Source organism: Devosia sp. P3_B2, assembly GCF_056402875.1.
In genome coordinates this window covers 506,127-561,232 of record NZ_JBFUGO010000001.1, presented here as the reverse complement: position 1 = coordinate 561,232, position 55,106 = coordinate 506,127, and the positions used below count along the sequence as shown (strand labels likewise).

55 protein-coding genes (1 of these 55 only partly in view) are annotated in these 55,106 nt (G+C 65.2%); 12 read left to right on the top strand and 43 right to left on the bottom strand.

Features of this window, described 5'->3' with window-relative positions:
• From AC1DV8_RS02705 to AC1DV8_RS02680, 6 genes are all read right to left on the bottom strand, one after another.
• Window positions 1–2,420: methyl-accepting chemotaxis protein (locus AC1DV8_RS02705; RefSeq protein WP_477156375.1), on the bottom strand; the 2,420-nt coding region annotated here is incomplete at its 3' end.
• A 263-nt stretch (window positions 2,421–2,683) separates the two neighbouring features.
• Window positions 2,684–3,073, bottom strand: a complete 390-nt coding sequence (locus tag AC1DV8_RS02700) for a response regulator (RefSeq protein WP_055046571.1) — start codon at window positions 3,071–3,073, stop codon at window positions 2,684–2,686.
• A 98-nt stretch (window positions 3,074–3,171) separates the two neighbouring features.
• On the bottom strand, window positions 3,172–4,218 hold the full coding sequence (locus tag AC1DV8_RS02695; protein WP_477156374.1) for a protein-glutamate methylesterase/protein-glutamine glutaminase: 1,047 nt from the start codon (window positions 4,216–4,218) through the stop codon (window positions 3,172–3,174).
• Complete coding sequence (locus tag AC1DV8_RS02690) at window positions 4,215–5,078, bottom strand: CheR family methyltransferase (protein ID WP_477156373.1); 864 nt, start codon at window positions 5,076–5,078, stop codon at window positions 4,215–4,217. The genes AC1DV8_RS02695 and AC1DV8_RS02690 overlap by 4 nt, the downstream gene beginning before the upstream one ends.
• Before the next feature lie 20 nt (window positions 5,079–5,098).
• Complete coding sequence (locus tag AC1DV8_RS02685; protein ID WP_477156372.1) at window positions 5,099–6,613, bottom strand: methyl-accepting chemotaxis protein; 1,515 nt, start codon at window positions 6,611–6,613, stop codon at window positions 5,099–5,101.
• A gap of 115 nt (window positions 6,614–6,728) precedes the next feature.
• Entirely contained in the window at window positions 6,729–7,250 is a 522-nt protein-coding gene (locus AC1DV8_RS02680) for a chemotaxis protein CheD (protein ID WP_477156371.1), read from the bottom strand.
• Window positions 7,251–7,488: 238 nt separating this feature from the next.
• On the opposite strand from AC1DV8_RS02680, the gene AC1DV8_RS02675 reads away from it, so the two are divergent.
• Window positions 7,489–7,842, top strand: a complete 354-nt coding sequence (locus AC1DV8_RS02675) for a hypothetical protein (protein WP_477148038.1) — start codon at window positions 7,489–7,491, stop codon at window positions 7,840–7,842.
• Between the two features lie 28 nt (window positions 7,843–7,870).
• Here the strand turns inward: AC1DV8_RS02675 and kynU are convergent, their stop codons facing one another.
• The gene (gene kynU, locus AC1DV8_RS02670) at window positions 7,871–9,091 is read right to left on the bottom strand and encodes a kynureninase (protein WP_477156370.1); all 1,221 of its coding nucleotides are present in this window, start codon (window positions 9,089–9,091) and stop codon (window positions 7,871–7,873) included.
• 203 nt (window positions 9,092–9,294) lie between these two features.
• Here kynU and AC1DV8_RS02665 point away from each other — a divergent pair, with 203 nt between their 5' ends.
• Window positions 9,295–10,335 carry an ABC transporter ATP-binding protein gene (locus AC1DV8_RS02665; RefSeq protein ID WP_477148040.1) on the top strand — a complete coding sequence of 347 codons (1,041 nt, stop codon included), beginning with the start codon at window positions 9,295–9,297 and terminating at the stop codon, window positions 10,333–10,335.
• 57 nt (window positions 10,336–10,392) lie between these two features.
• Here AC1DV8_RS02665 and AC1DV8_RS02660 read toward each other — a convergent pair whose 3' ends face one another.
• The 12 genes from AC1DV8_RS02660 to phnG form a co-directional block, all read right to left on the bottom strand.
• The gene (locus AC1DV8_RS02660) at window positions 10,393–11,520 is read right to left on the bottom strand and encodes an alpha-D-ribose 1-methylphosphonate 5-triphosphate diphosphatase (RefSeq protein WP_477156369.1); all 1,128 of its coding nucleotides are present in this window, start codon (window positions 11,518–11,520) and stop codon (window positions 10,393–10,395) included.
• A gap of 70 nt (window positions 11,521–11,590) precedes the next feature.
• On the bottom strand, window positions 11,591–12,907 hold the full coding sequence (phnE, locus tag AC1DV8_RS02655) for a phosphonate ABC transporter, permease protein PhnE (RefSeq protein WP_477156368.1): 1,317 nt from the start codon (window positions 12,905–12,907) through the stop codon (window positions 11,591–11,593).
• Between the two features lie 12 nt (window positions 12,908–12,919).
• Entirely contained in the window at window positions 12,920–13,879 is a 960-nt protein-coding gene (phnE, locus tag AC1DV8_RS02650; RefSeq protein ID WP_477156367.1) for a phosphonate ABC transporter, permease protein PhnE, read from the bottom strand.
• Between the two features lie 74 nt (window positions 13,880–13,953).
• Window positions 13,954–14,868: a phosphonate ABC transporter substrate-binding protein gene (gene phnD, locus AC1DV8_RS02645; RefSeq protein WP_477148044.1), complete on the bottom strand. Its 915-nt coding sequence runs from the start codon at window positions 14,866–14,868 to the stop codon at window positions 13,954–13,956.
• 71 nt (window positions 14,869–14,939) lie between these two features.
• Window positions 14,940–15,776, bottom strand: a complete 837-nt coding sequence (gene phnC, locus AC1DV8_RS02640; RefSeq protein ID WP_477156366.1) for a phosphonate ABC transporter ATP-binding protein — start codon at window positions 15,774–15,776, stop codon at window positions 14,940–14,942.
• A gap of 182 nt (window positions 15,777–15,958) precedes the next feature.
• Window positions 15,959–16,570 carry a DapH/DapD/GlmU-related protein gene (locus AC1DV8_RS02635; protein ID WP_477148046.1) on the bottom strand — a complete coding sequence of 204 codons (612 nt, stop codon included), beginning with the start codon at window positions 16,568–16,570 and terminating at the stop codon, window positions 15,959–15,961.
• Entirely contained in the window at window positions 16,567–17,271 is a 705-nt protein-coding gene (gene phnL / locus AC1DV8_RS02630; RefSeq protein WP_477148047.1) for a phosphonate C-P lyase system protein PhnL, read from the bottom strand. The genes AC1DV8_RS02635 and phnL overlap by 4 nt, the downstream gene beginning before the upstream one ends.
• 2 nt (window positions 17,272–17,273) lie before the next feature.
• Window positions 17,274–18,065, bottom strand: a complete 792-nt coding sequence (phnK, locus tag AC1DV8_RS02625; protein ID WP_477156365.1) for a phosphonate C-P lyase system protein PhnK — start codon at window positions 18,063–18,065, stop codon at window positions 17,274–17,276.
• Window positions 18,062–18,940 (bottom strand): alpha-D-ribose 1-methylphosphonate 5-phosphate C-P-lyase PhnJ, encoded by an 879-nt coding sequence (locus tag AC1DV8_RS02620; RefSeq protein ID WP_477156364.1) that lies wholly within the window; start codon window positions 18,938–18,940, stop codon window positions 18,062–18,064. The genes phnK and AC1DV8_RS02620 overlap by 4 nt, the downstream gene beginning before the upstream one ends.
• Window positions 18,937–20,037 (bottom strand): carbon-phosphorus lyase complex subunit, encoded by a 1,101-nt coding sequence (locus tag AC1DV8_RS02615; protein ID WP_477156363.1) that lies wholly within the window; start codon window positions 20,035–20,037, stop codon window positions 18,937–18,939. Before AC1DV8_RS02615 ends, AC1DV8_RS02620 begins: the two co-directional genes overlap by 4 nt.
• Window positions 20,038–20,040: 3 nt before the next feature.
• The gene (phnH, locus tag AC1DV8_RS02610) at window positions 20,041–20,631 is read right to left on the bottom strand and encodes a phosphonate C-P lyase system protein PhnH (RefSeq protein WP_477156362.1); all 591 of its coding nucleotides are present in this window, start codon (window positions 20,629–20,631) and stop codon (window positions 20,041–20,043) included.
• Window positions 20,631–21,092 (bottom strand): phosphonate C-P lyase system protein PhnG, encoded by a 462-nt coding sequence (phnG, locus tag AC1DV8_RS02605; RefSeq protein ID WP_477156361.1) that lies wholly within the window; start codon window positions 21,090–21,092, stop codon window positions 20,631–20,633. Before phnG ends, phnH begins: the two co-directional genes overlap by 1 nt.
• A gap of 81 nt (window positions 21,093–21,173) precedes the next feature.
• Here phnG and phnF point away from each other — a divergent pair, with 81 nt between their 5' ends.
• Window positions 21,174–21,911, top strand: coding sequence for a phosphonate metabolism transcriptional regulator PhnF (phnF, locus tag AC1DV8_RS02600; protein WP_477156360.1), 738 nt, complete (start codon window positions 21,174–21,176; stop codon window positions 21,909–21,911).
• Window positions 21,912–22,063: 152 nt separating this feature from the next.
• Here the strand turns inward: phnF and AC1DV8_RS02595 are convergent, their stop codons facing one another.
• Window positions 22,064–23,356, bottom strand: coding sequence for a Gfo/Idh/MocA family protein (locus tag AC1DV8_RS02595; RefSeq protein ID WP_477156359.1), 1,293 nt, complete (start codon window positions 23,354–23,356; stop codon window positions 22,064–22,066).
• Window positions 23,357–23,542: 186 nt separating this feature from the next.
• On the opposite strand from AC1DV8_RS02595, the gene AC1DV8_RS02590 reads away from it, so the two are divergent.
• On the top strand, window positions 23,543–25,009 hold the full coding sequence (locus tag AC1DV8_RS02590; protein ID WP_477156358.1) for a xylulokinase: 1,467 nt from the start codon (window positions 23,543–23,545) through the stop codon (window positions 25,007–25,009).
• Window positions 25,010–25,016: 7 nt separating this feature from the next.
• Here the strand turns inward: AC1DV8_RS02590 and AC1DV8_RS02585 are convergent, their stop codons facing one another.
• The 8 genes from AC1DV8_RS02585 to AC1DV8_RS02550 are packed head-to-tail and all read right to left on the bottom strand — an operon-like array spanning window position 25,017 to window position 32,581.
• The gene (locus tag AC1DV8_RS02585) at window positions 25,017–25,763 is read right to left on the bottom strand and encodes an SDR family NAD(P)-dependent oxidoreductase (protein ID WP_477156357.1); all 747 of its coding nucleotides are present in this window, start codon (window positions 25,761–25,763) and stop codon (window positions 25,017–25,019) included.
• A 17-nt stretch (window positions 25,764–25,780) separates the two neighbouring features.
• Window positions 25,781–26,959 (bottom strand): L-rhamnonate dehydratase, encoded by a 1,179-nt coding sequence (gene rhmD / locus AC1DV8_RS02580; RefSeq protein ID WP_477148058.1) that lies wholly within the window; start codon window positions 26,957–26,959, stop codon window positions 25,781–25,783.
• Between the two features lie 21 nt (window positions 26,960–26,980).
• Entirely contained in the window at window positions 26,981–27,298 is a 318-nt protein-coding gene (gene rhaM, locus AC1DV8_RS02575; RefSeq protein WP_477148059.1) for an L-rhamnose mutarotase, read from the bottom strand.
• Between the two features lie 9 nt (window positions 27,299–27,307).
• Complete coding sequence (locus AC1DV8_RS02570) at window positions 27,308–28,090, bottom strand: SDR family NAD(P)-dependent oxidoreductase (RefSeq protein WP_477156356.1); 783 nt, start codon at window positions 28,088–28,090, stop codon at window positions 27,308–27,310.
• 1 nt (window position 28,091) lies between these two features.
• Window positions 28,092–28,820 carry a FadR/GntR family transcriptional regulator gene (locus AC1DV8_RS02565; protein WP_477148061.1) on the bottom strand — a complete coding sequence of 243 codons (729 nt, stop codon included), beginning with the start codon at window positions 28,818–28,820 and terminating at the stop codon, window positions 28,092–28,094.
• Window positions 28,817–29,809: an ABC transporter permease gene (locus AC1DV8_RS02560; RefSeq protein WP_477156355.1), complete on the bottom strand. Its 993-nt coding sequence runs from the start codon at window positions 29,807–29,809 to the stop codon at window positions 28,817–28,819. Before AC1DV8_RS02560 ends, AC1DV8_RS02565 begins: the two co-directional genes overlap by 4 nt.
• A gap of 9 nt (window positions 29,810–29,818) precedes the next feature.
• Window positions 29,819–31,333 carry a sugar ABC transporter ATP-binding protein gene (locus tag AC1DV8_RS02555; RefSeq protein ID WP_477156354.1) on the bottom strand — a complete coding sequence of 505 codons (1,515 nt, stop codon included), beginning with the start codon at window positions 31,331–31,333 and terminating at the stop codon, window positions 29,819–29,821.
• A gap of 60 nt (window positions 31,334–31,393) precedes the next feature.
• Window positions 31,394–32,581 carry a sugar ABC transporter substrate-binding protein gene (locus AC1DV8_RS02550; protein WP_477156353.1) on the bottom strand — a complete coding sequence of 396 codons (1,188 nt, stop codon included), beginning with the start codon at window positions 32,579–32,581 and terminating at the stop codon, window positions 31,394–31,396.
• Window positions 32,582–32,734: 153 nt separating this feature from the next.
• Between AC1DV8_RS02550 and AC1DV8_RS02545 the strand changes: the two genes are divergently transcribed.
• Entirely contained in the window at window positions 32,735–33,415 is a 681-nt protein-coding gene (locus AC1DV8_RS02545; protein WP_477156352.1) for an SGNH/GDSL hydrolase family protein, read from the top strand.
• Here AC1DV8_RS02545 and AC1DV8_RS02540 read toward each other — a convergent pair.
• Window positions 33,402–33,791: an enolase C-terminal domain-like protein gene (locus AC1DV8_RS02540; RefSeq protein WP_477156351.1), complete on the bottom strand. Its 390-nt coding sequence runs from the start codon at window positions 33,789–33,791 to the stop codon at window positions 33,402–33,404. The two genes, AC1DV8_RS02545 and AC1DV8_RS02540, sit on opposite strands and share 14 nt — an antisense overlap.
• Window positions 33,737–34,528, bottom strand: coding sequence for an enolase C-terminal domain-like protein (locus AC1DV8_RS02535; protein ID WP_477156350.1), 792 nt, complete (start codon window positions 34,526–34,528; stop codon window positions 33,737–33,739). The genes AC1DV8_RS02540 and AC1DV8_RS02535 overlap by 55 nt, the downstream gene beginning before the upstream one ends.
• Before the next feature lie 156 nt (window positions 34,529–34,684).
• Between AC1DV8_RS02535 and AC1DV8_RS02530 the strand changes: the two genes are divergently transcribed.
• From AC1DV8_RS02530 to AC1DV8_RS02505, 6 genes are read left to right on the top strand one after another with little or no spacing between them, the layout of a single operon-like run.
• Window positions 34,685–35,410: a FadR/GntR family transcriptional regulator gene (locus tag AC1DV8_RS02530; protein WP_477148067.1), complete on the top strand. Its 726-nt coding sequence runs from the start codon at window positions 34,685–34,687 to the stop codon at window positions 35,408–35,410.
• Window positions 35,407–36,189 (top strand): acetoacetate decarboxylase family protein, encoded by a 783-nt coding sequence (locus AC1DV8_RS02525; protein WP_477148068.1) that lies wholly within the window; start codon window positions 35,407–35,409, stop codon window positions 36,187–36,189. The genes AC1DV8_RS02530 and AC1DV8_RS02525 overlap by 4 nt, the downstream gene beginning before the upstream one ends.
• A gap of 23 nt (window positions 36,190–36,212) precedes the next feature.
• On the top strand, window positions 36,213–37,259 hold the full coding sequence (locus AC1DV8_RS02520; protein WP_477148069.1) for a Gfo/Idh/MocA family protein: 1,047 nt from the start codon (window positions 36,213–36,215) through the stop codon (window positions 37,257–37,259).
• Window positions 37,256–38,074 carry a sugar phosphate isomerase/epimerase family protein gene (locus tag AC1DV8_RS02515; RefSeq protein ID WP_477156349.1) on the top strand — a complete coding sequence of 273 codons (819 nt, stop codon included), beginning with the start codon at window positions 37,256–37,258 and terminating at the stop codon, window positions 38,072–38,074. Before AC1DV8_RS02520 ends, AC1DV8_RS02515 begins: the two co-directional genes overlap by 4 nt.
• On the top strand, window positions 38,071–38,883 hold the full coding sequence (locus AC1DV8_RS02510; RefSeq protein WP_477156348.1) for an SDR family NAD(P)-dependent oxidoreductase: 813 nt from the start codon (window positions 38,071–38,073) through the stop codon (window positions 38,881–38,883). The genes AC1DV8_RS02515 and AC1DV8_RS02510 overlap by 4 nt, the downstream gene beginning before the upstream one ends.
• Window positions 38,880–39,632 carry an SDR family NAD(P)-dependent oxidoreductase gene (locus tag AC1DV8_RS02505; RefSeq protein WP_477156347.1) on the top strand — a complete coding sequence of 251 codons (753 nt, stop codon included), beginning with the start codon at window positions 38,880–38,882 and terminating at the stop codon, window positions 39,630–39,632. Before AC1DV8_RS02510 ends, AC1DV8_RS02505 begins: the two co-directional genes overlap by 4 nt.
• Here AC1DV8_RS02505 and AC1DV8_RS02500 read toward each other — a convergent pair whose 3' ends face one another.
• The 5 genes from AC1DV8_RS02500 to AC1DV8_RS02480 form a co-directional block, all read right to left on the bottom strand.
• Complete coding sequence (locus AC1DV8_RS02500; protein ID WP_477156346.1) at window positions 39,633–40,631, bottom strand: ABC transporter permease; 999 nt, start codon at window positions 40,629–40,631, stop codon at window positions 39,633–39,635.
• Between the two features lie 10 nt (window positions 40,632–40,641).
• A complete protein-coding gene (locus AC1DV8_RS02495; protein ID WP_477156345.1) occupies window positions 40,642–42,183 on the bottom strand; it encodes a sugar ABC transporter ATP-binding protein in 1,542 nt (513 codons plus the stop codon).
• An 89-nt stretch (window positions 42,184–42,272) separates the two neighbouring features.
• Window positions 42,273–43,226 (bottom strand): sugar-binding protein, encoded by a 954-nt coding sequence (locus AC1DV8_RS02490; protein ID WP_477148075.1) that lies wholly within the window; start codon window positions 43,224–43,226, stop codon window positions 42,273–42,275.
• 182 nt (window positions 43,227–43,408) lie between these two features.
• Entirely contained in the window at window positions 43,409–44,425 is a 1,017-nt protein-coding gene (locus AC1DV8_RS02485; RefSeq protein WP_477148076.1) for an ABC transporter permease, read from the bottom strand.
• 13 nt (window positions 44,426–44,438) lie between these two features.
• The gene (locus tag AC1DV8_RS02480) at window positions 44,439–45,236 is read right to left on the bottom strand and encodes an ATP-binding cassette domain-containing protein (protein WP_477148077.1); all 798 of its coding nucleotides are present in this window, start codon (window positions 45,234–45,236) and stop codon (window positions 44,439–44,441) included.
• Window positions 45,237–45,682: 446 nt separating this feature from the next.
• Here AC1DV8_RS02480 and AC1DV8_RS02475 point away from each other — a divergent pair, with 446 nt between their 5' ends.
• Window positions 45,683–46,672 carry a substrate-binding domain-containing protein gene (locus AC1DV8_RS02475; protein WP_477148078.1) on the top strand — a complete coding sequence of 330 codons (990 nt, stop codon included), beginning with the start codon at window positions 45,683–45,685 and terminating at the stop codon, window positions 46,670–46,672.
• Window positions 46,673–46,741: 69 nt separating this feature from the next.
• Here AC1DV8_RS02475 and AC1DV8_RS02470 read toward each other — a convergent pair whose 3' ends face one another.
• The 8 genes from AC1DV8_RS02470 to AC1DV8_RS02435 all read right to left on the bottom strand — a co-directional run.
• Complete coding sequence (locus AC1DV8_RS02470; RefSeq protein WP_477156344.1) at window positions 46,742–47,857, bottom strand: NAD(P)-binding domain-containing protein; 1,116 nt, start codon at window positions 47,855–47,857, stop codon at window positions 46,742–46,744.
• Between the two features lie 330 nt (window positions 47,858–48,187).
• Window positions 48,188–49,099 carry a dihydrodipicolinate synthase family protein gene (locus tag AC1DV8_RS02465; RefSeq protein ID WP_477156343.1) on the bottom strand — a complete coding sequence of 304 codons (912 nt, stop codon included), beginning with the start codon at window positions 49,097–49,099 and terminating at the stop codon, window positions 48,188–48,190.
• A 236-nt stretch (window positions 49,100–49,335) separates the two neighbouring features.
• Window positions 49,336–50,250 carry a TIM barrel protein gene (locus AC1DV8_RS02460; protein ID WP_477148081.1) on the bottom strand — a complete coding sequence of 305 codons (915 nt, stop codon included), beginning with the start codon at window positions 50,248–50,250 and terminating at the stop codon, window positions 49,336–49,338.
• A gap of 26 nt (window positions 50,251–50,276) precedes the next feature.
• Entirely contained in the window at window positions 50,277–51,353 is a 1,077-nt protein-coding gene (locus AC1DV8_RS02455) for an ABC transporter ATP-binding protein (protein ID WP_477156342.1), read from the bottom strand.
• Window positions 51,354–51,364: 11 nt separating this feature from the next.
• Window positions 51,365–52,282, bottom strand: coding sequence for an ABC transporter permease subunit (locus AC1DV8_RS02450; protein WP_477148083.1), 918 nt, complete (start codon window positions 52,280–52,282; stop codon window positions 51,365–51,367).
• A gap of 9 nt (window positions 52,283–52,291) precedes the next feature.
• Entirely contained in the window at window positions 52,292–53,176 is an 885-nt protein-coding gene (locus AC1DV8_RS02445) for an ABC transporter permease subunit (RefSeq protein WP_477156341.1), read from the bottom strand.
• A 66-nt stretch (window positions 53,177–53,242) separates the two neighbouring features.
• Window positions 53,243–54,583: an extracellular solute-binding protein gene (locus AC1DV8_RS02440; RefSeq protein WP_477156340.1), complete on the bottom strand. Its 1,341-nt coding sequence runs from the start codon at window positions 54,581–54,583 to the stop codon at window positions 53,243–53,245.
• 265 nt (window positions 54,584–54,848) lie between these two features.
• Window positions 54,849–55,106 carry the 3' portion of a hypothetical protein gene (locus AC1DV8_RS02435; RefSeq protein WP_477148086.1) on the bottom strand. 132 nt of this gene lie beyond the right edge of the window, so only the last 258 of its 390 coding nucleotides appear in the window; its start codon lies off the right edge, out of view; it ends in the stop codon at window positions 54,849–54,851.

Below are 55,106 nucleotides of genomic sequence, written 5' to 3'. Positions count from 1 at the left end.
GGCTCAGTGGCGCGGACCGGCGCGCTGGCATCGCCGGTGCGGAACACCTCGACGATCCGGTCGAGTTCAGTCGCTTGCGCCTCGGTCTGCTCGATCGCGGCATTGGTTTCTTCGACCAGCGCCGCGTTGTGCTGGGTCATCTCGTCCATAGTGCGGACCGCCGCATTGACCTCTTCGATCGCCGAAGCCTGCTCCTGGCTGGCCCGCGCGATCGAGTCCATCAACTCGTTCGACGACCGCGCCGCGACAAGCATAGCTTCAAGCTTGGCGGCGGCTTCCGCCACGAGCTTCGAGCCGCCCTTCACCTCGCTGCCCGACTGCTCGATCAGCGCTTTGACCTCATTTGATGCGCCCGCCGCCGACTGCGCCAACCGCCGCACTTCCACCGCCACCACCGCAAAGCCCTTGCCGGCATCGCCGGCACGGGCTGCTTCCACCGATGCGTTCAATGCCAACAGGTTGGTCTGGAACGCGATGTCGTCGATCATGCCGATGATGTTGGAGATCTTGCCCGACGAGTTGGTAATCCGCTCCATCGCCTCGGTCGCCTGACGCATGACCTGACCGCCATCCTCAGCGGTCCTTGTCACGGTCGCCGCAACATTTGAGGCATCCTTGGCGCGCTCGGCATTGGCGAGCACGGTGCCCGAAAGCTGCTCCATCGCCGCCGACGTTTCTTCGATCGTCGCCGCCTGCTTGGTGGTGCGCTCGGAAAGATCATTGGCACCGGACAGAATCTCACCCGTCGCCGTCTTCAGCGAGCGCGAAGTTTGCTTGAGCCCGGTGACAATCTCGCCGAGCTTTTCAGCCACTGCATTGGTATCGGTCTTAAGCCGCAGGAACGCCCCCTGGTAGTCGCCCTGCACCCGGTGGGTCAGGTCGGTCTTCGCCAGTGCGGCAAGCACCTCGCCGGTCTCGCTGACGCCGCGATCGACCGTCGACACCAACTCATTGACGCCATGTGCCAGCGCGTTGAGCTCGGCATCGGGGAACTCGGCCTCCACCCGCTTGGAGAAATCGCCGGCGATCGCCGCGTCCACCACTTCGCCGAACGCCTTCTGCAGCGTCTGCATCATCGAAGTGCGCTCCACCCGGCGCTGCACCGATGCTGTCCGTTCGCCCTCGGTCATCTCGGTGACCTTCAGTGCGTTCTCCTTGAACACCTGCACGGCCTTGGCCATGTCCCCGATCTCGTCGCTGCGTTCCGCGCCCTTTACTTCGACCTCGAGGTTGCCCTGGGCCAGCGCGCCCATCGTGCCGGTCAACCGGCTGATCGGCTTGGTGATGCTGCGTGAGAACAAGAACCCCAGCAGCGCCGCCGCTGCGAGCAGCCCGGCACCCACCAGCAGCATGGTGTTGCGCATCTCGACCACCGGCGTGAACACTTCGTCCTCGCCCATCGTGGTCACCATGGCCCAACTGGTGCCGTTGAACGTCACCGGCGTGGCCGTTGCCAGCATCCGCATGCCGCGGTAGTTGGTGGTAACGCCGTTGCCATTGGCGCCGACGAGCGCCGCGTCCACCACCGGGCCGTCATAGCTGGCGGTGAGCGTGTCGTCGCCCTCCGAAAACACCGAGTCCGAGCGCAACAGCTTGTCGGCGCCGACGAGGAAGCTCTCGCCGGTCTGCCCGAGGTTGGCATTGTCCTGCATCATGGCATTGATCGACGCGATCGGCATCTCGATCGCCATCACCCCGACCAGTTTGTTGCGCGGATCGAACACGGGCGTCGCGAGAAAGCTCGCAGGCATGCCGGCCACTGCGTAAAGGCTCAGATCCTCGAAGGCGACCTTGCCCGGCTCGGTGAATGCCGCCGCGGCGCGGAATGCCCGGCCGAGACCGCTATCGGCGAGATCGCCGCCTTCGCCGAAGTTTCGGGCGAAATCGTCGTTCTTCATCACCGAGTAGACGAGGTTCCCCTTGGGATCGAGGAGGAACAGGTCCGAATAGCCGCGCGCTTCGAGCTGGCGGCGGAAATTCGGGTGCACCTTGGAGTGGAGGAAATCATAGTTCCACTTCTTGGCGCCCGGCGCCTGCACCGGCGTATCGAGCGCCTGCCGAGCCCCGGCGGCGTTCGGGTTGTTGTCGATATAGTTGCCGCGCAACGTGGCGATTGGATCAACCGCCGGCTTCGAGGTCGCGAACTGACCCCAGCCGATGGCAAAGTCGCGCAGTGTCGTCTGCACGCTCTCCGCCGCCGCCTGGTTCACCAGGTCGGACTGGATGGTCTCGAGGTAGGTCTCGAACGATTTCGCCCGGTCATCGGCCACCATCTGCATCTGCCGGATGCTCATCCGGTCGACCGTGCTCGAGCCGATGAGATAGCTGGCGATACCGACCCCCGCGCTGACCAGCAGCGCCGACCCGACCAGCGCCAGCGGCAACTTTTGCGCGATCTTGAACTTCGGAAGCCAACCCATGCCATCCTCCCCCAGAGTGGCGGCCTGCTGAGGGGTGGAAACGTTGAAGGCAGGCCGGAATCGTCCGCCCGCCACTACGTCGACCTCATCCCCCAAGGCCCATGCACGACTGCGCAAAGACTAGGCACGGCGGATTAATTTCGTGTTACGGAACGATGCGTAGCCGCCCCAGCGTTTCCGGGCGTGTAGTCGATTACATCGGGCGCAAAAACAAAGGCCGCCCGGAAGGCGGCCTTGGCGGTTTCGGCGCTAGGCGGAACGGCCTAGGACAACACCCCGATCACCGCCTCGATCCGCTTCTTCATCGTCGAGGCATCGAATGGCTTGATGATGTAGTTGTTCACGCCCGAGGAGATCGCCTCCTTGACCTGCTCCTTGTCGGAGCGGCCGGTGGCCATGATAAAGGGCATCGCCTGCGTCTTGGGGTGTTTGCGGATGACGCGCAGCAGCGTCAGCCCGTCGATATCGTCCATGTTCCAATCGGAAATGATCAGGTCGACACTGCTCTTTTCGAGCTTGCCGAGCGCATCGCGTCCCGATTTGGCTTCGACGATGTTGGTGAAACCCAGCTGGGTGAGGATGTATTTGCAGATGCCCCGCATCGACTGCTGGTCATCCACGATCATCACGCTGACTGCACTTGCCTTCGGCATAGTTACGCTGCGCCTTCTAGCTGCCCGGGAAACGCACGGGTCGCGTATCGAAAAACCCTAGGCACTTTCCGTTACCAAACCTTCAATCGATAGCCGCGTTATGCTGCGGATTTGAGCCGCGTCAGTGCCGCCGCCAGCCGGGCCGCGATACTCTCGACGGGCGCCTGCTCGATCACCGCGCCCTCTTCGAACGCCACGCGCGGCATGCCGTAGACCAGCGCCGAGGCCTGGCTCTGCCCCACCGTGTAGGCGCCGGCATCGCGCATCAGCTTCAGCCCGCGCGCCCCATCGCGACCCATGCCGGTGAGGATCGCGCCCACCGCCATCGACCCGACGGTCTTGGCCACGGATTCGAACAGCACATCGACGCTCGGCCGGTGTCCCGACGCCAGTTCGTCTTGCGTCACCCGGCACTTCAGCTGGCCCGAACTGCGCTCGACCCGCAGGTGGAAATCGCCCCGCGCCACGTAGGCATGCCCCGGCAGCAGTGGCAGCCGGTCCTCGGCTTCGACCACCGTCAACTCGGTCAGTTCGTCGAGCCTGCCGGCAAAGCGCGTCGTGAACCCCGCCGGCATATGCTGCGCGATGACGATCGGCGGACAGTCCGGCGGCATCTGGCTCAGCACCACGCGGATCGCTTCGACCCCGCCGGTTGACGCGCCGATGGCGATCAGCGCACCGCTCGGCGCGGCAGCCGTGCGCACCGGCACCTTGGCCGGCGGTGCCTTCAAGGCGCGGCCCTTCACGTCGGAATTGGCTGCCGCCCGCACCTTCTGGCGCAGGTTCTCGCCAAACGCATCGAGCCCACCCGACAGCGTGGCATTGGGCTTGGCGACGAAATCCACCGCGCCCAGTTCCAGCGCCAGCAGCGTCTCGCTCGCACCCTTGGTGGTCAGGGTCGAAACCATCACTACCGGCAGGGGATGGAGCCGCATCAACTTGTCCAGGAACTGCAACCCATTCATGTTGGGCATCTCGATATCGAGCGTCACCACGTCCGGGTTGAGATCCTTGACCTTGCTGCGCGCCTCGATCGGATCCTCGGCCGTCCCCACCACTACGATGTCGCCGTCCTTGCCCAAGGTGCGGCTCAGCACCTCGCGAATAAGTGCGGAATCGTCGACGACCAGCACCTTGATGCTCATGCTGCGTCCCTAGCCTTCTGCTGTGTCCGGGCCTGGTAGATGGTCTTGCCCACCAGCCGGAAGTTGCTGCCGCCGGCACCCAGGTTCTCCGAGTGCCCGATATAGAGGAACCCTTCCGGCACGAGGATCGCCCCGAGCCGCGAGAACAGTTCGCCCTGTGTCTTCTTGTCGAAATAGATCGCCACGTTCCGGCAGAACACCGCGTCGAACGGGCCCCGCATCGGCCAGGGGTTGTTCATCAGGTTGAGCGGCTTGAACGAGATCAGCTCGCGCACCGCCGCAGGGATCTGCACCTGTCCGGCACCCGCTCGCTCGAACAGGGCACTTCGTTCCCGCGATAGCCCGTTGAGCTCTGCCTCGGGGTAGACCCCGCCGGCCGCCTTCGCCACGACATTGGTGTCGATGTCGGTCGCGAGGATGCGGAAGTCCCAGCACTTGAGCTCGGGAAGGGCAGCGAGCAGGCCCAGCGCGATGGTGTAGGGCTCCTGCCCCGTGGAGCAACCTGCCGACCAGATCCGGAGCTTCGGGCGCCCATTCGCCCCTATCCGTGGCCGCTGCGCCATCAACTGGCGCACGTAATTTTCGAGATGCTCGAAATGGTGATCCTCACGCCAGAACCGCGTCAGGTTAGTTGTCAACGCGTTGACGAAATCCTGCGCTTCGGCCGGTGTTCCCCGCTGCTCGAGATAGTCGAGATAGGCATCGAACGAGTTGAGCCGCAGCGTGCGCACCAGCTTGCCGAGCCGCGACACGACGAGCGTGCGCTTGGCCTCCGACAGCGATATCCCGGCTTCCTGATAGACGCGTGCCTTGACCCGATTGAACTCGCGGTCACTGAGGGCAAATTCGCCCTGTTCCATACTGCCCCCTGCGGCCCGTTCTAGGCCTGTCGTCTGCGCGCCGGGAGTTGCAGGGCTCTTGCCGCCTCCGACCCGACCGCAGCTACGCTGCCGTCCAGCCGGGCGATGGCGCCGCTGCCCTCATCCAGTGCACCGGCGATCATGTCCGTCTCATTGCTTAGATTCTCTAAATGCCCGCCGAGCCCGGACAGTATTTTTTTGAGCGATGCGGTCTCCGTCACCGACGCACTCGCCTCGCGCCGCGACGCGCCGACCAGCGACTTGATCTCCCGGGCCGCCTTCTGCGTCGCCTGCGCCAGCGTCCGGACTTCGGCGGCAACCACGGCGAAACCTGCTCCCTTCTCTCCGGCCCGCGCCGCTTCGACCGCCGCGTTAAGTGCCAGCAGATTGGTACGGAAGCTCACATCCTCGATATTGTTGACCATGCGGTCGATCTCGGCCGTCGTGCTCTCAACGCCACCCACCGACACGCTGGTGCGCTGCACCGCCAGCGCCGCATCTGCCGCGAGGGCCACGGCCTGCCGCTCCAGAGTGCGCACTGATTGCGTCTTGACCCGTCCCTTCTCGATGGCGCTCGACGCGACAGTGAGCCCTGCCCGGCTCTGGTCAGCGAGTTCCGCGAGACTACTGACGCTGGCGCGATAGCGGTCGATGGCTCGGAGGATCGCTTCCATCTTGGCTTCGAGCTGTTCCTTGGCCGCCACCGCCTCATCGCGCTCGTCGAGGATGGCTTCGAGCATCGTACCGAAGCGCCGCACCTCCGGCGCTAGGCCACCCGAGCCCATCAGCAACAGCGCGTCGACCTCTTCCCCTGCCAGCAACTGCCCGATCGCCTTTACGCCGCGATCGAGCTGTTCCAGCGCGCCGCCCAGCGCCTTCAGTGCGGGCGAATGCTGCATGCCCCAGTCGTCGAACCTGAAACCCGTTCGGCCGTTGCTGAGCGCCGTGACGAATGCGTCGAAGTCATCGTCGGCAATGTGATGGCCCGCCGGGGTAAACTCGATGATCGAGCGGCCGCCTCCCAGTTCCCGCCGCTCAGCCACGTAGCGCCGGTCGCCCACCACGGCGATACTCTCCTCGGCCATGTCCTCGAGCAGCACGCCACCGCCCAGCACATCCGAAATCAGCCCGCCCTCCTCCGCCCTCGGCTCCACCAGCGCCAGGCCATTGCTGACCCCAAGCACCTCGCCATCGGCATCGACCAGCGCCGCTGGCTGCCGCATGCTGGAGAACGCTGACTTGAAGTTGTAAGCCCGATCCAGCCGGGTGCAGAGGCTTTGGACGATTGCCTCGAGGCTGGTGGCCTCGCCGGTCCGCACGCCTACCGCTTGCCCGATTGCCGCAAGTCGCCCAGCAAATGCACGGTCAGCGCGCAACGCCACGGTCATCGACCCGGCCATTGCGCCAACTGTCGCCAGAACCGCCAGCGCCGCGCTGGCTAGACCGACGCCGAACAGCAACACGCCGCCGAGCGCGATCAGCGCGGCGGCAAGCCAGCAAAGATTAGCGATGAGCGCTACGCTGAAGCGCCGCACGAATCACCGAGCCCCGACGGGCCTCCCCAGGCCCTCGCCGCGACCCTAAAACCGGAATGGTTAATCAAACCTATACTGCGCAGCCTACGCGTAACGACTTGGTAAGGCTGCCCACTCAGAACAGTTCGATGTCGTCGACCACCGGCTTGGTGATGATGCTGCGGCGGCTGGCGGCAACCGCCAATTCTTCCTTGGCGATCGAGGCGTTGGCGGTGTTGTCGAGCCGCTTGATGAACGCCCTGCCCGAGTAAGGCTTGAACATCACGCGGCGCGCGTAGGTGCCGCCGAGATCTTCCTTGGCCATCTCGTAGCCTTCATTAGCGAGGAACTCCCGCACGAACTCGATGTTCTTGAGCCCGATATCGTCGAGCGCACCGTTGATCTTGCCGCCCCCGAACACCTTGATCTCGAGGTTGGCCTTACGGCCCGAGCCGCGCGTCAGCACCTTGTTGATCAGTTGTTCCATGGCGAACGCGCCATAGCGCGCCGAGGCGCCGTAGCGATCGGCCGCCGACGCCGACTGTTCGGCGAGTAGGAAGTGGTTCATCCCGCCGACGTTCGCGACGCGGTCGCGGACGCAGGCCGAAATGCAACTGCCTAGCACGGTGGAGAAGGTGAGGTCGGCTTCGTTCGACACCAGGCAATCACCCTGATGTACGGTCGTCACCACACCACGATCGAACTCGGGAGGCAGTGAACTCGACAAGACCATAGTAACGTTCGACCCGAGAAAACCTAGTATGTCATCGTTACCGTCAATTCGTTAGTGAAGCGCTAACCAAACCGCTCGCGTTGACCCTGACCCGCCGCATTCGCAAGGAGCCATTCAGAAATCCGCGCTATGGTCGAAACGTACTACGGGGGTTTAGCTCTACATGTCTCTCCAAAGGCTCGCCCGCGAGCTCGATGAAACCGCACGCCAGACCGCCGGCATGGTGGAAGGCGTCACGCAGGCCCTCGAACTCCTCGCCGACAGGTCGATGTCGGCTGATGAAGCGCGACGCGAGGCGGCCCGGATCATCGTCAACGCGCTCCAGGGCCAGGACCGGATCGAGCAGCGCTGCCAGAATATGGCACTGGCCGTGCGCCAGTTCGCCCTGCTGCCGCCGACCGCGCCGGATTCGGTGTACGAAGAAATCTGGTCGAGCCTGGTGCTCGACGAGTTGCGCGTGCCTACCCTGTCGGGTAGCGCCGCTCATGGTGTACACGGCGAAGCCGAACTGTTCTGAGATTGCCGCGCCGGCATCCTTCTGGGAGTTAGACGACCTTGGCCCGCAGTTTGTACTGCGGCCGGTCCCACGCTCCGGTTCGCATTACCTCCCCCAGAATGCCTGCGGCCCGCTGCACGTCGGCGAAGCTGAGATAGAGCGGTGTCAGCCCGAACCGCAGAATATCCGGCTCGCGGAAATCGCCGATCACCCCGGCAGCGATCAGCGCCTGCATAACGGCATAAGCCTCTGGATGCCGCAGTGACACCTGCGTGCCGCGCCGAGCCCGATCGGTCGGCGTCGCCAGCTGCAGTTCCGGCGCAAGCCGCGCAACCTCATTGGTGAACAGCTCGAACAGTGCATCCGCCTTGGCGCGCAGCGCCGTGAGATCGACGCCGTCGAACACATCGAGCGCCGCATCCAGTGCCGACATCGACAACACCGGCGGCGTACCCACACGCATCGCGCCGATGCCTTCGGCCGGCCGATAGGTCTCGGCAAAGCTGAACGGCGCTGCATGGCCGAGCCACCCGGTCAGCGGTTGCCGCAAGCCATCGAGATGCCGCGGCGCCGCGTAAATGAATGCCGGCGCGCCCGGCCCGCCATTGAGATATTTGTAGCCGCAGCCAACTGCGAAATCGGCGTCGGCGCGGCTGAGATCGACGGAGAACGCTCCTGCGGAATGCGCCAGGTCCCACACTGTTAGCGCCCCGGCAGCGTGCGCCGCGGCAGTCAGCCCAGCCATATCGAGCCGCGCCCCGGTGCGGTAGTCGACCTCGGTCAACATCAGTACGGCCACGTCGTCGCTCAGCGCTCCGGGGATCTCTCCGGCTTCCACCAACCGCAGTTCGTGCCCCTGCCCCAAGAGTTCGGCCACACCCGCCGCGATGTAGGCGTCGGTTGGAAAGTTGTGCCGCTCGGAGAGGATCACCTTGCGCCCCGGCCGCAGCCGCAGCGCCGTCACCAGCGCCTTGAACAGGTTCACCGAGGTGGAGTCGGCTACCATCACCGTCCCTGGCGCCGCTCCGATCAGCCTGGCGATGCGCTCGCCGACCCGGCCCGGCAGGTCGATCCAGTCGTGGGTGTTCCAGCTCCGGATCAACCCCTCGCCCCATTGCGTGGCGACGACGTCGTTGACTCGCGCCTTCACCGCCCGCGGAAGCGCCCCCAGCGAGTTGCCATCGAGGTAGATGATGCCATCCGGGAGGTCGAACAGCGCCCGGGTGCGGGCGAACGGGTCTGCGGCGTCGAGAGCGGTGATGTCGGTCATGCCTTGATCAATAGCGGCTCGAACGGGAAGGGCAAGCCAGCCCACCAACAGGTCTCTTCGCCACACGGTATGCTACTTTAGTATTAGAGTTTTCTTAGACTTTGGTATTATGCCGTACGAACCCGCCTTGACGCTGGCCGAACCTGTCGCCGAAGGTGCGGGGGAAAGCGGGCACACTCCCCGCGCTAGGGACGAGGAACCTCATGGCACCTGTAACCATCAACAAGGCCGGCAAGCACTACGGCGGCTTTGAAGCGCTGAAGGGCGTGTCGGTCGACATTTCCGACGGCGAATTCGTCGTGCTGGTCGGCCCGTCGGGCTGCGGCAAGTCTACCCTGCTGCGCATGATCGCCGGCCTCGAGGAGATCACCTCGGGCGAGATCGGCATCGGCAATCGCGTGGTCAACGACCTGCCGCCGAAGGAACGCGACATCGCCATGGTGTTCCAGAACTACGCGCTCTACCCGCACATGACGGTGGCGCAGAACATGGGCTTCTCGCTCAAGCTCAAGGGCGTGCCCAAGACCGAGATCAAGGCCAAGGTCGATCGCGCCGCGCAGATCCTCGGCCTCGAAAAGCTTCTCGACCGCCAGCCGCGCCAGCTCTCGGGCGGCCAGCGCCAGCGTGTCGCCATGGGCCGCGCCATCGTGCGCGATCCGCAGGTCTTCCTGTTCGACGAGCCGCTGTCCAACCTCGACGCGAAGCTCCGCGTGCAGATGCGCTCCGAGATCAAGGAACTGCACCAGCGGCTGAAGACCACCACCATCTACGTGACTCACGACCAGGTCGAAGCCATGACCATGGCCGACAAGATCGTGGTCATGCGCGACGGCGTCATCGAGCAGATGGGCACCCCGCTCGACCTGTATGATCGTCCGCTCAACACCTTCGTCGCCGGCTTCATCGGCTCCCCGTCGATGAACTTCATCAACGGCCAGACCACACCCGAGGGCTTCAAGACCACCGACGGCATCCTGCTCCCGACCATTCCGGGCGCCACCGACGCCGCCATCTACGGCATCCGCCCCGAGCACCTGCACCTCGATCCGAACGGCATCGAGATCGAGGTCATCGTGCTGGAGCCGACCGGTTCGGAAACCCAGGTCATCGGCCGCATCGGCACGCAGTCGATCAACGGCATCTTCCGCGAGCGCATCACCGCGCAGCCGGGCTCGAAGATCAAGGTGGCGCCGGACCTCTCGGTCGTCCACTTGTTCAACAAGGACGGCAAGCGCGTGAACTGAGGTTCAGCGTAGAATTGAGTGAGACCGCCGCAGGGAACTGCGGCGGTCTCACTGTTTCTAGAGCACCCGCCGCCCTTCGCGCCACACTGTGCGCACCACGGGCACGCCCTCGAGGCTGGCGACCTGCACCAGATCGGCGCGCTTGCCGACGGCGATCTCGCCGCGATCCTCGAACCCGGCGGCACCGGCCGGATGCCGCGTCACCATCGCCACTGCCTCGGGCAGCGTGATGGTATCTTCGAGCGAGAACACCGCCTGCATCAGGCTAAACGGCACATAATCCGACGACAGGATGTCGAGCAGCCCGGCCTCGGCCAGCTGGCGAGCCGACACGTTCCCCGAGTGCGAGCCGCCACGCACGACGTTCGGCGCCCCCATCAGGATCGACATGCCGCCATCGCGTGACGCCTGCGCCGCTTCGAGGCTGGTGGGGAACTCAGCAATCCTGATGCCGCGCGCGGTGGCGTCCGCAACCTGCTCGACCGTCGCGTCGTCGTGGCTGGCGAGGACGATGCCCATCTCTCGTGCTTTGCCGGAAATCGCGTCGCGATGCGGCAATGCGAACTCAGCCGATTCACGCGTCCGCCGCTCGGCGAAGGCTTCGAACTCGGCGTCCGACATGCGCTTTTTCTTCTGGTAGTAGTTGCGATAGGCCTCGACCGAAGCGAACTGGCGCTGCCCTGGCGAATGGTCCATCAGCGAAGCGAGCTTCACGAGCCGGTCGCCCTCGAAGGCGGCGAAAGACTCAAGGCAATCAGGCGCCGCCACTTCGCAGCGCAGGTGGATGTAGTGGTCGGCACGCAGCCACCCGGCATCGACGCCGGCATGAATCGCCGCGCCGAGCTTCAGGAAATCCTCCGCCAGCATGCCGCTGTCATCATTGAGCCCAACACGCAGTGCGTCGAACACCGTGGTGATGCCGGAAGCCGCGACCTGCGCGTCATGCGCCTGCACCGATGCGATCGGGTTCCAGCGCACGCCGGGGCGCGGCGCGTAGTGACCTTCCATGTGGTCGGTGTGGAGCTCGACGAAGCCCGGCATCAGGTAGTCGCCGTCGAGATCGATGCCACCGGCGAACGGCGCGCCGACATCGGTGATGCGACCATCGGTGACCTTCACCGAGCCGAGGATCACCTCGTCGGCAAGCACGATGCGGGCATTGGTGAGGATCAGTTCGTCGGTCATTGGAGGTCGCTCCCGTTAGGCCCCGCGCCTAGCGAACAATTGTGACAGCCGAAAGAAGGCGAGGCGAAAGCTACTGCTGCCGGCCGATCAGTCGCGAGCGCAGCGCATTCGAGATGTTGTCGAACACGAACACCACGATGAGGATCAGGATCACCATGTAGAAGACGTTGGCCCAGTTCGAATTGGTGCGCATCGCCTCCCAGAGCTTCAGCCCGATACCACCGGCGCCCACCGCACCGATGATGGTCGCCGAACGGGTGTTCGACTCCCACTGGTACAGCGTCTGCGAGATCATTACCGGCAGCACCTGCGGCACGACACCATAGCGCTGCACCTGGGTCGGGCTGGCGCCCACCGACTTGATGCCCTCGCGCTCCTTGTCGTCGATGTTCTCGAGCCCCTCGGAGTAGAGCTTGCCGAGCGTCCCGACCTCGGTGAGGAAGATCGCGCCGATGCCGGCGAGCGGTCCCGGCCCGAAGGCGCGGGTGAAGAACAGCGCCCAGATCAGCATGTCGACCGAGCGCAGGAAGTCGAAGAACCGCTTCACCGCGTGATTGGCAAAGCCGGACGGTGTGATGTTGCGCGCGGCGAAGAACGCCAGTGGGAAGGCGATCAACGACGCGAACAGCGTGCCGACCAGCGCCATGACGATGGTCTGCAGCAGCTTGACCCACACGTCGCCATGCTGCCAGGAGCCGTTGTTCCAGATGTTGTCGAAGGCCAGTTCGAGGTTGCTGTGATTGGGGTCGAGCCGCTCTGGGTTCCACAACAGCGCCCACACCTCGCCAGCCGATTTGCCGAAATAGGGCGAGTTCGTATCGAAGACGAAGTTGGCCCAGCCGAGCACGCGCTTGTTGATCTTGACCCGCTCCGGCGACACGCGAACGCTACCGGCAAAGCCGAAATCGGCCACGACGTCGCTCCCCTTGATGGCGAGCCAGTCGGGTTGCGCGCCCTCGATGCGCGGCACCTCGCCGCGATGGATCACCACCGTCTGGCCTTCGTAGGTCACGCTCACATTGGCCTTGGAGAACGTCGTCGCCGTACCCGGCCCGGCAATCTCGACCGTCGTCGCGCCATTGCCCTCGGCGATGATCCAGTCCGGATTGGGGTCGTTGCCCAGCGGTCCGAAGCGCGGCCATTTCGGCTCGATGGTGGCGCCGTCGAGCCGGAACTCGGTGGAGATGTCGTAGCTGATCCACTGCGCCAGCATGTTGCCGGCACGATCCCACTTGGCGTCAGCCAGGACGCTCGGCAGCGCGAAGAACCACACCGCATAGGCGAAGTAGAGCACCACTCCAATGAGCAGGACCAGCGGCAGGAAGCGCTTGGCCAGCGATTGCCGGAAAACCGCAGGAAAGCGTTGTTCGATGCTGAGGTCGGTCATTTCAAGTTCACCTCAGGCCGAAACGAGGAACGCCTGGTCGCCGACGAGCTTCTTGCGAAGCCAGCCGGAGAACTGGTCGATGACGAAGATGGTGATGAACAGCAGTGCGATCAGCGCCAAAGTCTTGGCGCCGAAGCCGCGCGAGATCGAGAGCTTCAGCTCTTCGCCGATACCGCCGCCGCCTACCGCACCGATGATGGTGGAGGCGCGCACATTGATCTCGAAACGCAGCAGCGCATAGGAGGTGAAGTTCGGTGTGACCTGCGGCATGGCCCCGAAGCGCACCCGCTCCAGCCAGTTGCCGCCGGCCGCCTTCAGCCCCTCATCGGGCTTCATGTCGATGTTCTCGATGACCTCATAGAACAGTTTCCCGAGCGCGCCGATCGTGTGCATGCCCACCGCAAAGATCGCCGCGATCGGGCCAAGGGAAAGGACCGCCGCAAAGAACCCGGCGACCACGATCTCGGGGAAGGCGCGGAGAATTTCCATGAAGCGGCGCACAAAGAAGCGAACCGGTGCGATCGGCATCATGTTGCGGGCGGCGAGAAACGCCAGGCCCAAGGCGCCGATAAAGCCGATCATCGTCGAGACCAGCGCCACGTTGATGGTGATGACCATCAGGTGCAGGTACTCGGGGATGTAGAAGTCGGGGGTTATCTGCAGCCGTCCATCGGGGAAGTTGGTCTCGAAGGTCCCGGTGTCGTTCGGCGTCGGCAGGTCGAGCAAAGCACGCCAGACGTCGTTCCAGTCCTGCGGGATCAGCCACGAGGTGAAATCGAACAGGTGCGGCAGGCGCTCAACGAAATGGCCCGCATTGCTCTCGTCGGCGAACTTCAAGGAGAAGAACAACACGACGGCGAGCAGACCCAGCCCGATGAGGCTGTAGAGCCGGCGCTGCGCGCTGAGCTTGCGCCAGGCGCTGTCGACGTGATGAACGACGTCCGAGCCGGCGTCGGGTGCAGTGAGGGTCATGTGCTGGGTCTGGCCTGTCGCTGGATAGACTTGGGGCGGATGCTTGTCGCACCCGCCCCAAAACGATCACTGGATCAGCCGCCGATCGACGCTTTGCGGGCGTCGATGATCGGCTGGTAGAATTCCGGCTTCACCGGGACGTAACCGGTGAAGTCGCCGCCTTCGATGGCGTTGAAGCAGGCAACGTCGGTCTTGGGCAGGTTCATGTAGAAGTCGTTTATCTTCTTGATCCACTCATCGCCGAGCGCGGTGCGGGCGACGGTCGGGCCATTCGGGATCAGCGGCGAGCGCCACACTTCGACGACGTCGTTCATGTCGAGCATGCCCTTGGCGACCATCTTGTGCGCGGTGCCCGAGGTCCAGCCGTCGGTGAACTCGCCAACGCCCGAGGCGTCGTCAACGGCCACGTCGACCTTGCCGTCGAGCATGGCGAGCACGTTGTTCTCATGACCGCCATTGAACGAGGTCGCAGCGAAGAACTTGTCGTTGGCCTCGCCCGTGGTGGTCGGGATCTGGGTCAGCGGGATCAGGTAGCCCGAGGTCGAGTCCGGATCGGCGTAACCGAGCTTCTTGCCTTTGGCGGACATGATGTCGGTGATGCCCGAGTCCTTGCGAGCCAGCGCGATCGAGTGATAGCCGGTCGAGCCGTCAGTCTGCTGGGTGGTGAACATCGGCACCACGGCCTTGGGGTCGGCGAGGAAGATCTTGGCATAGCCCGAGGCGCCGAGACCGGCGACGTCGAGGGTACCGCCGAGCAGGCCCTGGATCACGCCATCATAGTCGGCGGCCGGGAACAGCGAGACCTTCTCGAAACCAAAGGTTTCCTTGAGGTGGTCGGCGAGGCACTGGTAGTTGCGCAGCCGGTCGGCTTCGTTTTCGCCGCCAAGGATGCCGATGCGGAATTCCTTGATTTCCTGGGCGAAGGTGGTGGTCGCAGAGGCGCCCATGGCGACGAGCGCCACGGTGCTCAGAAGAATGTTCTTCAGCATAAATCTCTCCTGTTGAAGGTTTCCGCCCCGCCTTGCATGTGCGGGATTGGGAAAGTCGCTACGCGCCGCCGTCAGTTGACGAGTACGGGTTCGGCGCGGATTTGAGTGACCGGCGGCGGCGTGAAGCCCCGGATCGAAGTCGAGGTAATGGCCTCCGAGAAGGCCTCCTTCAGGCCATCGGCACCGTAGATCTCGCGCGCCGCGGCCTCGGTCAGTTCGTCCGCCGTGCCGTCGAAGACGACGCGGCCCTGCGCCATGCCGATGATCCGCTCGCAGTAGTTGCGGGCGGTATCGAGGGTGTGGAGGTTGGTGATGACGGTGATCTTCTGCTGCTCGTTGATGGCCTTCAGCGAGTCCATGACCACCTGCGCATTGCGCGGATCGAGCGAGGCGATCGGCTCGTCGGCGAGGATCATCTTTGGCGTCTGCATCAGCGCCCGGGCGATGGCGACGCGCTGCTGCTGGCCGCCCGAAAGGGTGCCGGCCCGCTGCAGAGCTACCTGGGCGATGTCGAGCCGGTCGAGCGCCTTGATGGCATCGACGCGCTCCTGGTGGGTGAAGACGTTGAACAGGCTCATCAGCGTCGAGCGGCCGTTGAGCCGGCCGAGCAGCACATTGGTGAGCACGTCGATGCGCGGCACCAGGTTGAACTGTTGGAAGATCATGGCGCAGTCGGAGCGCCATTCGCGCAGCGCCGCGCCGCCCAGCGTGGTGACGTCACGGCTGCCGAAAGCGATGGTGCCATCCGAGGTGTCGGTGAGCCGGTTGATCATCCGCAGCAGCGTCGACTTGCCGGCGCCGGAGCGGCCGATGATCCCGACCATCTGGCCTTCGGGGATTTCCAGATTGACGTTGTCGACCGCTGTCTTTGCGCCGAACCGTCGCGACACCTTGGAAATCTTCAGCATGCGTGGACCCCGCTAAGCAACGGGACTGACACCTAAGGCCGCAACGCGAAGCACGGATGAAGGTTCGGTGACGTGTTCATGACAGTGGAAAAGGCCGGAGTTACACTCGATAAAGCATTGAGGGCACAGCCTTTTCGCTGCGCCCTCAATAGATCGATAGTCGCGGCAGCGCGGCTTGGACGCTAGTTTTCGTACTTCTCGAGGAAGGCTTCGATCTCCAGTGCGCGGAAATCCGGCAACGCCCGGTGCAGTTTCTCGTGCTCCCAATCCCACCAGCCGAGCGCCAGCAGTCGGTCGGCGATGGAGCCGGGGAAGCGTTGGCGGATCGGCTTCGCGGGGACGCCGACAGCGATGGCGAAATCCGCGACGTCCTTGGTGACCACCGCGTTCGAACCAATGATCGCGCCGTGGCCGACCCTTACGCCCGGCATGATCACCGCGCCGTGGCCGATCCAGGTGTCGTGGCCGATGCTGATACCGTGATCGGCGCGCCAGTCGAAGAACGCCGCGTCGTCCACCTCGCCCTCAAAGTACCAGCTCGAGCGGTAGGTGAAGTGATGCAGCGAGGCGCGCTGCATCGGGTGCTTGGATGCATAGATGCGGACGTTCGCTGCGATGTTGGCGAACTTGCCGATCTCGGCATAGGCGACCTGGGTACCGTCGACGAGGTACGAATAGTCCCCCAGCGTCGAGCGGTGAACGTCGCAGTTGGCGCCGATCTCGGTGTATTTGCCGAGGACGGAATCCCGAACCGTCGCGGTCGGGTGGATGACAGGCGTTTCCGAGAGCTTCACGCGGCTTTCCTTGGGGCGAACAGGGTGACATCGACGATGCGGTCGGCGACCTGGGCGCGGACTTCCTCGTCGTGGAAGATGCCCAGGAGAGCAACGCCGGCGCGTTTCTTTTCGGCAATCATCTCGACCACGACGGCGCGATTGGTGGCATCGAGCGAGGCCGTCGGCTCGTCCAGCAGCAGCACCGGATGCGGGGTGATGAAGCCGCGGGCAATGTTCACCCGCTGCTGCTCGCCACCGGAAAAGGTGGCGGGCGGCAGCGACCACAGCCGCTCCGGCAGGTTGAGCCGCGCGAGCAATTCGCGAGCCTTTTCAGTGGCTTCGTCGCGTGGCGTGCCGCGGCCGACCAACGGCTCGGCCACCACATCGAGCGTAGAGACGCGCGGCACGGTGCGGAGGAACTGGCTGACATAGCCGATGGTGTCGCGGCGCAGGTCGAGCACGGTGCGCGGGCTGGCTGTCGCGAGGTCGACAGGCTGGCCGTGATGGATCAGCGAGATCGAGCCGGCATCGACGCCGTAATTGCCGTAGACCATCTTGAGCAGCGACGACTTGCCAGCGCCCGAGGGGCCGCCGAGGACGACGCATTCGCCTGCACGGACCTCAAAATCGACGCCGTTGACCACCGGCAATACAACACCATCCCGCAGGTGCATCGTGAAACTCTTGGCGACGTCGCGAACAGTCATAAGTGCGGTCATCGTCACACCTGCAGGATCGAGGAAACGAGAAGTTGGGTGTAGGGCTCGCGCGGATCGTCGAGCACCCGGTCGGTGAGCCCCTGCTCGATCACGTAGCCGTCCTTCATCACCATCATCCGGTGCGACAGCAGCCGCGCCACCGCCAGATCGTGGGTGACGATGATGGCCGAGAGCCCGAGATCAGAGACGAGCCCGCGGATCAGGTCGAGCAGGCGCGCCTGCACCGACACGTCGAGCCCGCCGGTCGGCTCATCCATGAACACGAGTCGAGGATGGGTGACGAGGTTGCGGGCGATCTGCAGCCGCTGCCTCATGCCGCCGGAGAAGGCGCGCGGCTCGTCGTCGACGCGATCCTCGGCGATCTCGACGCGGCCGAGCCACTCGATGGCGGTGGAGCGGATCTTGCCATAGTGCCGGTCGCCCACCGCCATCATCCGCTCGCCGACATTGGCGCCGGCCGAGACGGTCATGCGGAGGCCATCGGCGGGGTTCTGGTGCACGAACCCCCAGTCGGTGCGCATCAGGAAGCGGCGCTCGGCTTCGCTTAAGTCATAGAGATTGCGCCAGATTTCGTCGCGCATCCGGTACTCGGCGAGGCCGGAGGTGGGCTCCAGCCGGGTCGAGAGGCAGTTGAGCAAGGTGGTCTTGCCCGAGCCGGATTCGCCGACAATGGCCAGCACTTCGCCCGGCCACAGTTCGAACGACACGTCGGCGCAACCCATCCGGCTGCCGTAGAACTTCGAGAGTTCGGTGACCCGAAGTAGCGGCTCGGTAGCTGAAACTTTGGTGTTCATTCCGCTGCCTCCAGGGCATGGCCGGCGAGCTTGCCGCGATGTCCGTGCTCGCGGCGGTCCTCGCAGTTGTCGGTGTCCGAGCAGACGAACATGTGCCCGCCGTGATCGTCGAGGATGACCTCGTCGAGATAGACGCCGGTGGCACCGCACAGCGCGCACGGATCGTCGAAATGCTGGATCTCGAACGGGTGGTCCTCGAAATCGAGGCTCACGACTTCGGTATAGGGCGGCACGGCGTAGATGCGTTTCTCGCGGCCGGCGCCGAACAGCTGTAGCGCCTCCGACATGTGCATCTTCGGGTTATCGAACTTCGGCGTCGGCGAGGGGTCCATCACGTAGCGGCCCTCAACCTTCACCGGGTAGGCATAGGTCGTGGCGATGCGGCCGTGCTTGGCGATGTCCTCGTAGAGCTTGACGTGCATCAGCCCGTATTCCTCGAGCGCATGCATCTTGCGCGTCTCGGTTTCGCGCGGCTCGAGGTAGCGCAAGGGCTCGGGGATCGGCACCTGGTAGACCAGGACCTGGCCCTCGGTGAGCTTGGCCTCCGGGATGCGGTGACGCGTCTGGATGATGGTCGCTTCCTCGGTGTGCGTGGTCACCGCGACATTGGCGACCTTGGCGAAGAAGGCACGGATCGAAACAGCGTTGGTGGTGTCGTCGGCGCCCTGGTCGATGACCTTGAGCACGTCATTCGGCCCGATGATCGACGCCGTCACCTGCACGCCGCCAGTGCCCCAGCCATAGGGCATCGGCATCTCGCGGGAAGCGAACGGTACCTGATAACCGGGGACGGCGATGGCCTTGAGGATGGCCCGGCGGATCATCCGCTTGGTCTGCTCGTCGAGGTAGGCGAAATTGTACTTGGCGATGTTCATTCTGCCGCCTCCGGATAGGCTTCTGCTTCGTCCGCGACGTCGTGCTCGGCGCGCATCTCGCGCAGCAGGCCGAGTTCACCCTGGAAATCGACGTAGTGCGGCAGCTTCAGGTGCTCGACGAAGCCGGTCGACTGCACGTTGTCGGAGTGGGAGATGACGAACTCCTCGTCCTGTGCTGGGTGGTTCACGTCCTCGCCGAGTTCGCCGGCGCGCAGCGAGCGATCGACCAGCGACATCGCCATGGCCTTGCGCTCGGCCTGGCCGAAGACGAGGCCGTAACCGCGGGTGAACTGCGGCGGCACCTTGGCGTTGCCCTTGAACTTGTTGACCATCTGGCACTCGGTGACCCGGATGCGCCCGAGGTTCACGGCAAAGCCGAGTTCCGGGATGTCAAGTTCGACCTCGACTTCGCCGATGCGGATTTCACCGACGAACGGGTGCGAGCGGCCATAGCCGCGCTGCGTCGAATAGCCGAGCGCGAGGAGAAACCCCTCGTCGCCACGGGCCAGTGCCTGCAGGCGCCGATCGCGGTTGAGCGGAAACTCCAGCGGCTCGCGGGTGAGATCGCCGATCTCGTCCTGCGGCTCAGACACGTCGGGCTCGATCAGTCCCTGATGGTCGAGCAGGTCGGTGACGCGCGGCGCATGCTCGTCGTCGCTAAGCCGGGCCGCCGGGTCATCGACCTCAGCGCCTTCGGCGATCGAGGGATCAAGCAGCCGGTGCGTGTAGTCGAAGGTGGGGCCGAGCAGCTGGCCGCCCGGCAAATCCTTGAAGGTCGCCGAGACGCGCCGCTCGATCTTCATCGCCGCCGTGTCGATCGGCTTCGAATAGCCAAAGCGCGGCAACGTGGTGCGATAGGCGCGCACCAGGAAGATCGCCTCGATCAGGTCGCCGCGCGACTGGATGATGGCGAGCGCCGCAAGCTCGCGGTCATAGAGCGAGCCCTCGCCCATGGCGCGATCGACCGCGAGGCCGAGCTGTTCGATGATCTGGTCGAGGCGCAAAGCCGGCACCGAGCGATCGCCGCGACGGCGATCGGCGAGCAGCCGGTGGGCATTGGCAATGGCGGCCTCGCCGCCCTTGACGGCAACATACATGGCTCAAGCCTCCGAAATGCGGGTGGTGCGCGGCAGGCCGACAACCGTGCCGTCGCGAACAAGCAGCAGGTCGACGCCTCGCGGAAAACGGGTGCGGTTCTCGGCCCACTGCGCGATGAAATCGCCGCCCGGGAGCGGCAGCTCGGTGGTCAGTTGGTCCTTGATGCCGGGGCCTTTGAGGGTCACCGGCCGGACGGCGGAGCCGACAGCCAGCACGACCGTGGTCGAGCGATCCGGGTACTCGTCGGTCCCCTGCCTGAAGGCCTCGAGACGCGGCAGCTGCGTCGCATCGGTCACCAGCGCGAACGCTGCTTCCCCGATGTCGGTGGTCAGCGGCGCGCCGCAGTGGAAGGCGAGCCACTTCACCACAGCGTCGTTAGCGGCGAGCACCGGATCGAGCCAGACCAGCGTGTCGTGGTCGCAGAGCGTCAGCGCCACGGCGCCGAGTTCGGGGGTCAGCGGCGCGGGAGGAGCGGCGTCCGAGGCGATCGACTGCACCGTGCCCGGGCGGGCCAACGAGTTCATCACGGCGCGGAACACGTTCTGTGCACCCAGCACCAGGTCGGCGAAGCCGCCTTCGATCGTGGTCTCCATCAATTGTCTCCCCGGACCATGGTGAAGAAGTCGACCTCGGTGGCCGCAGTCTCGTCGCGGAGCTTGGCATCGGCGGCCGCCTGCTCTTCACGCAGCGGCTTCAGCACCAGCGTCTCCACGGCTTCGGCATCGCGCTGCAGCAGCGCGTCGAACAGTGCCGACTGCACCGCCTTGTCGCCATCGCGGCCGAGGCAGTAGGCGTGCCCGACTTCGCCGGTTTCGAGCCGGATGGTGGCGCGGGTCACCGTCGCTTCGCCGAGATTGAAGGCGTTGCCGCCGCCACCGGCGCGGCCGCGCACCATCACCAGCCCGGTCTCCGGACCGCGTACCTTGTGGTAGGCCGGCTTGTCGGACCAGGCGGCCCAGAGCTCGCCGAGCCGCTTCGGCGTGGCATGGCTCAACACCGCCATCGCCTCCTGCCGGGGGTTATTCGCAGGCGCCTCTCGCATCGATCCTTGCATTGGCTCTTGCTCCAACTTGTATAGTAAAATAGACAAGTACTATCGTTTCGCCCCGCTATAGGCCGACCGTGTGAAGATGCAATGACAATCTTGAGCCGCACCGAAATCGCCCCTGCCGGAGGGGTGGCGCTGTGGCGCCAGATCGCCGACGCCATCCGCCTCGAAATCATCGGCGGCAAGCTGGAGAGCGGCGACAAGCTGGATGGCGAACTGACACTGGCCCAGCGCTTCGGCGTCAACCGGCACACGGTCCGGCGGGCACTTGCGGTGCTGGAGGAGGAAGGCGTGCTGCGCGCCGAGCATGGCCGCGGCACCTTCGTCGCCGAGGCAAGGCGGCTGAGCTATCCGATTGGCCGGCGCACGCGGTTTTCAGAGGGGCTGGCCGGGCAGGTGCGGCAGCGCAGCAGCCTGTTGCTATCAACCAGGATCGAGCGGGCGACGGCGCGGCTGGCCGAGGCACTGGCGGTAAAACTCGGCACGCGCCTGATCCGGCAGGAGACGGTGTCGTTCGCCGATGGACGGCCACTGGCGCGGGCGACCGGGTGGCTGCCGGAGGAGCGATTTGCCGGGTTCGATGCGGCATATGTGGAGACGGGGTCGGTGACGGCGGCGCTCAGGCGCTATGGCATCGAGGACTATTCGCGCGGCTCGACCCGCATCTCGGCACGGCATGCGACGACCGACGAGGCGCAGGCACTGAAGCTGGCGCCGGGGTCGGTGGTGCTGGTTTCGGATGCAGTGGACATCGACGCAGACGGCGTGCCCATCCACGCCATGCTGACGCGGTTTCCGGCGGATCGGATGGAGTTGGTGGTTTAGGCGACGGCGCCCTTGGCTCACCCTCATCCGGGCTTCGCCCACCTTCTCCCATCAAGGGAGAAGGCCTGACTGAGGTGCTGGTGAATGCCGCCTTCTCCCCTTGTGGGAGAAGGTGCCCGAAGGGCGGATGAGGGGTGGCCCGACGCGCCGGATCAGCGCCCCAGGACGATCCCGGCATCCGCCAGCATCTCGTCCACGTTCATCGTCTGCCCGCTGGCGATCGAGGCATTGGCGGCGATGCCCGTCAGGATCGACCAGGCGCCTTCCTTGTGCGTCGAGGCGCGGTTGTAGCGATCCGGTTCCATGCTCTCGGGCTCGAACAGGTAGCCCAGCATGACCGGGTCGGCGCCGCCGTGGTCGCCGTGGCCGGCCCACACGTCGACAGCCTCCGGCAAACCGCCGGCGAGGTGCAGCGTCGTCGTCATCGCGTCTTCCTGCGCCTTGTCGCGGACGCCGCCGAACACGCCGTGCACTTCGACATGCCGGTGCGTCAGCTCGCCCTTGGTGCCGTGGAACTTGATCTCGAGGCCTTCCCAAGGGCTGTAGGCGCAGAGCGTATAGTTGAGGAACACGTCGTTGGTGTATTTTACCTGCACCTGCATGGTGTCTTCGATGGTGATGTCGTCGGCGAACACGCACTTGTCGCGCAGGTACCCGTCGTCATCCTCGGCATCGAGATAGAGTTCGCGTAGCGCCGGATCGCCGGCGAGGTCGAGCCGGTAGTCGCATTGGTCGAATACCGGGCAGCCGTGGCAGCGCTCGCCATGGTCGCCGAGGCCGAGTTCCTCAGCCGTCTCGGGGGTGTAGAACACCCGCTTGCCGTTGGCGCTGACGGTCTTGGGGGTCGAGGCGACCCACCAGTTCATCAGGTCGAAATGGTGGGTGGATTTGTGCACCAGGAGCCCGCCGGATTTCTCCTTGTAGCGGTGCCAGCGGCGAAAATAGTCGGCGCCGTGCACACGGTCGAGATACCAGCGGAAATCCACCGCGGTGATGTCGCCGATGACGCCCGACATCAGCAGGTCCTTCAGCTGGGTGCGGGCTGGCGTGTAGCGGTAGTTGAAGGTGACGGTGAGCTTCTTGCCGCTCTGCTGCTGCGCCTCGAGCACCGCGCGTAGCTTCGCGAGGTCCACCGTCATCGGCTTTTCGGTCATCACGTTGCGGCCGGCTTTCAGCGCCGCGACGATGTACTCGTGATGCAGGTAATCCGGCGTGGTGACGATCACCGTGTCGGGCTGCTGCTCGGCGATCATCCGCTCGAACTCGGCCGCCTCGTAGGTGGCGATGCCGTTGCCCTTCTTCGGCACTTTGCCGGCGGAGAGCGCCAGGCGCGTCTCGTTCACGTCGCACAGCGCGACCAGGTCGTTGCCCTCCGCATGCGTTTCGGTGATCGCTTTGCGGAACATGGCATGGCGCCCACCGACGCCAACTATCGCGTATTTCAATTGGGTAGTCCTCGTCGGATGATACGACCCGGATTCCTCCCGCAGGCCGCCGGCTCATAATTCACCGTCTGGTTACTTAGTCAAGTCGGCCTTCGTCGGTTCCGGGCGCTTGCTTAGCCAGGGGGGGATGGTCTCTACTCCGGCCGACACAACGGGCCGCGATAAGAACGGACAACACCCCGCGCGATGACGGACGATCTCACTCTCAGCGTCGACCTCGGCACCTCGAGCGTCCGCGCCGCACTGGTCGACCGGCGCGGCACCATCGCTGCATTCGCCAGCCGCGGCTTCGCACAAACCATCCCGCGCTTCGCCTGGGCCGAGCAGAGCGCCACCGCCTGGTGGGCAGCGGCGGCCGAGGCGATCCGCGAGGTGCTGGGTAAGGCGGGGCGGCCGATCGCAGCGGTTTGCGTTTGCGGGCAGATGCACGGCACCGTGCTGATCGGCACGGGCGATGGGCTCGCCAGCGACAGCGTGCTGCTGTGGAACGACAAGCGCTCGACGCCGGAAGTCGAGGCCTGGGAGCGGGCGCGTCCGTACGAGTCCTACGCCTACCTCACCGGGAACCCGGCGACCCCGGCCTGGCCGGCGTTCAAGCTGCAATGGCTACGCGACCATGCGTCCGAGGCCTATGACGCGGCCGAGACCGTGCTGACGCCCAAGGATTTCATCAACTTGCGGCTGACGGGTGTGCGCGCCACCGACTGGAGCGAGGCATCGGCGAGCTTCCTGACCGATGCGCGTTCCGGCACCTGGTCGGAAGAGCTGGTCTCGAAGTTGGGGCTGAACCGCGAGCTGCTACCGCCGATCCATGCTGCTGCCGACATCATCGGGGCCGTCACCGGTGGTGCGGCGCGCGAGACCGGGCTGCGCGAGGGAACGCCAGTGCTGGCCGGTGGCGGCGACCTACCACTGGCGCTGCTTGGTTCGGGGGCTGCACAGGCTGGGATGGCGTCGGATATCGCGGGCACCTCGTCGATCGCGACGCTGCTGCGGAACGAGCCGCTGCATGATCCACTGGTCGCCAATGTTGCCGTGCCGGGCGGGCTGTGGGGGGCGTTCACGCTGGTCGATGCCGGCGGCGACGCCATCCGCTGGGCGGCGAACGCCATCGGCAACGGGACGACGGAGAGCTCGGCGGAAGCCGCGGCGGCGGGGTCGGACGGACTGTTCTTCCTGCCGTTCCTGTCGGGCGAGCGGCTGGGGCCGGCGCGCAACTCGCGCGCGCAGTTCTTCGGGCTGACGGCGACGCACGGCAAGGCGGAGTTGAACCGGGCGGTGCTCGAGGGCGTGGCGATGGCGCTGGGCCGGCAGTTCGAGCGGATCACGACACACACCGGCCGGCCGGAGCGCTTCATCGCGGCGGGCGGCGGGGGGCGGTCGGACCTGTGGCTGAAGATCAAGGCGAGCGTCTATGGCACCCCGATCCTCGTGCCGCGCGTGCTGGAATGCGGCGTGATCGGCGGCGCGATCCTGGCGCAGCACGCGACGGCGGGGGTGAGTATCGCGGAGGCGATAGCGCAGATGGTGTCGATCGAGCGCGAGGTGGCGCCGGTGCCCGAGTGGGTCGAGACTTATGCTCGGATGCTGCCTGTGTTCGGGCAGATCGAGGCGGCGATGGCGCCGCTCTATGGAGCGCTGGACCGGCTGTAACGAGCGATCAGTAGGTCGCCCGCCCGCCGCTCAGGTCGAACACCGAGGCGGTGGTGAAGCTGTTTTCCTTGCTCACCAGCCAGGCGACCATGTTCGCCGCTTCCTCCACTTCGAGGAAACGGCCGCGGGGGATGCGGCTCAGCATGTAGTCGATGAACTCGGGCTTCAGCTCGTCGAGGATGCGGGTCTTGGCGGTGGCCGGGGTGATGGCGTTGATGGCGATGTCGTATTTCGCCACTTCCTTGCCGACCGCCTTGGTCATGCCGATGACGCCGGCCTTGGCCGCGGCGTAGGCGGAGGCGTTCGGGTTGCCTTCCTTGCCAGCGATCGAGGCGATGTTGACGATGCGGCCGTAATTGCGAGCCTTCATGCCCGGCAGCACGGCACGGTTGACATAGAACGCGCCGTTGAGATCGATGTCGATGACGCGGTGCCATTCGTCGAGATCGTACTCGTCGAGCGGGGCGTTCTTGCCGGCGATCCCTGCGGAATTGACGAGGATGTCTAGCTTGCCGAGGCTCTTTTCGACTTCCGCGACGGCGGCGGCGATCGCCTCGTAGGAGGTGATGTCCACAGCAATGGTCGACGCAGCGGCGCCGAGCTCGGCCTTGGCGCTCTCGAGCAGTTCGGCGTTCATGTCCCAAAGGCTGACCTTGGCGCCCGAGGCGACCAGGCGCTTGGCGATGGCGAAGCCGATGCCCTGCGCACCGCCGGTGATGACGGCCACCTGGCCGTTGAGATCAATCTGGTTCATGAAATTTTCTTCCCGGGTCAGGCGAATGGCTTAAGCAGGCTACGATCAGCTATTTCCATGCCGAAGCCCGGCGCGCTACTGACCTTTAGTCGACCGTTCTGCGGCAGGTCTTCACCGGTGAACAGCTTGCCGAAGATCGGACGGATCGACCGCCCATCCGGACTGGCCGCCACATACTCGCACAGCGACTGCGACGGCTGGCTGGCAATGAACTGGTACGAGTACGGCCCCGAGCCGTGCGGAATCACCGGGATGTCGTAGGCGGCCGCTTGTGCCGCGATCTGCAGCAGCGCCGTGAGCCCACCCACCCACATCACATCGGGCTGCAGCACGTCGATGGTGCGCTCCTCGATCAGCCGGCGGAAGCCGTAGCGGGTGTATTCGTGCTCGCCGGTGGTCCACTTGATCGTCGGGTGCGCCTGCTTCAGCAGCCGGAACCCCTCGATGTCATCGGGGTGCAGCACCTCTTCCCACCAGTAGATGTTGAGGTGCTTGGTCCTTTCGGCGAGGCGGATGGCGTAGGGGACGGTCAGCGCCATGTAGCAATCGACCATCAGCGGGTAGTCCGGCCCCACCGCTTCGCGATGCGCGGTGAGGAACTCGATGTTTTTGATCAGCCCATCTTCGCCGTCGAAATGGCTGTAGGGCAGCGGCACCTTGGCGCCCCAGAAGCCGAGCGCCTTCACCGCATCGGGCGCGGGGCCGGTGCAGTAAAAGCTGATCTCGTCGTGGCATTTGCCGCCGATCAGGTTGTAGACCGGCTCGCCGCGGAGCTTGCCGATGAGGTCCCATAGCGCCAAGTCGACCACTGAGATGGTGGCGATCGGCATGCCCTTGCGGCCATAGGGCATCGAGGCGCGGAACATCTGGTCCCAGATCTTCGAGGTGTTGCGCGCGTCTTCGCCGACGAGGAAGCGGCTGAAGTGGTTGGCGACCAGCCAAGCCGCCGGATAGCCGCCAAAGCCGGTGGCGACGCCGGTGACACCGCTTTCGCTCTCGATCTCGACGACGATCGAGCCCATCACGCCGATGCCCCACGACTGACGCGATGCCTTGTACTGCGCGTAGCCCGACATCGGGTTGGCGATCAGCGTATCGATCAGCCAGTGGCCGCGGCCCTGCTGGAAATAGTCGCCGCCATCCCCCTCGCTCTCGACGAGCGAAACGCGCACGGCCTTGATGGTGAAGTCGGACATGGGGAGGCCGATCAGTCGGAGTCAGGGGAGATGAAAGACCTGGTTCAGGTTCACGGCATGCGGGGTGCCGTCGTCGTTGTAGTCCATGATGTCGTCCATGAACTTCCACCAGCGCTTGTTGATCTCGGTCTTTGGGAGATCGGCCATGGTGTGATCGGCGGTGCGGACCAGCGTCGCGAACAGCTCGTTGGTCTCCGGATCGTGCCAGATCGAATAGTCGGAGACGCCGGCGTCGCGCAGCGCCTGGCTGAGCTCGGGCCAGATCTCGTCGTGCCGTTTCTTGTACTCGGCGATCTTGCCGGGATGCACCTTCATGCGGAAGGCGATGCGCTCGGACATAGGGTTCTCCTATTGCAGGTTGACGTAGAGCCCGCCATCGACCAGCAGCGCCGCGCCGGTGACGTAGGAGGCCATGTCGGAGGCGAGGAAGGCGACGACCTTGGCCACATCCTCGGGCTCGCCAAAACGGCCCAGCGGGATGCGGTTGTTAAGGTACTCGCGCTTCTTGGGATCGGACCAGTCGTCCCTGTTGATGTCGGTGGCGATGGCCCCCGGCATAACCGAGTTGCAGCGAATCCCGTAAGGACCGAGCGCGATGGCGACTGACTGCATCAGCGAATGCACGCCCGCCTTGGTGGGCGTGTAGTGAGTCTGCATGGCGCCGCCGACCAACGCCGAGATCGACGACGTGGCGACGATCGCGCCGCCCTTGCCCTGGTCCTTCATCCGGTTCGCCGCCGCCTGCACCGCGAAGAATGCGCCATTGAGGTTGACGCCGACCACCTGCTGCAGCAGCGCCGGCGGCATGTCGAGGAAGGCGTGGAATGGGCAGATGCCGGCGTTCGAGGCGAGGATGTCAACGCCCCCAAACGCATCGACCGCAGCCTGCACCAGGTCGGTGCTGACCTGCGGATCGGCAATATCGCCTTCGACCGCGATGGCGCGACGGCCCAGCGCCTCGATCTCGGCGACCGTCTCGTCATGCGCGGTGTCGCCGGCAAAGCCGTGGTCGGCGCCGGCAAAATAGTTGATCACTACGTCAGCGCCCTGCCGGGCGAGCTCGACCGAAATGCCCCGGCCGATACCTCGGGAACCGCCGGTGACGATGGCGCGCTTGCCTTCGAGCAGCATGTCAGTCCGCGCCTTTCGCCTGCATCACTTCGAGGGTCGAACGATGCACGCTGAGGAGGTGCGCCTGCATCGCTGCCTCGGTAGCGGCCGGATCGCGGCTCTCGAGTGCGGCGACGATCACCTTGTGCTCGGCAAGCGAGCGCGCCAGCACCTGCGGCGTCTCCGCGGCAATGCGGCGATACTCCATCCCCAGCACATAGAGCGAGTGCGAGATGGTGACGAGGAATGGGTTGCCGGTCGCCGATGCGATCGTCTCGTGGAACTCGGTATCGGCCAAGCGGAAGCCAAGGGAATCGTTGGTCAGGTGCGTCTGCGCCTCGACCAGCTTATGCAGCTTGGCGATCTGTGCGTCGGTGATGAGCCCAGTGGCCATCCGGGCGATCGCGCCATCGATCATGCGCCGGCTTTCGTAGAGCGAGCCGAGATTCTTGCTGTCGAGCGTGATGAGGAACTGCAGCGGCCCGAGCAGGTCGGAAGCCTCGAGGCCGGTGACATAGATGCCACCGCCCTGCCGCATCTTGAGGACGCCGAGGATTTGCAGCCCGCGCAGCGCTTCACGCAGGCTCGGCCGGCTGACCTGCATGTAGGTCGCGAGCTCGCGCTCGGGCGGCAACTGGTCGCCCGGCTTCAGGCTCTTGGTCCGCACCATCTCGAGCAGGCGCTTGGCCACCTGCTCGGCGACGGAGCTGCTCCGTTCTATCGGGGCGTAAGCCTCCACTGCGATCATCATTCACCCAGGGCGCGATTGCGCAACTGATCCAGACTCACCGCAAGCATCAGGACGACGCCGCGCGTCACATCCTGCCAGAAGCTTGAGACGTTGAGCAGGGTCAAGCCATTGTTGAGCGTGCCCAAAATCAGCACCGCCAGCAGCGTGCCCCAGACGCTGCCGCGCCCGCCGTTGAGGCTGGTGCCACCAAGGATGATGGCGGCGATGACGGTGAGGAGTTGTGAGCCCGCAGCATTCGGACCAGCGGCGCCGAGCATGGCGCCGAGGATGGCGCCGGCGACCGCCCCGGCCACGGCCGAGATGACATACAGCACGATCACCGTGCGCTCGACCGGGATGCCGATCAGCCGCGAGGCCTCGGCGTTGCCGCCCGCCGCGTAGATGAAGCGGCCGAACTTGGTGCGTGTCATCACCAGCCACAGCGCGAAGAAGGTGATCACCATGATAATCAGCGGGATCGGGATGGCGAACAGGCGATCGCTGCCGATCCAGTTGAAACCGGGGATCATCAGCGGCCGGGTGAGGCCGCCGGTCAGCACCAGCGCGATGCCGGAGACGATGCTCATCATGCCGAGCGTGGTGATCAGCGGATTGAGCTTCAGCCGCGTCGTGAACAGGCCGTTGACCACCCCGATCGCCGCAGCGAGTGCCAGCGCCAGGCCGACGGCCACCCAGACCGGCACGCCGAGCCCGACCAGCAGCGAGATCATCACCCCGGTGAGGCCAGCGATCGCCGCCACCGACAGGTCGAGCCCGCCGGCGATGATCAGCGGTGTACCGGCCGCCGCCATCAGCCCGATATAGGCGACGTTGAGCCCGATCTGCAGCATGTTGCGCGCATTGAAGAAGAACGGCGACAGGATCGAGAACACCGCGATCAGGATCAGGTAGAACACCAGCAGCATGGCAACGCCCGACCAGGGCTTCGCGAGCAGCTTCATGAAGCGGCGCTTGAGGGACGGGGGTGCAGTCTCGACGGTGGTGGCCATGGCGATCCTTCAGGCAGTTTGGGTTTCGGCCGTGGCGGCCATCAGCGCAGCGGGGGTGACCCCGCGCGGGAATTCCTGGACGATGCGGCCGCGATCAAGCACCAGCGAGCGGTCGGAAATGCCGGCGACTTCCTCAACGTCGGAGGAGAGGATGATCACCGCGTAGCCCTTGGCGGTGAGTTCTCGGAGCTTGCCGTAAATCTCGCGGCGGGCCCCGATATCGACGCCGCGGGTCGGCTCCTCGAGGATCAGGAGCTTCACGCCCTCGACCAGCCAGCGGGCGAGGCAGACCTTCTGCTGGTTGCCGCCGGAGAGCGTACGGAGCTTCTGTTCCGGTCCGCGGGTGCGGATGCCGAGGTCGCGAATCCAGTTCTGGGCGTGCCCGGTCTCGGCTTCGGTCGAGACGAACAGGCCGCGGGTGAAGCGGTTCTGGAACGGCAGCGCGATGTTCTCGCGCACCGTCAGGTCGGCGATGATGCCTTCGGTCTTCCGCTCGGCGGCGACGAAGCCGATGCCGGCCTCCTTGCCGTTCTGCGGCGTCGACGGACGATAGGGACGGCCATCGAGGGTGACGCTGGCGCCGCGCTCACTATGGACCGCGCCATAGAGCGCGCGGCCCAGCACCTCGACGCCGGACCCGACGAGGCCGAAGATGCCGAGGATCTCGCCCGAGCGGACGGCGAAGCTCACGTCGGCGATCTTGCCGCGCACGTTGAAGCCATCGACCTTCAGCACGTCGGTGCCCGGCGGGGGCGGCGCGTCGACCGGATAGAGATCGCCGGCTGTGGCGCCAAGCATGGCGGCCAGCACTTCGGCCTTGCTGGTGTTCGCCGTGATGAAATCGCCGGCGTTGCGCCCGTCGCGCAGCACCACGATGCGGTCGGAAATCTCGAACACCTCGCTCATGTAGTGCGAGATGTAGATCACCGAGACGCGCTGCTCCTTGAGCCGGCGGATGATGGCGAACAGCAGTTCGGCTTCCTGCTCGGTGAGCGCCGCGGTCGGCTCGTCCATGATCAGGATGCGCGCCTGGCCGGCAATGGCGCGCGCGATCTCGACGATGCGCTGCTCGGCAACGGAGAGGCGTTTGACGTCCTGGCGCGTGTCGAGCGTCTCGAAGCCCAATTGGGCGAGCAGTTCGGTGGCGCGGAGGTGGATGGTCTTGTAGTCGACCTGCTTGAAGATGAAGCCCGGCTTCATCGGGATATCGCCGAGGAGGATATTCTCGCCGACGCTGAGGTCGGGCATAACCGAGATTTCCTGGGGCAGCAGCTTCACGCCGGCATGGATGGCATCGGCCGGCTGGTGGAACACCACAGCCTGGCCGTCGACTTCGACGATGCCGGCGTCGCGCGTGTAGAGCCCGGTCAGGATCTTCACCAGCGTCGACTTGCCGGCGCCGTTCGAGCCGAGCAGCGCGACGACCTCGCCGACGTCGAGCGCCAGGTCGACGTTCGTGAGCACCGGGACGCCGCCGAAGGACTTGTCGATGCCGCGCATCGAAAGCCGAGGAGTGCTGGACATGCCTAGTAACCTACCAGAAAAGACCGGGACGATGGCAGCTGCCACCGCCCCGGATCAGGGTCAGTTGGTCGGAATCAGGTTGAGCGAGTCCTGCAGCTCCGGGAGCTTGCGGATCTCTTCGAGGTGGGCCTTGTAGGCGGCCTCGGGCAACTCGAAGGTGATCGGATCGGGCGTCGCCGAGCAGGCGAAGTCCTTGTAGTACTCGCAGACATTGCCGTCGGTGACCATGTAGTGGGTCATCAGCACGGTGTCCGGGACCTCCTTGCCGGCCAGCTCCATCAGCGTCAGCGGCACGAGGAAGTTGCCGTAGCGCTCGGGGAAATAGCCCACCGAGGCAACGAAGGCCGGCTCGTCGATCATCGTCTGGATTTCGTCGGCGCCCATGCCGACGACGATCAGGTCGGCCTCGCGGCCCGCCTGCTTGACGGCGCGCAGCATGCCGCTCGAGGCCTGGTCGTTGATCGCCGTCACCATGATCGGCACGCCCTCGGGGATGCGCCCGATGACGTTGTTCATCTGGGTGAAACTCTCTTCGAGCGTGTTCTTGGTATCGATCTTGATGATCTGCGCATCAGGGAACTCGCCGACCGCGCCCTTGAAGCCGGCCACCTGGCCGTTGGTACGCATGGCCGGCACAGCGCCCGACTGCGGCAACTCGCCGACCACCAGATAGCCGGTCTTGACCTTGTCGGCGCCGAACTTCTGGATCGCCGCCTGGCCGAGATAGGCGCCGCCCATGAAGCCCGACTTCGGGTTGTTGGCGCCGAAAAAGGTGGCGCCCGGCATCGGGATGTCGATGGCGATGACCTTGGTCTGCGCGTCATTCATCTTCTGCATGATCGTCGCGCCGAAATTCGCGTCGGTCTGGAATTCGATCACGAAGTCGACGTTGCGCTGCAGGTAGCTCTCGGCGTTGGCGAGCGCCGTGGCGCCATCGAGCCGGTTGTCGGTGATCTGCAGGTCGATGCCGGCGGCTTCGGCATTGGCGACGATGCCCTGCTCCACCTTGAGGCAGAACGAGATGTCGCGCTGCAGGTTGGCAAAGCCGATGGTCAGCTTCTGGCCGTTGCGGGGCGCGTGGGCGGCGATAGCGTCGACCACCATGGCGGCCAACTGGTCGGCGCTGAGCGCGTTGCCGTCGAAATTGGCGGGGTCGAAGCCGTGGAAATCCTCGGCGAAGGCGGCGCCCGACATAAGCGCAGCCGTCAGCCCGGCGATCGCCGCCAGGCGCAAGCTCTTCAGTCGCATGTTCTCTCTCCCATTCTTGGACAATTGGTCAGTCCAATTATCCGGACTCATATCGCGTCCGATTTTGGGGCGCAATGGCTATTTGGTCAGACCAATTGCTCGTTGACCGAGCCCAACGCCGAACCGTACCCCTTCGGGAAACGGGAGGTCCGAATGGCAGATCAGGCGTCCGCACCGCTGTCGGTGCTGGCTTATGGCGACTCCAACACCTGGGGTGCGGTGCCCCAGCCCTACCGCGGCGCCGGCGGCCGCTTCGGCGTCACCCAGCGCTGGACGCGCATCATGCAGGCGGCGCTTGGCACCGGTGTGAATGTGTTCGAGGAGGGGCTCAACGGCCGCACCACCTGTGTCGACGATCCGATCGAGGGCGAAATCCGCAACGGTGAGCGCTATCTGCCCGTTTCGCTGATCACCCACATGCCGCTTGACCTGGTGATCATCATGCTGGGCACCAACGACGTGAAGGCGCGGCTGTCGATGACTGCCGGCGACATCGCCGACGGCGCGGGCAAACTCGCTGACACGGTGCGCCGCTCGACCGCCGGGCCGGAAGGCCTGCCGCCAGAAGTGCTGCTGGTGTCGCCCGCGCCGCTGGCGAAGCTCACCTGGCTGACCGAGATGTTCGAGGGCGGCAGCGCCAAGTCGCAGAAGTTCGCCGCCGAGTATGGCCGGGTCGCCCGGGCTTACGACGTGCACTCCTTCGACGCGGGCAGCGTCATCTCGTCGAGCGACGATGACGGCATCCACCTCGATGCGAGCGCGCACAAGACGCTCGGCCTGGCGCTGGCCGAGGAGGTTCGTCGCATCCTGGAACTTGCGCCTAGCCAAGGCTGAGCGCCTTCACCACCTGCTCGTCCACCTCGATGCCGAGGCCGGGACGGGTCGGCGCATAGGCACGCCCGTCCTGCTGGCGGATCGGCTGGTCGACGAGATCGGTCTGCACCACCACCGGGATGGGCTTGAACTCGAACAGCCGAGCATTGGGGGAGGCCAGCGACAGATGGAGGCTGGCGGCGCTGAGGATCGCGGTGCTCCAGGCATGGGCGTTAATGGTGATGCCGGCCGCGCCGCAGAGCTTGTCGATCTTCGAGAACCCCGTGACCCCCTCGGCCCGCGATGGGTCGACGCCCAGCACGTCGACAGTGCCGGTCTCGATCAGCCGGTGATAGCCGGTGACGGTGAACTCGCGCTCGCCGGTGCCGATCGGCATGTTGGGCAGCGCCACTTCAGCGCCCGGTAGTCGTCGATGCGGGTCGGGTAGAACGGCTCCTCGATCCAGCCGATGTCGTACTCGGCCATTCGTCGTGTCGTTGCGATGCCGGTGTCGCGGTCCCATTTCACCCCGTTGCCGACATCGACGATGATCTCGAAATCGTCGCCGAGCGCCTCACGCAACTCGCGCACGAAGGCGACGTCGTTGTCCGGGTCCTGCCCGATATTGGAGAGGCCCCGCTTGCCGAAGCCGAGTTTGGCGCCGCGATAGCCCTCGGCCTTGAACCCGACGATCTCCTCGACGCAAAGCGTCCGCGTCGCTTTGTTGACGTGGCTGGAGGAATAGGCCGGCAGGCTCTCGTGCGCCTTGCCGCCGAGCAACTCATAGAGCGGCTTGCCCTGCAGCTTCCCCTCGATATCCCACAGCGCCATGTCGAGCGCCGAGTAGGCGAAACAGGCGATGCCGCCCTCGCCGTACCACCAGGCATGGGCACGCATCTTCTCCCAGGCCTCGGCGACGGTGATTTCGCCGGCATCCTTCAGCAGCGGGCCGAAGCCGGTATCGATCAGCATCTTGGTGGCCCAGCAGGCTTCTGGCCACATGGCGATGCCCTCACCCCAGCCGACCACGCCATCCACCGTTTCGACCCGCACCAGCACCGTCTGGCGCAGGTTTCCGTGGTCGTTGGTGTCCGCATAGCGGATCACGTGGCTCTGGATCTGGCCCACGCGCATGGCGGCATCCTCCCTCGACGACACGTTGGCCGGCCTCGGCATTGCGTGGCGTTGACTAGCACCGGCACCGCTGCTAGGTCAAGAAATGGTCAGACCACTTGGCCACTTTCGACAAGACTACCTAGAAGCCGCGTGCGCAAAACGGGAGCGAAACCAGTGCCAGTCAGCGATCTCAGCGGCGAAGTGCCCTTGCGGCGCTCGGGGCTGACCGAGATGTTGGTGGCGCGCCTGCTCGGCCTCGTCACCACCGGTAATCTGAAGCCCGGCGACCAGTTGCCCCCCGAGCGGAAGCTCGCCGAAACCTTCGATGTGTCGCGGCCGACGCTGCGTGAGGCGCTGCGCGCCCTGGCGGTGCTCGGTGTAATCGAAGTGCGGCATGGCGGCGGCGTCTTTGTCTCGCAGCTCGAAGCCTCGGACCTATTGGCGCCGCTGACCTTTTTCCTGACGCTGCGCGCTTCCGAGGTCGAAAAGCTCTACGAAGCGCGCCGGCTGATCGAGGGTGAGATTGCGGCGCTGGCCGCAACGCGCGGCGACGAGGCGGCCTTCGATGAACTCGATGCCCTGATCGCGGCGCAGGAGGAGGCGAAGCTCGAGCCGGCGCGCTATCGCGATGTCGACGCGGCGTTCCACCTCCGGCTGGGCGACCTCTCCGGCAACGAGTTCCTGTCGCGGGCGGCGCAGAGCCTCAACGTGCTCGGCCAGGAGTTTCGCAAGACCGCGTCCGAGACCGCCAACGTCATTTCGACCTCTATTGCCGACCATCGCATCATTGTCGCGGCGATCCGGCGGCGCGATGCTGCGGCGGCGCGGCAGGCGATGATCACCCACATGGACCACGTGCTGCAATCCACCGAGGCGGCGATGAAGGCGAAGAACGAATGACCGAAAGACGCTGGGGCCTCGACAAGGTCACCGAGGCCGACATCCTTGCGGGCGGCTTCTCCACCCCGTGGGACGCGCCGTTCATCCCGCCCTTCCCCTTCACCTTCCGCAATGCCGAAGTGCTGACGGTGTTCTGGCGCACCGACCCCAAGGCCATGCAGTTCCTCGCCCCGCCGCCGGTCGAAGCCACCGGCGACGTGGTTTGCGTCCACATCTACAAGATGAACGACACCAGCTGGATCGGGCCCTATCACGAGGCCAACGTGATGTTCGGCGCGAAGCTGCCGAACGGTCGCGCCGGCGCCTACTCGCCCTACCTGTTCCTCGCCTCGGATGGCGGTGTCGCGCATGGGCGCGAGGTGCATGGCCAGCCCAAGAAGCTCGCCAACCCGTTCCTCGAGTTCCGCGGCGACCTGATGGTCGGCGGGGTCGAGCGCAACGGCATCGACGTGATCACCGTGACCACACCCTACAAGCAGCAGGCGGTCGATCCGGCTTTGATGCGGGCGCATTTCGACTACGGCACCAACCTCAATCTCAAGGCGATCAACCACATCGACGGCACCCCGGCGATCCGGCAGATCACCTCGCGCAAGTTGACTGATGTGAAAGTGCATGAGTGCTGGCGCGGCCCGGCGACGGTGGAGCTGCGGCCCAACGCTCAGGCCCCGGTGTTCCGCCTGCCCGTGGTCGAGCCGCTCGAGGCCTTCTACTGGCGCGCCGATTTCACCCTCGTCACCGGCGAGATCATCCACGACTACCTGGCCAAGAGCGCATAAGCGCCGGCCACTGGGAGGACAGTTTGAGCAAGGTCAATATCGGCGTCATCGGCGCCGGCTGGTGGGCGACCCTCAGCCACATCCCCGCTTTGCGCGCCAACCCGCATGTCGGGCTGGTCGCGGTGAACCGGCCGGATGCTGAGGGCATGGAGAAGGTGGTCGCGAGCTTCCCCGGCGTGAAGCCCTACTTCGACGCGGCGGAGATGCTGGCGAATGAAACGCTGCACGGCGTTGTGGTGGCGTCGCCGCATGTCCTCCATGCCGAGCATGCGCAACTGGCGCTGTCGCGCGGCCTGCCGACGCTGATCGAAAAGCCGATGGCGACCAGCGCCGCAGACGCGCGTGCCCTGCTGGCAACAGCGAACGCCAACAATACCCAGATCATCCTGCCCTACGGCTGGAACTTCCGCCCGATCGTCGAAACCGCGCACCAGTTGGTAGCCGATGGCTGGGTCGGCGAGGTTCGCCACGTGGTGGCGCAGATGGCTTCGGCGCTGGCCGACCTGTTCGGCGGCGAGCCGATGGTCGAAACCAAGGAGCACCTGTTCCGCCCGCCGGTTTCCACCTGGGCCGACCCGAAGAAATCCGGCGGCTACGGGTGGGGGCAGCTGACCCACGGGCTCGGAGCGCTGTTCCGCATTGTCGATCTCGACCCGGCGCGGGTGTTCGCGAAGACCGGGCTCTCCCCCGCCGGTGTCGATTTCTACGACGCGGCTGTGGTGGAGTTTACCAATGGCGCCACCATGGCGCTGTCGGGTTCGGCGACGGTGCCGAAGTCGCGCGGCTACCAGATCGACATCCGCATCTTCGGCACCGAAGGCATGATGCTGTTCGACATCGAGCGAGCCCGCGTTGAGGTGATCCGCCACGACGGCAAAACCCACATCGCCGATCTCGGGCCCAATGCCGGCGCCTACGAGCAGGTAGCGCCGATCACCCTGCTGGTCGATCTCGCCCGCGGCCAGAAGGTACCCAACCCAGCCGACGGCGTCGTCGGCATGCGCTCCAGCGTGCTGCTCGACGCGATGTACCGCTCGGCCAAATCGGGGCGCATGGAGGACGTGCTGTGAAGCTGAGCGTCACCAGTTGGTCGTTCCCCGAGCTGACACTCGACGAGGTCGGCGGGCTGGCGAGGGTGCTCGGCCTCGAAGGCGTCGATGTCGGCTACTTCTATCGCTCGGCGCTCAACCGGACGCGATTGCTGGCAGCGCCCGAGGCCTATGCGGACGAGGTGCGAAGGCGCCTGCCGCTACCGGTGTCGAACCTCTACCACCTGTTCGGCAACTCGGTCGCCGACCGCAACCTCGCCGACCCGGCGAACCGCGCTGCGAACACTGCCGATTTTGCTGCCGTGCTGACGTTCTGCGCAGCGGCTGGATCGCCCACGGTGTTCATCCTGCCCGGCGTGATCAATGGTGCGCAGAGCCGGGCACATGCACTGACCGAGACCGTCGAGTCACTGAAGCCGCTGCTCGATCTCGCGGCGAAGACGGGCGTGACCGTCTGCGTCGAACCGCACGTCCACTCGTACCTCGAAAGCCCCGCCATCACCGCCGAGCTGTGCGAGCGCGCGGTCGGGGTGAAGCTGGCGCTCGACTACGCGCATTTCGCCGTCGCCGGCTACCGGCAGGACGAGATCGATGCGCTCGCCCGCTGGGCCGGCCACGTCCATCTGCGGCAGGCGAGGCCGGGTGCGCTGCAGGCGAAGCTCGACCAGGGGACGCTCAACTTCCCCGCCATGTTCGCGACGCTGCGCGATGCCGGCTACGATGGCTGGATCGCCGCCGAGGTCGTGCACCAGGGCTATTTCGATACGCTGCACGATGACGTGCTGACCGAGACCGTGAAGCTGCGCGACCTGTTCCGCGCGTGGAGTGCCCGATGAGCGCTGGAGCCACTATCGTCACCGGCGGAGGCGGCGGCATCGGCCGCGCCATCGCCAAGCGGCTGGTCGCCGACCACCATCGGGTGGTGATCGCCGACCGCGATCGCACCATCGCCGAGGACGCTGCCAGGGCGATCGGCTGCGACATCGAGATCATCGATATCGGCCACGAGGCTTCAGTCGTTGCCGGGGTGAAGGCGGTGGCCGAGCGCCACGGCGGGCTGTTCGGGGTCGTCAACAATGCCGGCATCCACATGCAGGCGCTGGTGGTGGAGACCGCGGTCGAGGACTGGGACCGGATATTCTCGGTGAACAGCCGCGGCACCTTCCTGATGTGCCGCGAGGCAGCGCGGATCATGGCCGCGCAGCAGAGCGGCCAGATCGTCAACATCATCACCAAGCTCGGCTTCGGCAACCCGTTCTCGTCGGCCTACCTCGCCTCCAAGAACGCCATCTGGGGCCTGACCCAGTGCCTCGCCATCGAGCTGGCCTCGAGCGGCGTGCGGGTGAACGCCATCGCGCCGGGCCATGTCGGACCCGGCACCGGGATGGAGAAGGCGTTCCGCGCCAAGGCTGAAAAGCTCGGCAAGAGCTGGGACGATTTCGAGGCCGACGTGGTCTCGACCATCCCGCTGCACCGCTGGTGCACCCCCGAGGACGTGGCCGGCGGCGTCGCCTGGCTGATGGGCCCCGACACCAGTTTCGTCACCGGCGAACTGATCAACATCACCGGCGGCTTCCAGGCCTATGCCTCGACGCCGAGCGCGGACTCCGTCCGCGATGCAGCAAAGCGGGGCCCGGCAAAATGAGCGGATCGCTGCAGGGCAAGGTCGCGCTGGTGACCGGTGCCCGCGCCGGGCTCGGTGCTGCTACGGTGCTGGCGCTGGCAGAACTCGGCGCAACCATCATCGCCACCGGTCGTAAGGCCGGCGACTGTGGCGACGTCGTCGCAGCGGTCATCGCCAAGGGTGGCACGGCGACAGACTTCGCGCTCGACGTTTCCGACCTCGCCACCATCCCCGCCCGTGCCGCGGCAGCCCTCGCGCTGCACGGCCGCATCGATATCCTCGTCAACAATGCCGCGACTATCGCCCCAATGGCGAAGCTCAGCGAACTCGACCCGCTGGCCTTCGACCAGTCCCTTACGATCAACGTCAGCGGCCCCGCAGCACTGGTCGCCGCACTGTGGCCATCGCTCAAGGGGGCTCGCGTCATCAATGTGGTGAGCGGCGCGGCGAACCACGCCATGACCGGTTGGGCCGCGTACTGCGCAGGCAAGTCGGCACTGCTGATGCTGACCCGGTCGATCGAACTCGAGGGTGCCGATATCGGGCTCCGTGGTTTCGCCTTCGCACCGGGCCTCGTCGATACCGACATGCAGGCCTCGATCCGTGCCGCCAAGATCAACCAGATCTCCGACGTGCCGCGCGAAAACCTGCAGCCACCGGAGCGACCGGCGCGAGTCATCGCCTGGCTGGCGAGCGGCGCAGCGGATGACCTTGCCGGACAGTATGTCGACATCCGCCAGGAGGGTCTGCTGGCCCGGATCGACGGCTGATCACTCGCCGGGTTTGACCGCAAGTTCCTCGCTGGTGCGCGCCGCTTCGGCGATGCGCCGACGCGCCCGGAAGGCGCCCCATTGCTGGTCGACCAGAACGCCGATGAGGATCACCCCGCCCATCACCGCGAAGTTGAGCGACGAGGGAATGCCGAGGAGATTCACGAGGTTCTGCAACTCCTGCAACAGGATCGTGCCGAGGATCACCCCGACGATCGAACCCTCGCCGCCGCGCAGCGAGAAGCCGCCCAGCACCGCCGCCGCGATGGCGTAGAGCTCGTAGAAGTTGCCCTGTGACGAGGGCTGCACCGAGCGGGTGTACATGGCGAAAAAGATCGCCGCGAGCGCCGTCAGCCCGGCGCAGATCACATAAGCCGAGGTGACCACCACATCGGTGCGGATGCCCGAGAAGCGCGCCGCTTCCTCGTTCTTTCCGATAGCGAAGAGGTAGCGTCCGAACACCGAGCGGTGCAGCGTGAACCAGGCGATCACCGCGACGACGGCGAGGACGTAGACCGAAACCGGAATGCCGCCGATGCGCGCGACGAAGAAATCGAGGCCCGGATACTCGCTGCCGAACGGGAAGCCGGCAGTGGCGTCGGCGGTATAGCCGCGCGCCACGCCGCGGTAGATCAGGAGGCCGCAGAGCGTCACCACGAATGGCTGCATCTTCAGCTTGGTGATGAGGAGCCCGTGCGCCAGCCCCAGCGCCAGGCCGAGGACGATCACGATGGCCGCGGCGATGGGCCAGGGCACGCCCTTGGCGCCGACCAGATCGACGAACAGCACGCCGAGCAGCGCGATCATCGAGCCGGCCGACAGCTCGATGCCCCCGGTGATGATGACGAAGCCCTGCCCGATGGCGAACAGGCCGAAGAGGCCGATCAGATTGGCGGTGTTGGCGAGGTTGTTCGGCGACAGGAACAGCGGGTTCTTGAGATAGACCCCGAGTCCAACGACGAGGATGAGGACCAGGAGACCGAGATCCTTCTTGTTCATGCGTTCCCCCTCACCCGGCCTTGGCCATCGGTTTGCCGACGGCGAGCCGCAGCACGTTCTCTTCACTGAAATCGACGCGCTCGATGAGGCCGGAAATCCGGCCCTCATGCATCACCGCGATGCGGTCCGAGACCCCGATCACTTCTTCCATGTCTGACGAGATCATCAGCACCGCGACGCCGGCATCGGCGAGCCCGCGCAGCAGCCGGTAAATCTCCGCCTTGGCGCCGACATCGATGCCGCGCGTCGGCTCGTCGAAGATCAGCACCTTGGGCTGCATGGCCAGCCATTTGGCCAGCACCACCTTCTGCTGGTTGCCGCCGGAGAGGCTGCCGGTGCGGGTGGTGACCGTCGGCGCCTTGATCCCGAGTTCGGTGCGGCTCAGTTCAGCCTGCGCCCGCTCCAGCGCCGGCGACACCAGGCCACCCGGTGCATAGACCGTGAGGTTGGGCAGGCTGATATTCTCGGCGATCGACATGTCGAGCAGGATGCCCTCGCCCTTGCGGTCCTCGGGGATGAGGAAGATGCCGCGCGCCACCGCGTCGGAGGCATTCCGCAACGTGATCGGCTGGCCATTGAGGGTGATGGCACCGCCATAGCGATGGTCCACCCCGAACAACGCGCGCGCCAGTTCGGTGCGGCCGGAGCCGACGAGACCGGCGAGGCCGAGGATTTCACCGGCATGCAGTTCGATGTTGATCTCGTGCGTGGGGTAGGTCGCCGTGCGGACGCCGCGGGCGGCGAGCACCACCTCGCCCTTGGCGATTTTCGGCGCGGCGTAGGCGACCTTGAGGTCGCGGCCGATCATTAGCTTGACCATGCGGTCGTGGTCGATCTCAGCCTTGGGCAGCTCGCCCACCAGCACGCCATCGCGCAGCACTAGCACTCGATCGCAGGCGCGCTCGATTTCGTGCAGCCGGTGCGAGATGAAGATCACGGCGATGCCTTCGGCCCTCAGCCCGGCAATCACCTCGAGCAGCTTGTCGGTTTCGGCCAGCGGCAGCGACGAGGTCGGCTCATCGAGGATGACGAGGCGCGCGTTGACGGAGAGCGCCTTGGCGATCTCCACCATCTGCTGCTGCGCCAGCGACAGCTTTGCTACCGGCGTGTTGGGCGAAAAGTTCGCGCCAAGCCGCTTAAGATAGGGCAGCACATCGGCGCGCATCTGCTTCTCGTCGACGAGGTTCAACACCCCGCCGCGGCGTGGTTCGCGCCCGATATAGACGTTGGCGGCGACGTCGAGATTGTCGAACAGGTTGAGTTCCTGGTGGACGAAGGCGATCCCCGCCTTCATCGAGCCGCCGACGCTGAGGCCCGCATAGGGCGCGCCATCGATTTCGATGGTGCCGCTATCCGGCGCGGTGACGCCGCCGAGGATCTTCATCAGCGTCGACTTGCCGGCGCCGTTCTCGCCGACGAGGCCGATGACCTCGCCCGGCGCGACCACCATGTCGAAACCGCTGAGCGCCACGACACCCGGATAAGTCTTGCGAACGGCTGAGAGCTTCAGGAAGGGCCGCACCGGCGCTTCTTGATCGAGGCTATCGAGCATCGCACCTCCCCGCACGTTCCCGCCCGAACGCTACCAATAGCGCGGCGCGGACGACAGCCCCCCTGCCGCCCGCGCCGTGCCGTCCGTTGTCAGCCGGCGATCTTGGCCTTCAGGTCGGCCGAGAACGCGTCGACATTGTCCTTGTTGATCACGGCCGTCGGCACGATGATCAGGCCGTCAGCCGGGATGCCCGACTTGTCGCCCTCGAGGTACTTGGCCATCAGCTTCATGCCCTGGTAGCCCCACTCGAACGGCTGCTGCACCACGGTGGCGGCGAACGAGCCTTCCTTCACTGCGCCCAGCGTCACCGGGTCTTCGTCAAACGCCACCACGGTGATCGCGCCGAGCTTGCCGGCGGCCTGCAGCGCCTCGTAGATCTTGGGCGGGTTGTACGAATAGAACCCGACCATACAGTTGATCTCGGGGTTGGCCACCAGCACGTCGTCGACATTGGTGCGGGCCTTGGTGAAGTCCACATCGTCGCCGCGTACGTCGACCAGCTCGATGCCCTTGCCTTCGATCGCCTGGCGGAAGCCGGCGATACGCTCGACGGCGTTATCGGCGCCGAGGAAGCCGACAAAGCCCATACACTTGCCTTCCTTGCCAGCCATGGCCTTGACCATTTCCTCGCCGGCCTGGACGCCAGCAAGGGTATTGGACGAGCCGAGATAGGCGATGCGGTTCGATGCCGGAGCATCGGAGTCGGTGGTGAACAGCGGCACCTGCGCCGCGATGCGGTTGAACGCGTCGATCGAGTTCTTCGGATCGGCCGACGAGATCATGATGGCATCGGTGCCGGCGGCCACGAGGTCATCCATCAGCGCGTTCTGCAGCGCCGCCGTGCCCTGGGCGGGATAGCGGAACTGCAGTTCGTAGTTGGGTAGTTCCGCCTGCGCCTTCTTCACGCCGGCTTCCGCCAGCTTCCAGAAGTCCGACGAGGCATTCACGACGAAGGCGAGCTGCTGCTTCTCTTGGGCGACAGCGCCGCCGACGAGCATGAAACCAGCGGCAACGATGGCCGCGATACTGACTAGGCTCTTCATCATTCCTCCCTGGCCGCCGTGACGGCGGCACCATTGGCTTCGTCTCGCACCCCTCTCTCCCCGGCCCTGTTCCGGGTCGTGTCCGCTTCCGTCGAAGCTGAGGTACGTATCTCAACCCGGCACCAAGAGAGACGGTGCCATCCCGCCGCCGCGACCGGCGGCGGGAATTCCGTGTCGCGGGGTTACTCCCCGATTTCCTTGTTGCGCAGCCGGTCGAAGGCGACGGCGAGCACAATGAACGCCCCTACGAACGTCCCCTGCCAGAACGTGCTGATGCCGAGCAGCGTCAGCGAATTGCGGATGATTTCAATGAGCGCCGCGCCGACCACGGCGCCAAGCGCCGTACCGGAGCCGCCGGCGAGATTGGCGCCGCCGATGACCGCGGCAGCAATGACCGTGAGTTCGAGCCCGGTGCCGAGCCCGGTGGTCACCGAACCCAGCCAGCCAGTTTCGAGGAAGCCGGTAATGCCGGCGCAGAAGGCGACGAACATGTAGACCGAGACCTTCACCGCCTTCACCGGCACACCGGTGAGGACTGCGGCTTTCTCGTTGCCGCCGATGGCGTAGAGGTGCCGGCCCCAGCGGGTCCAGCGCAGCGCGAAGCCGGTGATCAAGGCCAGGATCACCATGACGATGAGCGGGTTCGGGATCGGCAAGCCACCAACGATCACCGAGCCGCCGCCGATGGCGAAGAGAATCGGTTGATCCGGGCCGAACTCGTAAATCAGTGCATTGTTCGACATCACCATGCCGATCGAGCGGGCGACCGACATCATGCCAAGCGTCACCACGAACGCTGGCATGCCGGCGACCGCGATGAGCATGCCGTTGATGAGGCCAACCAGCAGCGAAGCGCCGATTGCCGCTGGCAATGCCAGAGTGATCGGCAGGCCCGCGTGCATGATCAGCGTCGTCACCATGGCCGAGATCAGCACCGTGGCGCCGACGGACAAATCGATGCCTCCGGTGACGATCACCGCGGTCATGCCGAGCCCGACAATGCCGACGAAGGCAAAATTGCGGGTGACGTTGAACAGGTTCTGCGGCGTCGCGAAGGTCTTGGTCAGCAGCATCATGGCGATGATGGCGATGACCACCGCGAGCAGAATCCAGAAGATTTGCCGGCTGATAAGCCAGGGCAGAAAGCCCTGATGCGTCTGCTGGTCGATGGCGTCCCTGAGAGAAGTGTCGGTCGTCATGTCGGCAAGCTCCTCAAGCGCTCTGCAGCGCGCCGGTGATCAACCCGGTCACTTCCTCGGGCGAGGAATCGGCAACCCGCTTGTCGGCGACCTTGCGGCCGCGCCGCAGCACCACCAGGCGATCGCAGACGGCGAAGACGTCGGGAATACGGTGGCTGATCAGCACCACCGCGATGCCCTGCTCCTTTAGCCGGCGGATGAGGTTCAGCACCTCGGCCACCTGCCGCACGCTGATCGCCGCTGTCGGCTCGTCCATCAGCACGATCTTGGGGTTGGAGAGCCGTGTGCGGGCGATGGCCACCGCCTGCCGCTGGCCGCCCGACATGCGGCGCACCAGGTCGCGCGGCCGGGTTTCCGACTTCAGCTCGGCGAACAACTCGCCGGCCTTCTTGTACATGCCGCGGTAGTCCAGGATTTCCGGCATGAACAACCGCCAGCCGCGGCGGCGCTGCCAGAACGGCAGTTCGGCCTCCGCCGGGGTCCGCGAGATGGTCGTCAGCTCGCGGCCGAGGAAGATGTTGGCGGCGGCGGTGAGGTTATCTGCGAGCGCCAGGTCCTGGTAGACGATCTCGATGCCCTTGGAGCGCGCGTCCTTCGGGCCGTGCAACTGCACCACGTGCCCATCGAGGCTGATGCTGCCTTCCGATGGATGGAAATTGCCGGCGATGATCTTGACCAAAGTGGTCTTGCCGGCGCCGTTATCGCCCACCAGCCCAACCACTTCGCCGGCGTTTAGCGTCAGCGAGATATCGGTCAGCGCAGTGATAGCACCGTAGTGCTTGGCGATGTTCGCCAGCTCGAGAACCGCCATCGTTGCCCCTCCCAAGGCTGGAAGGCTTTGCCCTCCCGCAGATGTCGTTGGCAAATCTATGAGCGATGGCGCGCCCACCGTCAATCGACTTCGAGCATCGCCGCAGACGACGGCAAAGACACCCCTCGATTTGCTATTTGGCCAGTCTTTCCGGCGTCTTCTGCAAGATGTCTGACAACTTGGACGGCTTGAATGTGCACGTGCATCAGCGCGATTGACTATTGTTCGACGCCGCCCCAGTATCCGCCCCGATATGCGGTGCGCCGCGGCCCATCAGAGCCCGACAGAGGCTCAGGCCGCACGCCTGTGGAGGGACTGAGGAGCTCATCGAGGCGATTCGGAGCGGCAGCGGGCGGCTAGGGACCACCCGCACTTTCACGCTCCAACCGCACTTGATCGGGAGGCCCGATAAAGCGGGCCGGGACTGAACCCTAGGGAGGAGAACTATGCGTAAGACTATGTTTGTGCTCGCCGGCGCGGCTATTGCCGTTGCGCTCGCGGGCGGCGCCGTGGCGCAGGATAAGAAGATCCTGGCCGTGGTCGTCAAAGGCCTCGACAATCCGTTCTTCACGGTGATGGGCCAGGGCTGCGCCGATTGGAACACTGCGCATGCCGACAGCGAATACACCTGCCTCTACACCGGCCCGGCGCTCAGCTCGGACGAAGCCGGCGAAGTGCAGATCGTGCAGGATCTGATCAGCAAGGGCGTCGCCGGCATCGCGATCTCGCCATCCAACGCTCCGGCCATGGCCAACATGCTGAAGGCCGCTGCGCCGACCATGCCGATCATCACCGTGGACGCCGACCTGCTTCCGGCTGACGCTGCCCTGCGCAAGACCTATTTCGGCACCAACAACTACGACATGGGTGTCGGCATGGCCAAGGAGCTGATGAAGCTCAAGCCGGAAGGCGGCACCGTGTGCCTGCAGCTCGGCAACGTCGCGGCGGCCAACATCAACGAGCGTGCCGCTGGTTTCCGCGACACCATTGCCGGCGCCAAGGGCACCGAAAAGCTCAACAACACCAACGGCTGGACCGAGGCCGAGGGCTGCCCGACCTATACCAACGATGACATCCCGACGGCCAATCAGCAGATGGCCGACGTGTTCACCGCACAGCCGGATCTCGATGCCTTCGTGCTCGTCGGCGGCTGGGCTCAGTTCGGGCCGCAGGCCTACGCCCAGAACACCGACCAGGTCATGGATCGGCTGAAGTCCAAGGACCTGGTGATCATCGCCGGCGACACGCTGCCGCCGCAGACCCAGGCGTTCCGTGAGGGCCGCAGCCACTTCCAGATCGGCCAGCGGCCGTACCAGATGGGCAACGAGGCGCCCGATATCCTGATCAGCCTGATCAAGGGCGAGACCGTCGAGGATCCGAAGTTCACCGGTCTCGACCTCTGCACGCTCGAAGATCCGGGTATCTGCGCAAAGTAAGCTGTCGCCAAAAGACGGCGGACGATTGGGGCACGCTTCGGCGTGCCCCTTTTGTTTTGGTCGGGCGCGCTACAAATCCAGCGTCGCCAACAACTCGGCGGCTGCTGCGGAGCCGGCGCGGTTGGCGCCGATGGTGGAGGCCGACGGCCCGTAGCCGACGAGGTGGATGCGCGGCTCCTTGACCACCTGGGTGGCGAGCCGCCCGCCCATCAGGATGCCGCCGGAGGGCTCGCGCAGCATCAGCGGCGCGAGGTGATCAAGCGAGGAGCGGAAGCCCGTGCACCAGAGGATCACGTCGGCCCGCTGCTCGGTGCCGTCGGCCCAGCGCACCCCGGTTTCGGTGATCTCGGCGAACATCGGCAGACGGTTCAGCGCGCCGCGGGCGTCCATCGCCTCGATCAGCGGCGTGCGCGGCAAGCCGGTAACCGACACCACCGAGTTGGGCGGCAGACCCTGCCGCACCCGGTCTTCAACCAGCTTCACGGCGGCGCGGCCCGCTTCCTGATCGAACGGGCCTTCGCGGAACTGCAGCGGCCGCCGGGTCACCCAGGTGGTGCTGGTGGCCAGCGAAATCTCGTTGAGCAGCTGGATGGCGGAGATGCCGCCCCCGACGATCACCACGTGCTGGCCGGCGAATTCCGCAGCGGTTCGATAATCGCGGGTGTGGAGCTGCCGCCCCTTGAAGCGCTCACGCCCCGGATACTCCGGGATGAACGGCGTCTCCCAGGTTCCTGTGGCGTTGATGATGCCGCGCGCCGAGAAGGTCTCGCGATCCGTCTCGATGCGGAAGCGATCGCCGCGCGGGCAAACCACCTTCACCTTGACCGGACGATATACGTTGAGCCCGAAGCGCTGCTCGTAGGCCGCGAAATAGCTCGGCACCGCCACGGCGGCCTCGACCGACTCGTTGCTGGTGTCGACCGCCTCGGAAAACTGCATGCCCGGCAGGTCGTGCACCCGGTTCACGGTGCTGAGCGTCAGCGAGGGCCAGCGGAACTGCCACGCGCCCCCGGCTTGCGGGGATTGGTCGAGGACGACGAAGCCGCGGCCCACGTCGAGGCCGCGATGCTTGAGATTGTAGGCCGATGACAGCCCCGCCTGCCCCGCGCCGATGACGACGATCTCGGTCTTGATGGCGACGCCCGTCGGCGGAGCGCTGGGAGTGGCGGGGGTTTCGGCGTCCATGATGGGTCCTGTTATTGCCCCAGAGGTAGGGTGGCGCCACCGCCGGCGCAACCGTGCACGTTTGAACGGTTTGAACGCGTTTCGTTCAGTTCTGCGCGCACCATCATTTTCCCCCTCGCTTCTGAGCACGACCGGCAGTGTCGCATGGTGGCGAGTGGCGGGGATAAGGGCGGCGACCTGGTTGGTTTTCCGGAAAGTTCAGCGCGGTCCGAGCGGGCCGCGACCTGCTTTTACGCCTTGATACGTCAGCCTGGCTGACGTTCGAAATTCGACGGTTTGGGCGAAGATGAGCAACAGATGAACGGGATTTTCGCCCCGTTTCGGCAGTTGTCACACGCCTCCGGGCAGGGCGGCCACGCGTTCGCGCAGCTCGCCGAGCTTATCCGCGGCGAACGGCATGAGCGGCGGCCGGACGCGGCTCCAGCCTTCACCATCCGGACGATCCGCGAGAATCGCCTTGATGGTGGGAATCTGGCCGTAGCTGTTGAGCATCGCCCGCGCCGCCTCGATCCGCGCCTGCGCCGCATCGACATCGACTGCCCGGACCGGGTCGGCGTGGTGGTCGTAGATGGTGCGCAGTGCCGGGGCGACGAGGTTGCAGGTGGCGGTGATACAGCCGGCGCCGCCGATCTTAAGGAACGGCAGTAGCAGCGGATCAGCGCCGACCATCACCGCGAAGCCGGGATTGTCCTCGACCAGCCCCTGCATGTTGCCGTAGTCGCCCGACGAGTCTTTGAGACCGACGACAGTATCCGGAAACGCCTTGATCAGCCGCGTGACCAGCGGCCGGCTGAGTGGCACCGCCGAGGTCTGGGGGATGTGGTAGAGGATGATCTTGAGCCGCGGATCGGCCGCCGCCTCGATGATCCGCGCATAGGCAGCGAAGATGCCGTCGTCGCTGACGCCCTTGTAGTAGAACGGCGGCAGCATGACGACGCGGGTGATACCGAGACTCAGCGCGTGGCGGGTGAGCTCCACCGTATCCGGGATGGCCGCGACGCCGACGCCGGGTGCGAGTTGGTCAGGAGTGACGCCGGCCTTGAGCGCAGCTTCGAGGATGGCCTTGCGCTCACTGACCGAAAACGAATTCGCCTCGCCCGTGGTGCCAAGCAGCGCGATGCCGTGGCAGCCATCGGCGAGGAGGCTGAGGCAATGCTCGCCGAGTCGTTTCAGGTCAGGACTGAGGTCGGCGTTGAGGGGCGTGACCGCCGCGCAATAGACGCCCGAAATGCCGAAACCCATGCTGTCGCTCCTCAGCCCGCTGGCGTCATGGTGCACGAACGGACGAGGGCGAGGCAAGTTTTGCCGAGGACCGTGTGCTGGGCCGTCCCCTCCACCATGCTTCGCATGGTCCCCCTCCCCCGCCACGCGGGGGAGGATTAAGGAGAGATCGTGCCACAGCGGATCCTCCCCCGTGCAACGGGGAGGGGGACCGGCGGAGCCGGTGGAGGGGGCGGCCCCACGCACCGGCTTACGGATTACTCCGCCGCGACTGCAGTTCGAGCGTCGTCCAGACCCGACAGTGCCTTGGCGCGCGCGAGGCTCTCCGGCTGCTCGCGGCGATAACGGCGGCCGATTTCCATCATTGCCACGGTATCGGGCAGGAAGCTGAGTTCGGCGAAGATCTCTTCCCAGGCGATGTCGCCCCAGCCGAGCGGCATGTGCAGGTCGCCAATGCCCATCGCGGTGTTTTCCTGCGGGTGGAACGGCTTGAAGAAGCCCTGCGGCCGGCCGAAGGAATCGTGGAGGTGGAGATGCCCGGCGACAGGCGCCATGGCGCGGATCTCGGCGCGGAAATCGAGGCCCTTGAACGTCGACTCGATATAGGCGTGGCTGAAATCGATCAGCGCCACGACGTTCGAGTGGTTAACGGCTTTGACCGTCTCGGCGACTTCTGTCGGAGTCTGGCGGTACTGACCGAGTTCGGTGGTGAAGATGTTCTCGAGCGCGATGCGGACGCCATGCGGGCGGGCGAAATCGGCGAGCTCGGTGAGCGCTTCACGCTCGCGCACGTCGGCACCGGCCCAGTCGGAAATGGCTTCAGCGCGGAGGTTCCCGCCGTGCTGCACCAGGATGCCCGCACCGATGCTGTTGCAGACCTCGACCAACGCCTTCGCGGCATCGATCTGATAGCGCTGCGTCACCGGGTCCATGAAGTTGGACGAAACGAGGCCATGCACGGTGTAGCGGAAGTCGAACTGCTTGGTGAGGTCGAGCAGCGCCTCGTGGCGCTCCCGAATGATCTTGCCACCGGCGACCAGGTCGAGGCTGGTGACGCCGATCTCGACGGTATCGACGCCCATCTCGGCCAGCGCGCGCATATCGGCTTCGAGGCTGGCGAACTCGCCGTCGTCCGAACCGACGTTGAAGCCGGTCGCAATGATGTTGCTCATGAAATTTCTCCGTTGGTCAGGATGGTTCAGTGCTGAATGCGGCGCCCGTCCTCGAGCGAGAACAGGTGCAAGGCGCTGTCGGCGAGGCTGAGATGCACCGGCGTGCCGGACAGAAGCTCAGAGCTGTCGGTATCGAGCGCGACGATGCGGCTGCCATTGGCGTCGGCATGGATCAGCCGCGATGCGCCGAGTTCCTCGACATAGTCGACGACGGCAGAAATCGCGCCGTGCGTCTCGGCGCCGGTGCGACGCACCCCTTCCGGGCGCACGCCGAGCACGACCTTGCGGCCCGGCACGCGGATGCCGTTGAGTTGGCTGACGTTGAGCCGCCCGCCGCTGCCATGCACGAAATGCCCTTCGGCGTCGAACTCGCCTTCGAACAAGTTCATCGCGGGCGAACCGATGAAGTCGGCGACGAAGCGGCTGGCGGGGTTGTTGTAGACCTCGGTCGGCCTGCCGATCTGCTCGACCCGGCCGGCATTCATGATGATCAGCTTGTCGGCGAGCGTCATGGCCTCGGTCTGGTCGTGGGTGACGAACACCGAGGTGACGCCGAGATCGCGATGCAGGCGCCGCACTTCCGAGCGCATGGCGACGCGGAGCTTCGCATCGAGATTGGAGAACGGCTCGTCGAACAAGAACACCTTGGGCTCTCGCACCATGGCGCGGGCCATGGCCACGCGCTGGCGCTGGCCACCGGAGAGCTCGCCCGGGCGGCGATCGAGGAACGGCACGAGCGACACGGACTCGGCGACCTTCATCACCCGCGCATCCCGCTCGGCCTTGGGGACCTTGGCGACTTTCAGCGCGTAGCCGATGTTCTTGCGCACGGTCATGTGCGGGTAGAGCGCGTAGTTCTGGAACACCATGGCGCAGCCGCGCTCGCGCGGCTCGAGCTTGTTGACCACCGTGCCGGCGATGGAGATCTCGCCCTCGGTGATTTCCTCGAGTCCCGCGATCATCCGCAGCAACGTGGACTTGCCGCAGCCCGATGGCCCGAGGATGACGACGAACTCGCCCGCTTCGATGTTGACGTCGACGCCGTGGATCACGGCGGTCTTGGCGTAGTTCTTCTTCACGCCCTTGATGGTGATCTGAGCCATGTTCTGTCCAATCATTTGTCGCGGGAAATGAGGCCACGCACGAACCAGCGCTGCATGAAGGCAACGACCAGCAGTGGCGGCAGCATGATGATGAGGGCGCCGGCCATGGTGACGTTCCAGTCGGGCGTGCCGTTCTGGGCCGGGATCAGCGCCTTGAGCTGCATCACCACAGTGCCGAAATGCTCGCGGTCGGTGGTGATCAGCAGCGGCCAGAGGTACTGGTTCCAGCTCGAGACGAACATGATGGTGGCAAGCGCCAGCATGTTGGTGCGGCTCAGCGGCAAGAGCACATCCCAGAAGAACTCGAGCGGATGCGCGCCGTCCATCTTGCTGGCTTCCACCAGCTCGTCCGGGATAGTCATGAAGAACTGCCGATAGAGGAAGGTGCCGGTTGCAGTGGCGACCAGCGGCAGGATCAGGCCGGTGTACGAGTTGAGCAGGTTCCAGTTGAGTGCGATCTGCACCCCGCTCATCGCCTGCACCAGCCCGGTAATCCCGAGCGTATCGAGGATCACCTGGAACGGCAGCAGCGCATTGGCGGCGATCGAGTAGGTCGGCACGATGCGCACTTCGAGCGGCAGCATCAGCGTGATGAAGATCAGCCAGAAGCAGATCATCCGGGCCTTGAAGCTGAAGAACACGATGGCGAAGGCGGAGAGGGAGGCGAGGATGATCTTGCCCACCGTGACGCCGACGGCGACGATCAGGCTGTTGATCAGCTTGGGGCCGAGGTCGCCACGGGTCCACGCCGACGCGAGGTTCTCGAACAGGTGCGAGGACGGCAGCAGGCTGATCGGCACCTGGCTGACTTCCTGCAGCGACTGCGAGCCGGCCACCAAGGTGATCCAGAACGGGATCACCACCAAGAGGGCACCGAACGCCATGGCGACGTAGGTGATGAAATCGAAGAAGGGAGAACGCTCGATCACGGCTTCACCTCAGTTGTAGTGGACGCGCCGTTCGACCCATTTGAACTGGACGAACGTGAGGCCGATGACGAGCAGCATGAGGACGATCGACTGAGCCGCGGCGCCCGAGTAGTCGAGGCCTTTGAACCCGTCGAAATAGATCTTGTAGACCATGACTTCGGTCTGCCCGATCGGGCCGCCCTCGGTCATCACGTCGATCAGTCCGAAACTGTCGGTGAAGCTGGAGATCAGGTTCATGATGAGCAGGAAGAATGCTGTCGGGGCGATCAGCGGCAGCTGCAGGTCGATGAGGCGCTGGAACGGCCGCGCGCCATCCATGGCGCCCGCTTCCGAGATCGAGCGCGGGATCATCTGCAGCGCCGCAAGGAAGAAGATGAAGTTGTAGCCGATGCCGAGCCAGGCATGGCAGATGATGACCATTGCCAGCGCGTGCCAGCCATTGGTCGCCGGATCCCAGATGCCCGGCCAGATCTGGTTGATCGAGCCGATCAGCCCCGATTCTGGCGCGAAGATGAAGCGGAAGGCCACGCCGGCCGCCGGCGCTGCAATTGCATAGGGCCAGACATAGATCGACTGGAATATCCGGGTGCCCTTCAGCGAGCGATCGACGAACGCCGCGAGGGTGAGCGCCACGGCCATCGAGAGGCCGGTTGAGACGATGGCGTAGAACGCGCTGCGTAGCACCGTGGTCCAGTACTCGCGGTCACGGAAGATGGCGAGGAAGTTGTCGAACCCGACCCAGGTGTTGTCGCCGCCCCAGGGCTGCTCGAGCGAGAACGCCCAGTACAGTGCCTGCGTGGTCGGCCAGTAGAAGAAGACGAGGACCAGGATCAGCTGCGGCGACAGCAGCAGCCAGGGCATCCATCCGTTGCGATAATAGGCGCGGCGTTCCATGGGGACCTTCCACCAAAATAGAATGCACGGACGGCCGGGGCCGCCCGTGCTGAAGTCAGGCAGAGATCAGAGCAGGTTCTTGCCGGCGTAGGTCGCTTCGAAGCGGCGCAGGATTTCGTTGCCCTTGGCATCGAAGGCCTCCAGGGCTTCCTTGACCGGCACGTTGTTGAACAGCACCGACTGGATGGTCTTGACCATTTCGGCGCGGATCGAGGCGTAGTTGCCGAGGCGGATGCCGCGGGTGTTTTCGGTCGGCGGGGTGAAGGTCAGCGACTGGATAGCGAGCTCGCGGCCCTTGTACGGAGCGGCGTCGTAGAAGCCCTTGGCCTTCATGGCTTCAAAGCCGGTGTTGGTGACCGGGATGTAGCCGGTAACCGTCGACCACCATTCGGCCTGCTCGGGCGTGGCGAGGAAGGCGAAGAACGCCGCGGCGCCCTTGTACTCCTCAGGCGACTTGCCCTTGAGGGTCCAGAGCGAAGCGCCGCCCACGAGGCTGTTGGTGCGCTCGGTGCCGGCCCAGACCGGGATCATCGCGTTGGTCCAGTGCACGCCTTCCTTGGCTTGCTTGGAGAAGGTGCCGTGATCGGCAACCGACGACGAGGTGATCTGGCACTTGCCGTTGACGAAAGCGTCGTTGGCGGTCTCGCCCGCATCCTTGGACTTATGAACGAAGAGACCTTCGTCATACATCTTCTTGATCCAGGTCAGCTGGTCGACGAACTTGCCCTTCGACACGACCATCTCGGCGTCCAGGCCTTCGAAGCCGTTGCCCTTGGTGGCGATCGGCTGGTTGTGGACGGCCGAGAACTGCTCGAACCACTGCCAGGCACCGGCCGGGTCGAACGCCACCGGGCACTCGTAGCCGGCGGTCTTCATCTTGCGGGCGACGTCTTCGACTTCTTCCCAGGTCTGCGGCACGCCGGTGAAGCCGACCTTGGCCAGCGCATCGGTGTTGAAATAGATCTGCGCGGTCGAGGAGTTGAACGGCATCGACAGCAGCTCACCCGTCGAGGTCGAATAGTACGAGGCGATGCCCGAGAAATAGTTCTTCCAGTCGATCTGGTAGCCGTTCTCTTCCATCAGCTGACGCACCGGGACGTAGGCGTCGGACAGCATCAGGTCGAGCGTGCCGGCGTCGAAGATCTGGGTGACGGTCGGCTGCTTGTTGGCGCGGAATGCGGCGATCGTGTTCTGCAGGTTGTTGTCGTAGTTGTCCTGGCTGACGCAGACGATCTCATAGTCGGTCTGCGAGGCGTTGAACGTCTTGCACATGTCCTGAATGCGTTCGGACAGGTCGCCCGACAGGCCATACCAGAACTCGAACTTGGTCGCAGCGGCGGCGGGCGACGCTACGAAGGTCAGGGCGGTCGCGGCCAGAGCCGCGCTGAGCAGCCAGTTGGATTTCATCTCAAATGTCTCCGAAGAAAGGGAATGCCGGTCGATTTCTCGAGCGGCGCACTCCTAGTCGGAGACCACGACGGTTGGATTTCAGCGCGATGAACGAGCCGTGACACCTCGATGACGATCTGGTGTCAGCACAGCCAAGCCATTGGCGGATCAGGCGCAGTCGACTGCATGGCGGTGCAGCGCTGCAGCCCTCTGGGGCCAGTTCGCTGTGCATAACCCGGTTAAGGACAGCGGGATCGCCGTCGCGACCCCGCTCCACTCTACCCTAGAGCGGGCAACGCTGGGGCAGGCCGCCCGCCAGATAGGTGTCGCTGACAGGGTCGTAGGTGGCGAAACCGGCCTGGCAGGCTTCCTGGTGCTCGGCCCAGGAACCCGACGTTACCGCCAGCCGCGTTGCCAGCCACAGATTGGGCGGCCGCAGGCGGGACCTCGGATGGATCGCAAGCTCGGCGTTGATGGCCGCCGCTGCCGGGTCGAAGTTCGGGTAGTTGGTATTGGCCGGGAAGCCGTAGACGTAGTCGCC

Bases quoted from the DNA above. Each gene is read 5' to 3' on its own strand.
- AC1DV8_RS02485 (WP_477148076.1), bottom strand. From the start codon at position 44,425: ATGACGACCGACACTTCTCTCAGGGACGCCATCGACCAGCAGACGCAT.
- rhmD (WP_477148058.1), bottom strand. From the start codon at position 26,959: ATGTCCGACTTCACCATCAAGGCCGTGCGCGTTTCGCTCGTCGAGAGC.
- AC1DV8_RS02465 (WP_477156343.1), bottom strand. From the start codon at position 49,099: ATGGGTTTCGGCATTTCGGGCGTCTATTGCGCGGCGGTCACGCCCCTC.
- AC1DV8_RS02555 (WP_477156354.1), bottom strand. From the start codon at position 31,333: ATGTCCAGCACTCCTCGGCTTTCGATGCGCGGCATCGACAAGTCCTTC.
- AC1DV8_RS02585 (WP_477156357.1), bottom strand. From the start codon at position 25,763: ATGAACCAGATTGATCTCAACGGCCAGGTGGCCGTCATCACCGGCGGT.
- phnD (WP_477148044.1), bottom strand. From the start codon at position 14,868: ATGCTGAAGAACATTCTTCTGAGCACCGTGGCGCTCGTCGCCATGGGC.
- AC1DV8_RS02500 (WP_477156346.1), bottom strand. From the start codon at position 40,631: ATGAACAAGAAGGATCTCGGTCTCCTGGTCCTCATCCTCGTCGTTGGA.
- phnL (WP_477148047.1), bottom strand. From the start codon at position 17,271: ATGACCGCACTTATGACTGTTCGCGACGTCGCCAAGAGTTTCACGATG.
- phnE (WP_477156367.1), bottom strand. From the start codon at position 13,879: ATGACCCTCACTGCACCCGACGCCGGCTCGGACGTCGTTCATCACGTC.
- kynU (WP_477156370.1), bottom strand. From the start codon at position 9,091: ATGACCGACATCACCGCTCTCGACGCCGCAGACCCGTTCGCCCGCACC.
- AC1DV8_RS02440 (WP_477156340.1), bottom strand. From the start codon at position 54,583: ATGAAATCCAACTGGCTGCTCAGCGCGGCTCTGGCCGCGACCGCCCTG.
- AC1DV8_RS02460 (WP_477148081.1), bottom strand. From the start codon at position 50,250: ATGAGCAACATCATTGCGACCGGCTTCAACGTCGGTTCGGACGACGGC.
- AC1DV8_RS02505 (WP_477156347.1), top strand. From the start codon at position 38,880: ATGAGCGGATCGCTGCAGGGCAAGGTCGCGCTGGTGACCGGTGCCCGC.
- AC1DV8_RS02475 (WP_477148078.1), top strand. From the start codon at position 45,683: ATGCGTAAGACTATGTTTGTGCTCGCCGGCGCGGCTATTGCCGTTGCG.
- phnC (WP_477156366.1), bottom strand. From the start codon at position 15,776: ATGCTGAAGATTTCCAAGGTGTCGCGACGGTTCGGCGCAAAGACAGCG.
- AC1DV8_RS02615 (WP_477156363.1), bottom strand. From the start codon at position 20,037: ATGTATGTTGCCGTCAAGGGCGGCGAGGCCGCCATTGCCAATGCCCAC.
- AC1DV8_RS02490 (WP_477148075.1), bottom strand. From the start codon at position 43,226: ATGAAGAGCCTAGTCAGTATCGCGGCCATCGTTGCCGCTGGTTTCATG.
- phnG (WP_477156361.1), bottom strand. From the start codon at position 21,092: ATGCAAGGATCGATGCGAGAGGCGCCTGCGAATAACCCCCGGCAGGAG.
- AC1DV8_RS02665 (WP_477148040.1), top strand. From the start codon at position 9,295: ATGGCACCTGTAACCATCAACAAGGCCGGCAAGCACTACGGCGGCTTT.
- AC1DV8_RS02510 (WP_477156348.1), top strand. From the start codon at position 38,071: ATGAGCGCTGGAGCCACTATCGTCACCGGCGGAGGCGGCGGCATCGGC.
- phnF (WP_477156360.1), top strand. From the start codon at position 21,174: ATGACAATCTTGAGCCGCACCGAAATCGCCCCTGCCGGAGGGGTGGCG.
- AC1DV8_RS02550 (WP_477156353.1), bottom strand. From the start codon at position 32,581: ATGCGACTGAAGAGCTTGCGCCTGGCGGCGATCGCCGGGCTGACGGCT.
- phnK (WP_477156365.1), bottom strand. From the start codon at position 18,065: ATGAACACCAAAGTTTCAGCTACCGAGCCGCTACTTCGGGTCACCGAA.
- phnE (WP_477156368.1), bottom strand. From the start codon at position 12,907: ATGACCGACCTCAGCATCGAACAACGCTTTCCTGCGGTTTTCCGGCAA.
- AC1DV8_RS02470 (WP_477156344.1), bottom strand. From the start codon at position 47,857: ATGGACGCCGAAACCCCCGCCACTCCCAGCGCTCCGCCGACGGGCGTC.
- AC1DV8_RS02690 (WP_477156373.1), bottom strand. From the start codon at position 5,078: ATGGAACAGGGCGAATTTGCCCTCAGTGACCGCGAGTTCAATCGGGTC.
- AC1DV8_RS02700 (WP_055046571.1), bottom strand. From the start codon at position 3,073: ATGCCGAAGGCAAGTGCAGTCAGCGTGATGATCGTGGATGACCAGCAG.
- AC1DV8_RS02480 (WP_477148077.1), bottom strand. From the start codon at position 45,236: ATGGCGGTTCTCGAGCTGGCGAACATCGCCAAGCACTACGGTGCTATC.
- AC1DV8_RS02565 (WP_477148061.1), bottom strand. From the start codon at position 28,820: ATGATGATCGCAGTGGAGGCTTACGCCCCGATAGAACGGAGCAGCTCC.
- AC1DV8_RS02620 (WP_477156364.1), bottom strand. From the start codon at position 18,940: ATGAACATCGCCAAGTACAATTTCGCCTACCTCGACGAGCAGACCAAG.
- rhaM (WP_477148059.1), bottom strand. From the start codon at position 27,298: ATGTCCGAGCGCATCGCCTTCCGCATGAAGGTGCATCCCGGCAAGATC.
- AC1DV8_RS02675 (WP_477148038.1), top strand. From the start codon at position 7,489: ATGTCTCTCCAAAGGCTCGCCCGCGAGCTCGATGAAACCGCACGCCAG.
- AC1DV8_RS02455 (WP_477156342.1), bottom strand. From the start codon at position 51,353: ATGGCTCAGATCACCATCAAGGGCGTGAAGAAGAACTACGCCAAGACC.
- AC1DV8_RS02535 (WP_477156350.1), bottom strand. From the start codon at position 34,528: ATGCGCGTGGGCCAGATCCAGAGCCACGTGATCCGCTATGCGGACACC.
- AC1DV8_RS02570 (WP_477156356.1), bottom strand. From the start codon at position 28,090: ATGCTGCTCGAAGGCAAGCGCGCCATCGTCACCGGCGGTTCCCGAGGT.
- AC1DV8_RS02445 (WP_477156341.1), bottom strand. From the start codon at position 53,176: ATGGAACGCCGCGCCTATTATCGCAACGGATGGATGCCCTGGCTGCTG.
- AC1DV8_RS02525 (WP_477148068.1), top strand. From the start codon at position 35,407: ATGACCGAAAGACGCTGGGGCCTCGACAAGGTCACCGAGGCCGACATC.
- AC1DV8_RS02495 (WP_477156345.1), bottom strand. From the start codon at position 42,183: ATGCTCGATAGCCTCGATCAAGAAGCGCCGGTGCGGCCCTTCCTGAAG.
- AC1DV8_RS02695 (WP_477156374.1), bottom strand. From the start codon at position 4,218: ATGAGCATCAAGGTGCTGGTCGTCGACGATTCCGCACTTATTCGCGAG.
- AC1DV8_RS02560 (WP_477156355.1), bottom strand. From the start codon at position 29,809: ATGGCCACCACCGTCGAGACTGCACCCCCGTCCCTCAAGCGCCGCTTC.
- AC1DV8_RS02660 (WP_477156369.1), bottom strand. From the start codon at position 11,520: ATGACCGACGAACTGATCCTCACCAATGCCCGCATCGTGCTTGCCGAC.
- phnH (WP_477156362.1), bottom strand. From the start codon at position 20,631: ATGGAGACCACGATCGAAGGCGGCTTCGCCGACCTGGTGCTGGGTGCA.
- AC1DV8_RS02545 (WP_477156352.1), top strand. From the start codon at position 32,735: ATGGCAGATCAGGCGTCCGCACCGCTGTCGGTGCTGGCTTATGGCGAC.
- AC1DV8_RS02590 (WP_477156358.1), top strand. From the start codon at position 23,543: ATGACGGACGATCTCACTCTCAGCGTCGACCTCGGCACCTCGAGCGTC.
- AC1DV8_RS02540 (WP_477156351.1), bottom strand. From the start codon at position 33,791: ATGCCGATCGGCACCGGCGAGCGCGAGTTCACCGTCACCGGCTATCAC.